A 55489-nucleotide genomic window follows, 5' to 3' on the forward strand; every position below is an offset into this window, starting at 1 on the left:
GGGGCCCGGCCGCTGCGCCGCACGATCCAGCGGGAGCTGGAGGACACCCTGTCCGAGCAGATCCTCTTCAACGAGCTGCGCCCCGGCCAGATCGTGGTGGTGGACTGCGAGGGCGACCCGGCCAACGTCGAGAAGTCCAAGCTGGTCTTCCGCAGCGCGGAGAAGAGCGCCCCGGTGCCGGCCGGCGAGTAGGAACCGCGGAGCCCGTACGACCCCGGGTCGTACGGGCTCCCCGGTGGCGTCAGCGGGCGGCGAGCCATTCCCGGTACGACGTCTTCGCGATGACCGCGCCCTCCCTGGCGATGATCACGTCGCCGGGGACGGCGGCGAACATGCCCGCGGCCGGGTCGGTGACGACGGCACGCTCGTCGCCCTCGGCCTCCAGGGTGATGCGGCCCAGTTCGTCGAGGGTGAAGACCTCCGGCCCGGCGATGTCCCGGACGCCGTTGAGCGGGGCGCCGGTGCTGACCTCGGCGACCGCCCGCGCGACGTCGGCGGCGGCCATCGGCTGGATCGGGGTGGCCGGCAGCCGGACCGTGCCGGCGTCGCCCGTCCAGGCGAGCACCGCGTCGACGAACTCGAAGAACTGGGTGGCGCGGACGATCGACCACGGGATCGGACCGCTCTTCAGGATCTCCTCCTGCAGCACCTTGGCCCGGTAGTAGACCAGGTCGGGGACCAGGTCGGCACCGACGATCGACAGCACGACCGCGTGGCCGACCCCGGCGTCCTTCGCGGCGTCGAGCAGGTTGTTCATGGTGGTACGGAAGAAGGCGGGGGACGCCTCGTCGAAGGTCGGCGAGTTGGTCAGGTTGACCACGACGTCCGTCCCGGCCAGCGCCGCCGCCAGCCCCTCGCCGCTGAGCAGGTCCAGGCCGGTCGAGGGGGAGTGCGGGACGGCCTCGTGCCCGCCCGCGTTCAGTAGCGCGACGACCTGCGAGCCGATCAGCCCGGTGCCCCCGATGACGGCGATCTTCATGGCCTTGCCTCTCGTTGTGGTCTGCCGGCCGGCAGCCGTGACCAGGCCGCCCTGGGATCTGTGAACCTTCGCTAAGAAGCGTCCCACCTGCGCTTTCGTTGCTCCTGGAAAAATCTTCCTAGGGCGCGACTACGCTTTCGGGAGATGGTTCCGAGACATGCGATACCGATTTCGGGCGTACGTATACGTCCGAGATCGCGTGTCGTCCTGGTTTCGATGATCACGGTGACCGTTCTCGGGGTGTTCGTCGCGTTGCAACCGGCCCGGATGCTGTTGTTCGGGATACTGGCGATCGGACCCCCGCTTGCGGTGACCTCGGCCGCTCCCTTGGGCGTGCTTCTGGTCGGCGGATACGCACTTGCCGCCGCTTTCGCCATCTCGACCTGGCAGGGCCTGTACGGCACCGCCGACCAGGTGCTGCGGCTAATGGTCGTGGTCGCCATCACCGTGATCAGCTGTGGTCTGGCCCGTTATCACCAGCGGCTGCTGCAGGTGTCGATCGAGGCGACGTGGGAGCGGGAGATGCTGGCCGCCGTCGCCGAGCAGTCCTCTGACGCGATCATCACGAGCACCCTGGACGGCGTCGTTCTAGCCTGGAACAGCGCTGCGCAACGGATGTACGGCTGGTCCGCGAGTGAGGTGATCGGCCACCGGCTGACGGACATCCTGCCGCCCGGGCGGGAGGCCGCCGTCGATGAGGCGCTGGCACAGCTCGCCGCCGGCGGGGAAGTGCACCTCGAGGAGACTGCCAGACTGCACAAGGACGGCACGCCGATCCTGGTGTCGGTCACGGTCTGGCCGATCCGCGACCAGAACGGCGTTGTGGTCGCCGGGGCCGCCACCGAACGTGACATCACCGAGAAGAAGCGCCGGGAGGCCGAGGAGAGGGCGGTCCGGGAACGTTCCTCGCGCGCCGCCAAGCTGGAGAGTCTCGGCCAACTCGCCGGGGGTATCGCGCACGACTTCAACAACCTGCTCGCGATCATCCTCAACTACGCTGATTTCCTCGCCGACCAGGTCACCGGCGAGGGGGCCGACGACCTGGTGCGCATCCGGAAAGCGGCCGAGCGGGCCAAGTCGCTGACCGCGCAACTGCTGGTGTTCGCCAAGCGGGAGCCCACCCAGGTGGAGATCATCGACCTGAACCAGGTGGTCACCGAGGCCACTGAGCTGCTCAGTCGCACCATCGGGAAGAACGTCGAGCTGGTCTGTCGGCCGGCGACCGGGGAGACGCTGGTCCGCGCCAACCGGGGGCGTCTCGATCAGATCCTGCTCAACCTGGTGATCAACGCGCGGGACGCGATGCCGGACGGCGGCGTGGTGGTGGTCGGGACCGACAGCGTGGAGCTCGGCGACAGCCTGACGGACCCGCTGCCGCGCGGCCGCTACGCCCGGCTCACGGTCAGCGACACCGGCTGCGGAATGACCCCCGAGGTGCGCGAACGGCTCTTCGAGCCGTTCTTCACCACCAAGCCCAGCGATCGGGGCACCGGACTGGGGCTGGCCACCGTCTACGGCATCGTCGGCGACGCGGGCGGGACGATCGGCGTCGACTCGACGCCGGGGGTCGGCACGACGTTCCGCATCCTGCTGCCCTTGGCCGTGGCGTCGGACGGGACGCCAAAAGACGAGGCCGCGCGTGAGCCGGCTCAGGGCCACGGCGAGTTGATCATGGTGGTCGAGGACGATGAGCACGTGCAGGATGTGGTGCTCCGGATCCTGCGGAAGAACGGCTACCGGGCGGCTGCCCTCGGCGAGGAATCGCTGGCCGGCATGGACCTGAACGAGGTCGCGCTGGTGGTCACCGACACCCTGATGCGCGGCTGCTCCGGCCCGGCCCTCGCCGAGCGCCTGCGGCTGCGGCGCCCCGACCTGCGGGTGCTGTACATGTCCGGCTACGGCGGCGCCGAGGTGCGCCGCATGCACGGCATCGACCAGGAGACCCCGATCCTGCAGAAGCCGTTCACGTCCGTCGAACTGCTCACGGTGGTCGGTGAAGTGCTGGCGGCGGCTCACGCCAATGGGGCTTGACGGACACCCGGTGTTGACATTGGCTCCCGGGGCCGGGTGTACTGCCTGACGACGTTGACCTGGTCGATCCGATCAGCGGCGTTCCACCCATCTTGTGGGAACGTGCACAGGAAGGCAGGTGTGCCGTGCCACTCACCCCGGCCGAGGTCCACAGCGCCGCGTTCCGGCGGCCCCGCCCCGGCGGGCTCGGCTACCACGAGGACGACGTCGACGCGTTCCTGGACGATGTGGCCGACGAGATGCTCCGCCTGGCGGCGGAGAATCGCACGCTGAGTGACCGGCTCACCCATGAGGACCTAGCCGAACGGATCCGCCGGCTGGAGGTGGAATGCCTGCGTTCCCAGGAGCACGCCCTCGCCCTGCAGGCCGAGTTGGAGCAGCTCCGCGCTGCGCAGGCCCCGGTCAGATTGGACGATCCGCGCATGCTGGAGGTGGCGCGGCGCAACGCGGACGAGTATGTCGCCGAGGCCCGCCGCGAGGCCGAGGCCCTGGTGGAGCACGCCACCACCAAGGCCGGTCAGCTCGTGAGCGAGGCCCAGCTGCGGGCCTCGACGATCGTCGCCGACGCGCGGCACGCGCACGCCGAGGCGGTTTCCGGCATCGAGGCGCAGCGGGCCGCCGCTCTGGATGAGATCGGTGAGCTGACGGAGCTGGTCGAGCGCCGGCGGACGGAGATCGCCGAGGCGATCTCCGGGCGCCTACGGGATCTCACCGGCTGACCGGCGCGCGGCCGTTTCTCGGATATCAACGCTTGATCAGGTCCGACATAGTGGCGGTATGACTGCGTACCCGCGCCTCGCCGCCGCGATCGCCGCCTCGGCCCTCGTCGTCGCCGTGTCGTCCCCCGCCCTGGCTGCGCCGGCCTACCCGGCCCCGCACGGCCGCTGCGTGGACCAGGTGGGCGTGCTCGGCGCCGAGCTGTGCGACCGGGTGACCGGCGTGCTGCGCGCCGACGAGCGGGTCACCACCGACGAGATCGCGGTCGCCGTCGTGCCGACCACCGGCGACGCGACCATCGAGGAGTGGAGCACCGGGCTGTTCAACCGGTGGCGGGTGGGCAAGGCCGGCAAGAACAACGGCGTGCTGCTGGTGGTCGCGGTCGACGATCACAAGGTACGTCTGGAGACCGGAACCGGGATGGCGCGGCGTCTCGACGACACGGCCGCCGCCGGCATCGTCGACGACGTGATCACCCCGGAGCTCGCCGACGAGCGGTATGCCGACGGCATCCTGCGTGGGCTCGACGAGGTCCGCCGCCACATCGGTCACAAGATCGCGACCGGTGCCGAGCTGGCCGGCCTCGCGCCCGCCGAGGCCGGCGGCACCGACCTCGCCGGGACCGAGGACATTTCGCTGTACGACGATGAGGTCTCCGGCGGCAGTGGCGCACCCTCCTGGCTGCCGGTGGCCGGGCTCGCCCTCGTCGGCCTGATCGGCATCGGTCTGCTGAGCGCCCGGTCCCGGCGGGCCCCCGCGCCGGCCGGCGCCAAGGGCCCCCGGGTGCGTGGCTGGGCCGATCACCCCCACCACCCCGCCGACCGCTCCCACGCCGCGGACGGCGCTGCCGCGTCGGCCGGCTTTCTCGCCGCCAGCACGTACGACTCGTTCTCCTCCAGCGGCTCTTCGTCCAGCGATTCCTCGTCCAGCTCCAGCAGCTCTTCCGACTTCGGCGGTGGCTTCTCCGACGGCGGCGGCGGCTCCGGCAGCTGGTGAACCGGCCCGGACCCTGGGCCGGACGAAGCGTCTCGATCAGTCGCCGGACGGGCGACCGGCGAGATCCTTGCCGACGAACCGTTCGAGAAGATCTCGCAGTACGTTCTGCTCGGCGTCGCTCATCCAGCCGAACAGCTCCGCGGAGACCTGACGGGCGATGCCGGTAGCGGCGACGAGTCGTCGGTGACCGGCCTCGGTGAGCACGACGACCCGTGCCCTGCGGTCGTGCGGCACCGGTTCGCGGGTGACCAGGCCGAGCCGTTCGAGATCGTCGACGGCGCGCAGCATCACCGATTTGTCGCTGTGCAGTTCGACGATCAGGCGCGCCTGTGTCGCGGGGCCGATGCGGGCGAGCGTGCTCAGCACGCCGAACAGGCGGCCGTCGAGATCCAGATCCCGGAGCGCGTGGGCGAACGTGTTGGTGGCCCGTTTGTGGGCCAGGGCCAGCAGGCGGCCGATGTCGGTGCCGACGGTGTCTGGATCACGCACGACGCCGAGTCTACTCAAACGAGATAGTCTCGCGAGAGAATTTCTCGACGGAGAAGATTGCGCTACGGTGTGCCTGACGGGACGACTGACGTGGTTCGGCTGTCCGGCAGAGGGGGAGGGGCGACGATGGAAGGGTTGAGCCGATGGGTGCTGTCACGCCGCCGGAGGCGGCAGAGCGCGATGGCTGGTGCGGAGTCCACGAACCTTCGCCGGGCCGGTGAGGCGGTGCTCGGTGTCGGTTCCTACCTGGTCAACGCCGGTGGTCACCGCGCCGGTCGCCTCGCGCGAGGGGTCGCCCTGTTGTCCACCGGGTTGCTCGCCGGCGCCTTCGCCTACGCGGTGGTCTCGGTCGTGCCGACCTTCAAGGCGGTTCCGCTCGACGTCCACCTGCAATTCCGTACCGCTCTCATGCACATGAACGGCATCTTCATGCAGGCGCTGATGGCGGTCAGCCTGCTCAGCTCGTTCTGGCTCGCGATCACCCTGCGCGGCGCCGCCCGCGGGTACGCCGCCGGAGCCGGCTCGCTGGCGCTCACGTCGCTGCTGGTCACCCGATTCGGCAACGTGCCGATCAACGGCAGGATCAAGACGTGGTCGGCGAGTTCGCTGCCGCTTGACCACGCCGAACTTCTCCAGCGGTGGGAGATCTACCACTACCTCCGCACGGCCACGGCAATCGCCGCGTTCCTTCTGCTGATCGTCCTTATCGACAGGGCAGGGGCGGTCCGGCGCGTCGGAGTGTCGGAAAGCCATCGCGCGTCTGGTCCACAGGGTCCGGTCGTGACTACGGTGTGACCAGCCGTTCATGCTCGGACCGCCGGCCCGGGTCCGGTCGCCGGCGGCGCCCGGGTCGGCCCGCATGCCGCGGGCTCCCGGAGCGGCGCGCCGGCTCCTGACCTGTTCCGGTCCTCTGTTCGGCTTCGGTCTTTCTGGTCAGCTCCGGCCGGGGTGGGTCCGGCGGGCGCGTGACGGGAGTTGGGCGCCGGCCGGGGTGAGGTGGTTTGCTGGTCAGCCCCGGCTGGGGTGGGTCCGGCGGGCGCGTGGCGGCAGTTGGGTGCCGGCCGGGGTGAGGTGGTTTGCTGGTCAGCCCCGGCTGGGGTGGGTCCGGCGGGCGCGTGGCGGGAGTTGGATGCCGGCCAGGGTGCGGGTGGCCGCCGGTCCGCGTGGCCGCCGGGGACGAGGGAGCACCGGGACCGGAGAGTGCTCCAACCGCGGTTCGTCCGAAGGCTCCTGTGCGGGCTTTTCCGGAAGCTCTTCTGCGGGCGCTTCCAGGACTTCGCGTGAGAGCTTCTCGGGAAGTTCCTGTGCGGGCTCCTGCGAGAGTTCGTCCGAGGACTCTTCCGAAGGCTCGTCCGACGGTGTGGGCTGCGGGCGGACCTGGAGTTCGATGGTCTCCCGGGTCCGGACCTCGGCCTCCGCGAGCGGCGCGGCGAGCAGGAACGCGTCGGGCAGTGCCGGCGGTGCCTCCGCTCCGGCCGGCTCCGGGGTGGCGAGCAGCTTCGCCCCGCCGAGATTCGCGGCGGCGAACAGCGCGCTGACCGCGGCCAGCACCGGTGACTCGCTGATCGACGTGGCGACCAGGGTCACGGTCGCCGCCGCGGCGGCCAGCGCGGTCACGGCGCCGGCCTGACGGATCCGCTGGGTGTTCCGGGCGCCGATGAGGAACGCGGCGGCCGCGGCGGCCGAGCCGAGTACGGCGGAGACCACCCATACGGTGGCGAGGGGCCAGAGCGGACCGAGCGGATCGTCCCCGCTGGAGAGGAAGAAGAGCACGAACGGCGCTCCGACCAGCGCTGTCATCAGGAACACGACCGCGTCGACGGTGAGCACGATGGCCCCGCCGGTGATCGCGTCCATCCGGCGTGCCCAACTGATGTCAGCCATTCGCAAACCTCCCCGTGAGCTTTGATCAGGGACCGTACCTTATCGATCCGATAACGGGTCAATAAGGTCTGGGCCACGACTTTCGTGCGGCAGGGGGTGATCTTCACTCCCCGCAACGGATCGACTTCCTTGAGTGCGATCGGGGGTAGGTCAGGTCCCGGACAGGCGGCTGTCCCGAGACGGCAGGACGGCCTGTTGATCGCCGGATCCGACGCTCACGGCCAGCGGGAAGCCCACGACCAGGGGCCCCGGGCGATAACCCGCGACGCGGCTGGCCCCTGGCGTCCTGTCAGGGCGGCCGAGGTCGCTCCGGGATCCAGGGGTGGTAACGGGACGGCGGACAGCACTCCGGGGCCGGCCGTGGAGGGGTGATGTCACGGGGCGTGGCCGAGAGGCCTGGCCAGTGAGCTCCATCGGTCGTACCGAGAAATTTGGATTTTGAAGTTTATTGCTGGTTGCCGTATGCGTTCTGGGTGGCGCGGGTGCGGGTGTCCTGGATCGCGGCGGCGACCGTGGCGTACAGAGCCGCGCCCGAGCCGACCCCCGCGATAAGCCCGACCGTGCCGTCGGAGGCGCCGAGCGCGTGGGCGAGGAAGCCGGCCACCCCGAGCGCGGTCATCGCGGTGCCCAGCCAGTTGTAGAGCGGCATTCGCCAGGCCCTCGCCAGCGGGAAGAAGTGCACACCGACCACCACGGCAACCCAGGCGACGCCCACCTCCGGGGCGTCCAGCATCTGGTTGATCACGTAGAGCCCGCCGAACAGCGCGACGATCTCGCCGGCGACCGTGTAGAGGTACCGCCGGTCGGTGAACCCGGCGACGTCGCCCTGCCGGGGTGCCGGCGCTGAGGGGGCCACCCGGAAGAGCGTCACGAGCAGCGCGATCGCGACCACGGCCCCGGCGATCCGGATTACTGTCGGCCAGGGGCTCGGCAGGCCCCCGCTGTTGGCCATCACGAACCCCGTGCCGAAGCCGAGTGCGACCAGCGAGCCGACCACCAGCCCGCTGAGCCGCCGTCCATCGTTGTCTGTCCCTGTCATGCCGTCATCCTGCCGTCACGGTGCCCCGCGGTGCTGCCCGGTGTGCCGTCGCGTTGTCCGGGCGAAATGGCCGGTGCGCTGTCGCGTTGTCCGGGCGTGGTGGCCGGCGGGCTGTCGCGGTGTCCGGGCGTGGTGGCCGGCGGGCTGTCGTGGTGTCCGGGCTCGCTGTCCGGTAGCGGCGTGCCCCAGCGCGCGAACTGCGCCCGGGCCTGGCGCTCGCCGCGGGCCAGCAGCATCCCGCGGCCGCCGGGCAGGCGACCGAGACCCTGGCTGATCAGCAGGTTCGCGGTGATCCGGGCGAGGCCGTACCACGGTGGACGGCTACGCAGCCCCAGGTCCCGCATCGCCGCGCGGCCGAGCAGCCACGTGCTCACCGACAGGGCCCGCTCCCGTTCGTAGACCCGCCGCCAGCCGTGGGTCACCTCGTCGGTCATGGTGATCAGCGCCCGGGCCAGGGCGACACTGTTCCCGTCCGGCGGCGGGTCGTAGGAGAGGAAGTGGTAGAGCAGCCGGCGTCCGCGCCGCTCGGTGTGCGGCAGCCAGGCGTCGTCGACCCCGAGCAGCCAGCCGACGTAACACCACAGGTGCATCACGGCCCGCGCGTCGGCGCGGGACACCCGGACCCCGAGCAGGCGCAGGTGCAGCAGGAAGCTGGTCGAGAACACGCCCAGGGTGCTGGCCTGGTCGTACTGGTTGATCGGGAGTCCGCGGCCCGCGTGGTCCCAGCTCGGGTCGGCCTCCAGCCGGGCGTTGACCAGGGCGTGCATGACCCGTACGTGCAAGGTGGTCCGGAATCCCGCGCCGTCGGGCGCCAGCCCGCCCGGCGCCGTGACCGCCCGCCACCAGAGCGAGGTCTCCCGGATCCGTCGCAGCGTCTCGCCGCCGGTCAGGCGTCCGGTCCGGACCAGCGGCTCGAGGGCCGCGCCGGTCCGGTAGCCGCCGAGCAGCGACCCGTAGGCGAGGACCAGCCCGGCGTCCATCCCGAAGGCCCGGCAGGCCTCGGCTCCCCGCTCGAGAAGATCGTCGTCAACCCATGCGGGCCGGTCCAGGACCGCGGAGAAGAACGTTCGAAATGGCTCCGGTACGTCGTCGTACGGTCCCGCCGCGACCGTACGGTGCAGATCGCGGACGGTCAGCCCCGGCGTCTCGCGCACGGCCCGGATCAGTGCCGCGGCCGGTTCGTCCCGCCGGTTCAGGCCCGTCTCCAGCGCGGAGATCTCCGCGGCGGTCGGCCGGGCTCCCGCCCCGGCCAGCAGTCGCAACGGCCGGGACGCGCGCTCGCTCCAGTCCCGGTCCGCGCCGAATCTCGTCGGAACCATGCCCCGACGATAGGGCGCGTCCGCGCTCGCCCACTACCCGTGTCTTCCGCCCGATCGGCGCCGCGCGGCGCGGCTCGGACAGCGGGTCGCCGCGTCAATCCGCTCGGATAATCATCCGCCTGCCGACGCCGTACTTTTCGTAGTTGAGCAGCTACAATGGGCGGACTTCGGTTTCCTCGCCGAAGACCAGATGGCCGCTCCGCGGTGCACATTTCCGCCTGCGAAGCCACGAGACCATCCAGGAGCTGATCAATGACAGCCACGGCGAGCGAGATCCGCACCGGCGACGACGAATTCTCCTGGGATGAGCCGGATTCCGCGGCCGTCCTGCGAGCGCGGGCCGAGGCCAAGGCTGTCACCTCCGCCGACCCGGTCCGCGCCTATCTGCGGGAGATCGGCCGGGTCCCGCTGCTCACCGCCGAGCAGGAGGTCGCGATCGCCAAACGCATCGAGGCCGGGCTTTATGCGACCGAGCTGCTGCGCGCCCACGACCAGGGTGAACGCGTGCTCCCCGCGGACCTGGTGCGGGATCTGCACCTGGTCTCGCGGGACGGGGACCGGGCGAAGGACCACCTGCTGGAGGCGAACCTGCGGCTCGTGGTGAGCATCGCGAAACGGCACGCCGGGCGCAGCATGCCATTCCTCGATCTCATCCAGGAAGGTAATGTCGGTCTGATCCGCGCGGTCGAGAAATTCGACTATGCCAAGGGTTTCAAGTTCTCCACGTACGCGACGTGGTGGATTCGTCAGGCCATTTCCCGGGCGACGGCCGATCAGGCGCGAACCATCCGCATCCCGGTTCACATGATCGAATTGATCAACAAGCTGGTCCGGGTCCGGCGCGATTGTCTGCACGAATTGGGCCGGGAGGCGACGGTCGCCGAGTTGGCCGGCGAAATGGATCTCACCCCGGAGAAGGTGCTGGAGATCCAGCAGCACGCCCGGGAACCGATCTCGCTGGACCAGTCGATCGGCGGTGAGAGCGACACCGCGCAGATCGGCGACTTCATCGAGGACGAGGACGCGGTCGTCGCGCTCGAGGCGATCAGCCACACCCTGCTGCGCGATGAGGTCGACGCGATCCTGGCCACGCTCACCGACCGCGAGGCCGGGGTGGTGCGCCTGCGGTTCGGGCTGGTCGACGGCACCCCGCGGACCCTCGACGAGATCGGCCAGGTCTACGGGGTGACCCGGGAGCGGATCCGGCAGATCGAGGCGAAGACGATGTCGAAGCTGCGGCATCCGGCGCGGTGCCGGCTGCTGCGCGACTTCCTGGTCTGATCGGCCGGTCAGGCGTTCGCGGGTCCGTCCAGGGCGGTTCCGTACAGGCGGGCGACCCGGAGCCTGATCACCACGCGCCGGTCCTTCGTCATCTGCTCGAGGAACGCCGCCTCGTCCGCCGCCTCGTCGAGGCCGCCGATCATGGCGAGAAGCTCCCGTCCGGTGGGGTCGCCGGGTTCCGCGCTCGGCTCCGACACCTGTGCCTCGCCCTCCGCGACGGCGTAGGCGAAGACGGTGTCGCCCTGCACGTGCAGGGTGGCCCGCGGGTCACGGCGCAGGTGGGTGACCTTGACGCGTCCCTCCGCTGAGGAGAACCGGATGACCCGCTCTTCGGCGTCCCAGACGAAGACCATCGAAGCCAGGTGTGGATGGCCGTCGCGTTTGACGGTCGCCAGGACCCCGAACTGCTGTTTGCCGAGGATCTGGACCAGTTCCTGATCGGTGAGAGGGCGGGCGCTGGGTCCTTGGCCCGGGCCGTGGTCGCTGTCGCTCATCTGGAGGGGTCCTTTCGGGGCTGGGCGTGCTCGTCGACCTACACAAGAGACAGTAGCAGATGATCCGCTTCAGGATCATCCGACGTGGACCTTGTCCATGATGGACGGGCGCGGCGTGCTTTCAGCGTGGGTCTTGAATCTCCGGGAACTGATCGGCGCCGGGCGGCGACTATCGATATGACTATCCCGACAAGAAAGATCAAATGATGAGATTTCGTACGATCGTCGTCGTGGCTGCCGCACTCGTCGCCGGCGGTCTCGCCGCCTGTGGAGACTCCGCGACCGGTACCGCGACCGCCGTCCCCGCAGCCCCTCCCGCCGCCGCACTGACCGTCAAGGATCCCTGGGTGAAGGCCGTCGACTCCGGCATGACCGCGGCGTTCGGCACCCTGGTCAACAACACGGGCGGCGACGTGACCGTGGTCGGCGCCAGCTCGCCGGTGTCGCCGGTGGAACTGCACGAGATGGCGATGCAGGACGGCGCGATGGTGATGCGCCCGAGGGCGGGCGGTCTCGTGATCAAGGCCGGTGGCACGCACGTGCTCGCGCCCGGCGGTGACCACCTGATGCTGATGAAGCCGTCCGCGGCGATCAGGCCCGGCGACGAGCTGAAGTTCACTTTGACGCTGGGCGACGGTGGCACCGTGTCGTTCAGCGCGGTCGCCAAGCCGTTCGCCGGAGCGGGGGAGAGCTACGCCCCATCGGCGATGGCGAGCATGGCGCCGTGACGCTCAGCCGCCGTCACCTCCTCGCCGGCGGAACCCTCGGCGCCGGTGCCGGCGCGGTCGCGGGTGGACTGGGCGTCGCCTCCCTCCGGGCGGCACCCGCTCCGCCGGACACCGCTGCGGACTTCGGTACGGCCACCGTCGCCTACCACGGCCCCCGCCAGAGCGGCGTCACGACCGAGCCGCCGGCCCACGCCGCGTTCGTGGCGTTCACCCTGCCCGCCGGCACCGACCGGCGGGCACTGGGCCGGATGATGCGACTGCTCTCCGACGACGCCGCCCGGCTGACCCGGGGTGAGCCGGCGCTGGGCGACACCGACGCGGAGCTCGCCGTCCTCCCGGCCCGGCTGACGGTCACCTTCGGGTTCGGCCCCGGCCTCTACCGGGCCGCCGGCGTGAAGAGTCCGGTCACCGACCTGCCGGCGTTCCGCGTCGACCGGCTGGGGCCACAGTGGTCGGGCGGGGATCTGCTGCTGCAGATCTGCGCCGAGGACCCGCTCACCGTCACCCACGCCCAGCGCATGCTGATCAAGGACGCCCGGCCGTTCGCCGCGGTCCGCTGGGTGCAGCGTGGCTTCCGCCGCAGTCCCGGCGTGCAGCGGACCGGCTTCACCCAGCGCAACGTGCTCGGTCAGCTCGACGGCACCGCCAATCCGACCGGCGCGGTCCTGGACGCCGCGGTGTGGCGCCCGGACGGCAGCACCACGCTGGTGTTGCGGCGGATCCGCGCCGAGATCGAGAAGTGGGACCTGCTCAGCGTCGGCGACAAGGAGAACGCCGTCGGCCGCCGGATGATCTCCGGCGCACCCCTGAGCGGTACGAACGAGCACGACGAACCGGACTTCGCCGCGCTCGACGGCAGCGGGCTGCCGTCGATGCCCGAGCACGCGCACGTCACCCGGGCGCACGTCACCGAGCCGGCGCTGAAGATCCTGCGCCGGCCGTACAACTACGACGAGGCGCCGAACGCGGCCGGGCAGCCGGACAGCGGACTGATCTTCGCGGCGTACCAGGCCGACATCGTCCGGCAGTACCTGCCCATTCAGCAGCGTCTCGCGGAGAAGGACCTGCTCAACGAGTGGATCACGCCGATCGGGTCGGCGGTCTTCGCGATCCCGCCGGGCTGTGCCGCGAGCGGCTGGGTCGGCGAGGAGGTGCTGTCGTGAAGCGCCTCGCCGTGGTGACAGCGGTGCTGTCGTGAAGCGCCTGGCTGTCGTGGTGGCGCTGCTGTCCGCAGTGCTGTCCGTGGTGCTGCTGCCGGGGGTGCCCGCGTGGGCGCACAACCGGCTGCTCGCCGCCGAGCCGTCGGCCGACGCGGTGCTCACCGGCGCGCCGCGCGCGGTGTCGCTGCGCTTCGCCGAGCGGCTCAACCCGGACTTCACCACGATCGTGGTCTCCGACGGTGCCCGGCGGCGGGTGGCCACCGGGGAACCGGAGGTCGACGGCGCCACCGGGGTCGTCACGCTGCGGGAAGACCTGGCGAACGGCCCGTACACGGTGGCCTACCGGGTGGTCTCGTCGGACGGACATGCCGTGCAGGGGTCGTACACCTTCAATCTCGACGATCCGGGCAAACCCGCAGCCGCGTCGACCACCGTGAGCGTGGCGGCGGCCGCGTCCGGCGGGCCGTCCGCCGGTCCGCTGATCGGCCTCGGCGCCGCGGTCGTCGTGGCGGCCGGATTCCTGGTCCTGAGACGACGGCGGAAAACGCCGGGAACCAATCGGCTCCGGTAGTCGACCAACGCGTCGACCCCCGATCACCACCTCCACCGACCGGAGCGCCGATGACCACCGCTGCCCCGCCGACCGCCCCGCCGACCCCGCAGTCCCGCGCAGCGGCGTTCGGCTTCGGCCCGCTGCTGCTTCGCCTGCACTTCTACGCCGGTGTGCTCGTCGCCCCGTTCCTGCTGGTAGCGGCGATCACCGGGATGCTGTACGCCTTCACCCCGCAGCTGGAGAAGATCGTCTACAGCACCGAGCTCACCGTCAACGGCACCGGCGGCGCGGCCCTGCCCCTGGCCGAACAGGTCGCCTCGGCCCGCGCCGCCCACCCGGCCGGCGCCCTGCTCGCGGTGCGCCCCGGCGCCTCCTCGGCCCGCTCCGGTGCCGACGCCGACACCACCCAGGTCGACTTCAGCGACCCGTCCCTGGACGCGGACCACCAGCACACGGTGTACGTCGACCCGTTCACCGGAAAGGTCACCGGTCAGCTCACCACCTGGTGGGCCGCCACACCGCTCAACGCCTGGCTCGACAACCTGCACGCCAACCTGCACCTGGGCGAGGTGGGCGCGCTCTACTCCGAACTCGCCGCCAGCTGGCTGTGGGTGCTCGCGCTCGGCGGTGTGATCCTCTGGTGGCGGCGGCAGCGCGGCAAGCGCACCGCCCGCCGCCTGCTCACCCCGGACCTGACCGCGAAGAAGGGCGTCCGCCGCACCCTGGGCTGGCACGCCGCCACCGGCATCTGGATCGCCGTCGGCCTCCTCTTCCTCTCCGCGACCGGCCTGACCTGGTCCACCTATGCGGGCGGCAACTTCGGCGCGCTCATCGACTCGCTCGACGCCAGCCGGCCGGCGGTCTCCACCAGCCTGACCGGCGCGGCGGCCCCCGCCGGCGGCGGGCATCACGACAGCGCGGCCCCGGGCGGCCCCGGCGGCGGCGTCGACCCGGCCGCCCTCACCACCGTCTACCACGCGGCCCGCGACGCCGGGCTGGACGGTCCGGTGTCGATCAGCGTCCCGGCCGACGCCGCGACCGCGTGGACGGTCACCCAGACTCGTGCTCTCTGGCCGGTCGGCCGGGACAGCGTGGCGGTGGACGCGAGCGGCACGATCATCGAGCGGATCGACTTCGCGGACTGGCCGCTGCTGGCCAAACTCACGCAGTGGGGGATCTACGCTCACATGGGCAACCTGTTCGGCCTGCCCAACCAGCTCCTGCTGGCGGCTCTCGCATTCGGACTGATCTGCGTGATCGTCTGGGGTTACCGGATGTGGTGGCAGCGCCGCCCCACCCGTGCCGACCGGCGCGCCGCCGTCGGGGCCCCGCCGGCGCGGCACGCGTGGCAGCAGCTGCCGCCCTGGGGGATCGCGGTCGGGGTGCCGGTGGTGTTCGCGGTCGGCTGGTTCCTTCCGCTCTTCGGGGTGCCACTGTTGGCGTTCCTGGCCATCGACACGGTGATCGGCGTCGTGGGTGGCCGGAAGCGTCCGGTCCCGGTGTCACCGGCCCCCGCCGGCAGCTGATCGTCCCGTCCAAGTGACCACCGCGGTTCTGATGCCTGGCTGGTTTCCAGCTCGGTTCGGTGGCTGGTGCGGATGGTGGTTCTCATGCGTGTGTGGGCCCCGGCTCGGTTCGGTGGCTGGCGCTGGTGGTGACTACGGGAGATTCGGTACCGCTGTGAACGCCAGCCGAATTCAGCCGGCAGGCGGTATTGCTGGTAGTCGGTTGAGGACTGCCCGCCACTGGCGCTGTCGGTCGGCGGGCGGTGTCAGCACACAATCTCCGCAGGTCCCGCCCCCGGGAATGCGGTAATACAGGCAGCAGTTGCGGCGCACCAGGAACCATCGTTCCCGCGCCGGATCCGGCCGGACCAGCTCCGCCGAGGACCGCAGCGGCGCCGTGGCCAGCGTCCCCTCGACGATCTCCGCGGCCCGGCCCGCGCACTCCGGCAGGGCGTCGGCGATCATCCCGGCCGCTCCGCCCAGCGCGGACGCCACGTTGCCCCACAACACCTGCGGCGACAGTGCGAACCGGATGCGGAATGTCTCGAGCAGCGGCTCGACCAGGGCGATCGTCGCGGTCTCGGTGAGCCGCGCGGCGACGGCTCCGGCCGGTTCCTCCGCACACGGCATTGCGGTCAGCTCACGGTAAGCGATCGGAATCGGACCGCCTGGGACCGGCCGCCACCACAGCCGGTCCAGGTCCGGCAGCGGGAGGGCACCACCGGCCGCCGCCGCGCCGAGCAGCGGCGACAACAGCCGCGAGGCGATCCCGAGAAAGGTGATCGACGCGGTTTCCCGTTCCCCGATCGCGGCACGATCAAGACCAGCCATCCGTACGAGGGTGTCCCGAGCGATCTCCACCCGCCTCGTCACCACCCGCTCATCCAGCAGCTCCGTCAGCGGCAGCCACGCCGGATCCCCGTCCCACGGCTCCCAGGCGAAGTAGGGCCCGAGCCGCCCAGCGACCTGCAAAGCTTCCGCGGCGCTCACCATGCGCTCCACCTTAAGAGCCGGACCGCGGCTGGCGCCGGGACGGTGCGCACACCAGCCGCTCGCGCTGTCAGGCGTCGGTCGGGCTGTTGGGTGTGGGTCGGGCTGTTGGGTGTGGGTCGGGCTGTTGGGTGTGGGTCGGGCTGTTGGGTGTGGGTCGGGCTGTTGGGTGTGGGTCGGGCTGTTGGGTGTGGGTCGGGCTGTTGGGTGTGGGTCCGGCTGTTGGGTGTCGGTCCGGCTGTTGGGTGTCGGTCGGGCGGTTGGGTGTCGGTCCGGCCGTTGCATCGGTCGGGTGATCGGGTGTTCGGTCGGGCTGTTAGGCGTCGGTCAGGTCACAGGGCCGCGGGCAGGTTGCCGCACCATGTATACGTCCACCGGATCCTGGGTCTCGACCGTGAACGCGTGCCGCTGGTAGAGCCGTTGAGCGGGACTGCCTCGCAGCACGTTGAGCCGGACCAGCGTGCCGTCACGATCGCATCGCTCCAGCAGGTCGCGCAGCACTGCTGTCCCGATGCCGCTGCCCTGCAGGTGTGGCATGAGATAGAAGTGCTCCAGCCAGTACGCGTCCGCGGCCGGTCGCAGTGCCATGCATCCGGCGAACACGCCGTCCACCTCGATCACCCAGGTGTGCGCCGGCGCGAACCCGTCTCGTAGTCGTTGCCGGACCCGCTGCTCGTCATACCGGCCGAGCCGCTCCAGATCCGCCCGCAGCACCACGGCTCGCAACTCGGCCGCAGCCTCGACGTCCGCCGCCGAAGCCGGTCGAATCCTCCAGCCCACCATGATCACCAACCTACCGCTGGCTGGGTGCGCTGCCGGCCGCCGTTCCGGGGCCGGGTTGCTACCGCCGCTTTCGGTCAGCTGACCTTCGCTGGCTTTGCAGTTGCATCGCCAGCGGCGACGCCACCAATCAGCTCCACCGCCGAACGCGGGCCGGATCAAGTTGTGGTGTCGCGGCGGTGTGAGTGCCACCGGAACCAGCCGTTGTGGCTGGGCTGGACCAAGTGGTGGTGGCTGGGCTGGAACGAGTGGTGGTGGCTGGGCTGGAACGAGTGGTGGTGGCTGGGCTGGAACGAGTGGTGGTTGCGGGAGTGCAGAGCACCGCGGGGTCCGGCCGTTGTTCTTGGGCTGGGTCGGGTGGTGGTGTCGTGGCTGGGGTGAGCGCCGTGGGGTCCAGCCGTTGTTCTTGGGCTGGGTCGGGTGGTGGTGTCGTGGCTGGGGTGAGCATCGTGGGGTCCAGCCGTCGTGCTTGGGCTGGGTCGCGTGGTGGTGTCGCGGTGGTTGAGGAGCATGGGCGCCAGCTCGAGGGTTGGCATTCCGCATGGATTCTCGCGCGTGATTTCGCCGAGCCGGTTCTGGGGGCGTGATTTCCCTGAGCCGGTTCTGGGGGCGTGATTTCCCTGAGCCGGTTCTGGGGGCGTGATTTCCCTGAGCCGGTTCTGGGGCGTGATTTCGCTGAACCGGTTCTTGGTTTGGGCAGCACCGAGAACCGAGTGGACTTCAGTGGCCAGGGCTTCATCGGTGGAGCAGGCTGGGTTCGGCGGCGTAGGCGTCGAGGCGGTTTGCGAGATCGTGTGGGCGGCTCAGTGCGGGCGTGTGCCCACCGTCCATCTCGTCCGGAGTGATGCCGAGCCGATCGCGGGCTACGCGCCGAAGATAGCCGGTGGGAAGTAGCCGGTCGTCGCGGCAGCTCAGGACCCGTGTGGGCACGTCGGGCCAGGCCAGCATCGGTGATGGTTCGGCCATCCGGGTCGTGGACTGACCGGGCGCCCGGCGCAGGGCCTCGGCGGCCAGTTCGGGCGGGACGTCCTGGTAGAACAGGTCGATCGTGTCGTCGTACTGGTCGCGGGCCTCGTCGCCGTATCGGGTCGCGGTCCAGTAATCGGTGGGTGCCTCGCCCGGGGCGGGGATCATGGGGGCGACCAGCACCAGCAGGTCCACCGCAACCCGGTCGCAGACGAGCGGCGCGGTGAAGCCTCCGAGCGACTGCCCGACGACGACGAGATCGGTCCGGTCGCCGATCGCGTCGACCACGGTGTCCACATATTCGGGAAGGCCGGCCGCGTCGTCGGAGCAGGGGAGATCCGGCGCGACGGTGTCATGACCCCGAGCCCGCAGCTCAGCAGTCACGAGATGCCAATACCAGCCGACGTCACCGGCGCCGTGGATCAGGACGAACGTAGCCATGCCCAGCCCCTTCCTCCGAGATCGTGCTCGAACGTCGACAGGCTACGGGCCGCCCCTGACACTTTCGGCCGCTCAGGCCCGTGAGGCCGGTCGGGCCCGTGAGGCCGGTCAGGCCCGTGAGGCCGGTCAGGGCTGTGAGGCCGGTCAGGACTGCGAGGACGGCCGTGATGGCGAGTCGCTCCTACCCTGAGGTCACTCTCACGGGGGAGGCGTCATGCAGCTGACCGAGGTGAGCATGTTCGGTGTCCGCTCGTCCGTCATCACGTTCGCGCACCGGGCAGCACCCCTGCGGTTCGTGCTCATCCCGACGATCCACATCGGCCGCTCCGACTACTACCGGCAGATCACCCGCCGCCTGACCGGCTGCCACCTGGTCGTCGCCGAGACCTACGACGGTCCCAGTTCGACCGGGCTCGCCTATCTCACGGCGATGCGGCTGACCCTGCAACGGCAGGCCGGTGAACTCGTACATCAGGACATCGACTACCGCTCGCTGGGCGTCCCGACGGTCTGGCCGGATGGCGACCCGCAGCCGCGACGGCGTGACAGGCTGCCGGTCACCGGCTGGCTGGACCTCCTCTTCCTGGTGCCGTACCTGACCGTGACCATGGCGGTCGGCGGCCGGAACTGGCTGCTGCGCCGCAACCTCGAGATCAGCGACGACAGCGAGCCCCGGTTCACGCGGATCGCCTGGATCAACCGGGTCTTCCTCGACGACCGCGACAAGCTGCTGGTCGCCGAGCTGAAGCGGATCCACGCGGAGCGCCGTGACGAGCCGGTCGAGGTGGCGGTGGTCTACGGCGCCGCGCACATGCCGGCCGTCGTCCGGGCGCTCGCCGGCGGTCTCGGATACCGGCCGTTGCGCGGCGGCGACTGGCTGACCGCGATCGACTTCTAGACGAGCTGACCGCGATCGACTTCAAGGGCGCGCTGACCGCGATCGACTTCAGGGCGACAGGCCGGTCAGAACTGTGACGACTCCATGCTGTAATCGCGCTCGACGGTGGCCACGCGGACCCGATAGTCCTGGTACCACGTCTCGCGGCCGCGGCGCTGGGCCACGAGATGAGCCGCGACCTGCTTCCAGCCGCGGGCCGCCTCCTGATCCGTCCAGTAGGACACGGCGATCCCGATGTCCTCCCGCGCCGCCTCGAACCCGAGATATCCCGGCTGCTCACGAGCGAGCTCCTCGATCGCCTCCGCCATCCTCGCGTACCCGTTGTCACCGTCCGTGCGGGTGGACGTGAAGATCACCGCGACGTACGGCGGTGGCGGGGTTTCGGCGAAAGGCTGCTTCGACATGCGCCCAAGATTTCACACGTCCCGGCTCAGGGCACGCGCCTGTTCCCGCACTGTGGAAAGGAACGCGGTCAGGGCGGGCGCCTGTTGCCCGTCCCGGGTGAGCACGGCCAGTCGCCGTCCCACGCTCGCCTCGGCCACGTCCCGGATCGCCAGCGCCGGATCGCCGGCCGGCAGGGTCAGCCCCGGCAGCAACGCGATCGCCCCGGTCGACCGGACCAGCTCCAGTTGCACCTCCGCGTCGTACGCGAAATGCCGCAGGTCGGGTTCGTACCCGCCGAGTGAGCGGCACGTCCCGACCAGCATCAGGTGCTGCCCGGTGCCCGCGCTGGAGGCGATCCAGACGTCGTCGCGCAACCCGGCGATCGGGACCGGCGCGCCGTCGCGGGCCAGCGGGTGTGACGCGGGCAGCACCAGTCGAAGCGGTTCCTCGTACACGATCTCGAAGCGCAGGCCCTCGGGCCTGGGTCTGGGGTGGCCGTCGTATTCGTCGCTGATCACCAGGTCGATCGCGCCGAGGCGCAGCTCGGGCAGGGCCTGCTCCAGTTCGAGCTCGTGCACCTCGATGCGGACCCGGGGATGCGCGGCCATCATCCGTGCCGCCGTCGGCACCAGGAGCCGCCGGGCCGCGGACTGCAGCCCGCTCACCCGTACCGTGCCGCGTACCTCGTCTCCCAGGGCGGCCAGGTCCGCGGTCGCCGCCTCGGCCGTCGCCAGCAGCACCCGTGCGTGCCGGGCCAGCAGCGCACCGGCGTCGGTCAGCCGCACGCCGCGGCCCGCCTTTTCGAACAGGCGCGCGCCGACCTCCTTCTCCAGCACGGCGAGCTGCTGCGACACCGCGGACGGGCTGTACCCGAGCGCGGCCGCGACCGCTCCCAGGGTGCCCCGCTCCTCGAACTCCCGGAGGAACCGGAGCCGTCGCAGATCGAACTCGACCATGCACAAATTCTAACGAATCAGGTCCAGCAATCATCACTGGACCTGATCGTTGCGTACCGTCAAGCTCTCAGCCATGGGTCCACTTCTCTGCCTGCTCTCCGCGGCGTGCTTCGGCGCGATGGCGATCTTCGGCAAGCTCGCGTTCCAGGCGGGCGTCTCACCCAGCATGCTGCTGCTGGTCCGGTTCGCCCTGGCCGCGGCGATCCTCGCCGCCGCGGCGGCGAGGACCCGGCGGTCGGTGTTCGTCGATCGGCGCGCGGTGGTCACCGCTCTCGGTCTCGGCGTTCTTGGGTACGCCCTGCAGGCCGGCCTCTACTTCACGGCGTTGCAGCGGATGAGCGCCTCGCTGCTGTCCCTGATCCTCTACACGTATCCGCTGCTGGTGACCGTCGGTGCCATCCTGCTCGGCCGGGACCGGCTGACACCCCGCCGTTGCGTGGCCCTGGCGGCGGCCTCCGCGGGAACCCTGCTCGTGCTCGCCGGCACCGGCGGCATGTCCTTCGACGCGCTCGGCGCGCTGCTCGGCTTCGGCTGCGCGCTCACCTACACCGCGTACATCCTCGTCTCGGACACCGTGGTCCACCGCCTGCCGCCGACCCTGATGTCGGCCCTGGTGATGGCCGGCGCGGCCGTGGCCCTGGCGGTCTACACCCCGCTGACCGGCGGCCTCGATGTCGGCTTCCGGCCCGCAGGCTGGTTCTGGCTGGCCTGCATCGCGCTCGTCTCGACCGTGCTCGGGATGTTCACGTTCCTGGCCGGCCTGCGCCGCACCGGCCCGTCCACCGCCGCGATCCTGTCGACGTTCGAACCGGTCGTCACGACCGCCCTGGCCGCCGTGATCCTGAGCGAGTCCCTGACCCCCCTCCAGTACGCGGGTGGCCTGCTTGTTCTCTCCTCGGTCATCGTCCTGCAACTGCGCCGCGCGCCGGCCGCCGGTCCGCGTCCGGAAGAGCCGCTCGGCACGACGGGCGTGAACCGCGAGGCCGGTCGCGACGCCGCACCGGTGGGCCCGCCCTCATGAACAGGCTTTGTCGCGCCACGTCTGCTCGGTGACGACCTGCTTCTTCCGGAAGCTGGTCAGCACGTCGCCCGGGGCCAGCGCGTTGAGCTGGGCGAGGGTGAAGGACAGGGAGCCGACGTTGGCCAGGCCGCCCGAGAGGTAGTACTCGGTGCCGTCCCGCAGTTCTCGCAGGGTGTCCTTCTGCGTGAACCAGCCCGGCGGCACCTCGAGCAGGGTGACCTGGGCGGGAGCGTCAACGGCGCTGGTCTTGATGGTGGTCGACGGAATCGGGCGCAGCGGCGAGTCGACCTGCCATTCCGGACTCGCCGTGCCGCTCGCGCCGGTCCCGCCGCGCTCCCAGATCGAGATGTAGTCGATCCTGGTCAGGGCGCACTCGGCGATCAGCAGGGTGGGCTTGCCGTCCGTCATTCTGAGGGCGAAGTAGGGATCGGGTTCGGGGGAGCAGCCGGTCAGGCCGAGCACGGCGACGGCTGCGATCAGCAGTGCGACGGTCCGCTGTCCTATGTGCACCTTCGCGACGCTAGAGGCCGCAGGGGCGAGGCACGGTGAAGGTTGCCTCACGAAAGGATCACGTCGCCGGCCCGGCCGTGATCGCACGGCCGGGCCGGGTCGGTCAGGCGACGGACTTCGGACTGATCGGCGCCACCGCGTTGCCCGGCTGGACGGTGGGCTCGACGCGCATGCCGCTGCGGATCGTCTCGAGCATTGTCATACCCTGCGAGGCCAGGGACGCGACCACACTGTTGAGCCCCTCGGCGCCGTCGAGCACCGTGAGGTTGGCGCCGCGCAGGCCCTCGGCGGCGGCTCGCAGCATCTCCGGCAGCTTGTCGATGATCGCCTGGTCGAGGGCGATCCGGTCCTGCGCCGCGGCGGCCTCGGCGGAGAGCTTGGTGGCGTCGGCCTCGGCGCGGGCCAGCGCGCGGATCCGTTCGGCCTCGGCCTCGGCGGGGCGGACCACCTCGGCGATCAGTTCGGCCTGGCGCAGCTCGGCGTTCTTCTGCGCCACCAACGCGCGCTCGGCGATCACCTCCTGGGTGGCGCGGGCGGCGGCGAGCGGGCCGGCCTGCGCCGCCGTCTGCTGCGCCTGGTCGATCTCGGCCTGGTACTGCGCCTGGGCGATCGCGGTCTGCCGGGCGTACTCCGCCTGGTGCCGGATGCTCTCCTGCTGGGCCATCGCGCTCGCCCGGTCGGCGGCGGCCTGCGCGACCTTCGCCTCCTGGTTGACCCGCGCCTGGTGCGGCGCCGCGAGCGCCTTGATGTAGCCGACGCCCTTGTCGTCGATGCTGCTGATCTGCAGCGAGTCGACGGCGAGCCCGATCCGCGCCATCTCCGGCTTGCTGGCGTCGACGATCGCGTCCGCGAGGGTCTGCTGCTCGCGGATGATCGACTCGACCGTCATGCTGCCGATGATGCTGCGCAGGTGACCCGAGAAGATCCGGCCGACCAGGGTGGGCATCTGGCCCTGGTCGCCCTGGAACCGCCGGGCGGCCGCGGCGATCGACTCGTGGTCGTCGCCGACCTTGAACGCGATCACCGCGCGGACCGCCAGCGTCAGGCCCTGCTTGGTGTAGCAGTCCTCGACGACCTCGGCCTCCTGCATGGCCAGGGTGAGCCGGCTGGCCTTGGAGAAGACGGGCAGGACGTAGACGCCGTGCCCGGTGACGATCTTGAACGGCAACGCGTCCGCGCCCCGTTGCTTCCGGCCGCTGATCAGCAACGCCTCGTTGGGGGCGGGCACTCGATAACCGAACACTTCTACAGCCCTTCTTCGACGCCGCGGGTGATCTCGCCCGGCGGCACAGCGGGCCATGGCTCGACGTCGATCTGGCGCGCGCCACGGCTGTTGATGACGAGCACCTCGGTGCCGGCGGGGAGGGGCACCGGGGCGTACGCGAGGTAGTAGTGCGCGATCCCGGCGACCAGCAGGCGCACCTCTCCCGCGCGCTCGCCACCGCGGATCGCGGTGAACACCGTGCCGACCCGCCCGACCAGCCCTTCATTCGTCACGCCTGCATTGTGCTCTTGCCCCGCGAGGCCCAGGCGGCGCGCTCCTGTTTGCGGGGGACCGGGGCGGGTAGTCAGGGGCGGAGGAGAAGAGGCGATCAAGCGTGAACCTGCCGAGCCATCGTTTCCGGCGGCTGTCGACTCCTGGGTCGGCGGTGCTGCGGGCATGACCGTTCCCACGTGGGTGAAGGCTTCGGCCGCCGTCGTCGCGGCGGCCGGGGCCGGGTCGATCGCCACCGATCCGTCGTCGCGGTGGTACCGGGCGCTGCGGAAGCCGGGCTGGCAGCCGCCGGCCGCGGCGTTTCCGGCGGTGTGGACTCCGCTGTACGCGCTGATCGCGGTGGCCGGGACCCGCGCGTTGAACCACGGGGACGAGTCGCAGCGGAGGGCGTTCCGCCGGGCGTACGGGATCAACCTGGTTCTCAACGCGGCCTGGACCGCGCTGTTCTTCCGCGCGCGGCGGCCGAGGGCCGCGCTGGCGGAGATCGCCGCCCTGAACGTCTCCAACCTGGTGCTGCTGCGCCGGGCGGCGAAGGCGGACCGGCTGGCGGGTGCGGCGCTCGCGCCCTATGTGGCCTGGACGCTGTTCGCCGCCGCCCTGAACGCCGCGATCGTCAACCTCAACCCGGGAGCGGACGGCCCGCGGAAGTAACCGGCGGCCGTTGGGGACGTGTTGGTATAGCTGGCACTACCTTCGAAGTTGCCTTCGCGGGTTACTGGGGTTCGGGGGAGCGGGATCTCTCGCCGGCCCTGCAGCGGGTGGTCGACTACGGGCTGAGGTTCCACCTCGTCAAGGGCATGATCTCGGCGTTCCTGCGCTCGGGCGGTGTCGCCGCCGCGTCGGCCGGCGCCGGCGGCTGTGGGCGGCCGCCGGTGTCGTCACCGTCCTGCTGTCGTTGTCGGCGATGGTGCTGACGGTGGCGAATACCTCCGTGGCGGCCGATCCGGCGCCCGCGCTGCTGGCATTCTTCGACGGTGGCTGGTGACGCTCGATCCGGTGTATGGCCAGGGCATCATCTCGGCGAGGCCGCGCGCATCCTGCCTGTCGGAGGATCCGCGCGGGAACCCGGACCTGTCGTGACCAGCCCGGGCGGACCGGGTGCTACGCGGCCGAACTCGCCGCCGGGACGGTCACGATCGCTTAGACTTCAGCAGCGGGCCGATGATCCACTGTCTCGCCCGGCCCCGCCGGTGACGAGACCGTGGAGGCGACGGTGTTGCGGGCTGTTCTTTCCGGCGTCGGCCAGGTCATCAGGCCGGAGGTCAGTCATCCCCACTGGATGAGGCGGTGGGCGGCGGGTGCGGCGATTCTCGGCGCGGTAGCTCCATGCGACCGTGACCGAGGAGAACCGCATGACCTCCGAACCTGTGAAACCAGTCGTCAACGCCGGAAAGCTATGGGCCGGCGGCGGCGCCACCGCAGTGGTGGCGGCCCTGATCGCCGTCGCCGGGATCCTGCTCGGCCGTGGGATCTTCGACATCGAAGTACTGGCGCCGAAGGGCGACGGCGCCTGGGGTGACGCGAGCACCGGGTGGTACGCACTCGGCGCCGCGTTCGGCGCGCTGGCCGCCACCGGCCTGGTACACGTGCTGATCCTCACCACGCCCCGGCCGATGCGGTTCTTCGGCTGGGTGATCGGGCTGGCCACGGTCGTCGGGATGCTCGGCCCGTTCGTCACCGACGCGAGCCGGGGCGCGCAGTTCTACACCGCGGGGTTGAACATGATCCTCGGCGTCGCGATCGGCTCACTGGTGGCCGGCACCGCGCGGACGGCGACGAGCCTGGCCCGCCCCCGTCCGTCGTACCGATGAGGAGCCCTCGATGACGACGACTTTCCACGTCCTGTCCGTACCGGAAGCCCTGAAGCTCGAGAATGTCGACCAGAAGCAGGGCCTGAGCAGCACGGAAGCCGCCAATCGGCGCGAGAAGTACGGCCCCAACCGCTTCGCCCAGGCGAAGAGGGAACCCTGGTGGCGCGCGTTCGTCCGGCAGTACGCCGACCCGATGCAGATCGTCCTGCTCGTCGCCGGCCTGGGCAGCCTCTACCCGCTCAAGCAGTGGGGCACCGGCGTCATGCTGCTCGCTCTCACCCTGCTCAACGCGGTCCTCGGCCTGCAACAGGAGGGTAAGGCCGCGGCCGCGGTCGAGGCGCTGCAGAAGATGATGATCATCAAGGCCCGGGTGCGCCGGGACGGCACCCTCACGGAGCTGCCCGCGCAGGAGCTGGTCCCGGGCGACGTGGTGCAGTTCGAGGCCGGTGACGTGATCCCGGCCGACGGGCGGCTGTTGCGCGCGGCCACGCTGGAGATCGACGAGTCGGCGCTGACCGGGGAGAGCCTGCCGGTCGCCAAGAACGTCGAACCGGTCGCGTCCGAGGACACCGACCTGGGTGACCGGTCCGACATGGCGTACATGAACACCAACGTCACCCGCGGCTCGGGGGAGCTGCTGGTCACCGCGACGGGAATGTCCACCGAGGTCGGGCGCATCTCCAAGATGCTGCAGACCGACAAGGAGGCCGCCACCCCGCTCACCCGGCAGCTCGACAAGCTCACCCGGCAGATCCTGTTCATCTCCGGGTTCGCGCTGCTCGCCTCCGTGCTGATCAACCTGGCCCGGGGCAACGAGTTCAACGTGGTGTTCACCGCCGCGGTGGCGTTCGCCGTCTCGGCCATCCCGACCGGTCTGCCGGCCGTGGTCACCACCATCCTGTCGCTCGGCACCCAGCTGCTGGCCCGGTCGAACGCGATCGTCAAGCGGCTGCGTTCGACCGAGACGCTCGGTTCCACCTCGGCGATCAACTCGGACAAGACCGGGACGCTGACCCTGAACCAGATGACCGCCAGCGAGATGGCGATCCCGGGACGGCGCTACGTGATCTCCGGGAGCGGGTACTCCACCGAGGGCACGATCAAGCGGGTGGCCGGGGAGCCGGACGTTCCCCTGGAGGAGAACCTGCTGCCGATGATCCTCGCCTCGGACGCGGTGGTCACCGACGGGACGCTGATCGGTGACCCGACCGAGGGCGCGCTCGTGGTCCTCGCCGAGAAGGGTGGCCTGGACGCGCAGGCGACCCGGGAGAGGTTCCCGCGGCTGGCCGAGCTGCCGTTCGACGCGGCGTACAAGCTGATGGCGACGTTCCACCGGATGCCCGACACCGGGGTGATCCGCTGTTTCGTCAAGGGGGCCCCGGACCAGTTGCTCGCCCGCTGTTCGCTCACCGAGGACCAGCACGACCGCTACTCGGCCGAGAACGACCGGCTGGCCCACCAGGGCCTGCGCGTCATGGCGACCGCGCGCAAGGACTTCGACCCGGAGACCTTCGACCCGTCCGGCGACCTGCTCGCCATGATCGGCGAGGGCCTGACCCCGTTGGCCCTGGTCGGGATCGTCGACCCGCCGAGGCCGCAGGCGAAGGACGCGATCGCCGAGGCGCATGCGGCCGGCATCGAGGTCCGCATGATCACCGGGGACCACGCGGTGACCGCCGCGGCCATCGCCGGCAAGCTCGGCATCCGCGGCCGGGCGATCACCGGGGCCGAGTTCGGCGCGATGAGCGACGAGGAGGCGGAGCGGGAGATCGGCGGGATCGGCGTGATCGCCCGGGTCACCCCGGAGCACAAGGTGCGCCTGGTCGAGATCCTCAAGCGCAAGGGCCACATCGTCGCGATGACCGGCGACGGGGTCAACGACGCGCCCGCGCTGAAGAAGGCCGACATCGGCATCGCGATGGGGATCACCGGCACCGAGGTGAGCAAGGAAGCCGCCGCGATGATCCTCACCGACGACGACTTCGCCACCATCGTCAAGGCCGTCGAGCTGGGCCGCGCCCTCTACGCGAACCTGAAGAAGTACATCTTCTTCCAGATGGGCGTGCTGGCCGCCATGATCATCACGTTCCTCGCGGCGAGCATCGGCAACATCGCCGCCGGCGTGCCGTTCGTGCCGCTGCAGACGCTGTGGCTGAACTTCACCACCCAGGTGTTCCAGTCGGTCGGCCTCGGCTACGGCAACGCGGAGCCGGACATCATGAAACATCGGCCGCGCCGCTCCGACGAGCCCCTGCTGGCCAACCGGACGCTGGGCTGGCTCGGCCTGCTCGGCGTGTTCATGGGCGCGATCACGCTGCTCGTGATCTGGTTCTCCGAACAGAACCGGGACATCGACGTCGCCCGGACCATGGGCCTGACCGCGTTCTCGCTGATGAACCTCTTCTTCTCGTGGACCATCCGCAGCGAGATCCGGTCGGTCTTCAGCCTGGAGACCTTCAACGACCGGCGGTTCGTGGTGACCACCGGGATGTCGCTCGTCGCGATCGTGCTCGCCACCGAGCTCGGCCTGTTCCAGCGAATCCTGCACACGATCAGCCTCGACCTCGGTCAGTGGGCGATCTGCCTGGTCGCCGGGCTCACGGTCATCCTTCCCACCGAGATCCGTAAAGCGGTGCTGCGGCGCCGCCGGGCCGGGAGCTCCTCATGATCGCGTTGATTCAGCTCGGGGACGTCGCCATCGGCGCGGCGTTCCGGGCCGGGGAGAAGAGCGCCGACAAGCTGTCCGACCTGAGGTCCCGGTGGGATCGCGAGAGCCTGCGTACGGCCGCCGAGGCCTGGGCCCGCTGGACGGTCCTCGCCGAGCGGGGCGCCGCGGAGCGCGAGCGTGGCCGGCGCGGCGCACAACGGGCGGTGGACGCCGCCGTCGAGCGGCTGGCCCACTCCGAGCTCGTCGGCCGGGTGGTCGACGCCCAGCTGGAACGGGTGCTGTCGCTGCTGGAGAACGAGCCGGACCGGATCCGCGCGCTGGTCCGCGGCCAGCGGGAGACGATCGTCGGCGAGGCGGTGGGCCGGGTCCGCGCCGGCGCGGCCGCGGGCGACACCGCCGTCGACCGGTTGACCCTGCGGATGACGAGGCGCGGCGACGCGCCGTGACCGGATACGCCGGGCTGGTCAGCCGGACCTTGGCGTACCTGATCGACACCTTCACCGTCGCGGCGGTAGCCGGCGCCGCGGTGACCGCCCTCGGGATGGTCTCCGCGGTGATCGGCGCCGAGGCGCACCAACTGGCCCGCCTGCTCGTCTCCTCCTACCTGGTCTTCCTGCCGGCCCTGCTGGCGCTCTACTGCACCGTGTTCTGGGGCCTGGCCGGGCGTACGCCCGGAATGGCGCTGCTGGGCGTGCGGGTGGTCCGCGCCGACGGCACACCGGTGCGGTGGCTCGCCGCGCTGATCCGGGCGCTGCTGCTGGCCTACTTCCCGATCGGCGCGCTGTGGCTGATCGTGGACCGCCGGCACCAGGGCCTGGCCGACAAGGTCGCCATGACCACCGTCGTCCGGGAGGGATGAGGTCCCGCCGTATCGAAAAAGCCGGTCACCGCGGCAACGGTGACCGGCTTTCTCCATCTCCGGGCAGTTCAGGAATTCAAGATCTTGGACTTCTCCACCTCGAACTCCGCGTCGGTGAGCAGACCCTGGGTCTTCAGCTCACCGAGCTGCCGCAGCTGCCCCAGCTTGGTCGAGACCGGGTCCGGCGCGACCGGCTCCGGTTCGGCCTCGACCGGCTCATCGTCGTAGTACCGCTCCTCCTCCCGGCGCGCCCACCGGCCGGCCTGGCGGCGGGAGACCCGGTTGGAGACCGCGGTCGCCGTGCCGGCGACCACCGCGGTTCGTGCGATTCCCCTGAGCAGACCCGGCATCGCCGGTCACCTCCCACTCATGAATGCGGTCTCTTCGGGCTTCTCTTCCGGCTCGGAGGCGTCGAGCGCCGCCAGCAACTCCTGGATCGGGATCCGGCCGCCGCCCACCAGGTGCGCGCCGGCGCGACGCAGCGTCCGGGCCAGCGGTGCGGCCCAGAGGTTCTCGTAGACCAGCAGGACCGCGGCCCCACCCGGCTCCAGCAGGTTGCCGATCTCGCTCAGGTCGTCGCCGCCGAGCATCCCGGAGGCCGCGCCGTGGAACGCGCCCAGCCCACTGAGCTCCAGCTCCCGCCCGTCCAGCGCCACGACCGAGCCGTCCGGTGACTTCCGGGCGAACAGCAGGTCCAGCACGCGGATCACCCGGCGGTCCACCAGATCCAGCAGCAGCGGAAGCGCGCCGCCGGTCAGGCTCCCGCTCGGGAACTCGATGCACAGGTAGTCGACGGGGCCCATCTCGTCCAGTTCGGTCATCGGACGGCCACCGGTTCGGGCCGGCGGTCCAGGGCGGGCTCCGGTGCCGTCGCCGTGTCGCGGCGGCGGATCACCAGTCGCTCCAGCCCCAATGCGATCAGGGCGCCGCCGGCCGCCGCGACAAGCGGCAGCACGACCAGCACCTTGTAGTCCCGCCGCCCCCGCAGCACGTCGTAGGCGTCGGCGGCCCGTCGCTGTGCACTCTCTCTCCTGGTCATGGATCTCCCCTCAACTCGTGGTTGTCAGCACGCGTCCACGGCCGGGCGCCCCAGGAATGTGGGTAAGTGCCACGATGGTTCCATGGGACGCGGCGACCCGGCCGGCCAGTTCGTTCACCCAGCGGTGCTCCAGGAGCACGGCCAGGGCGTTGGTGTCCCGATCGACGAGCCGTGCCACCTCGTCGATGTCGGTCGCGGTGATCAGCCCGGTCGCCAGCCGGGCCCAGGCGAGACTGCCCGGCAGCCCCGGCAGGTCGCACAGCTCCACGGTGCGGGTCGCACCCGCCGAGTCGGCGCGGACCACCAGAACATCGACGATCCGCATCTCCCCGGCCCGGGTGAGGCGGTCCAGCGTCGTCAGCACGCCGTCGTTCAGTCGTTCCGCGGGAAAGGACATGATCATGAGTTCCAGCGGCCCCAATGCCATTGCCACAGCCTGCGTCCCGGGTCCCGGACCGGCTTCATCCGTCCGGGGTGAAACCATCCGGCCTGGCCCGTCCCGGGTGCGCGCCGCTCTCCGGCCGCCTCCGCGGCGTCGTTCATTCCCGCCGGATGAAGCGCCGGCGACCGTCGTCAGCGACCGTCGGCCATGCCGGCGTCCGTTCGCCGCGCCAGGGTGGCCAACGGCCACCCGGTCGGAAGGGAGAGGCCATGTCCAGTCCCGTGAGCGCGTTTTCCGCTGAGGTCTCCGGTGATCCGTCGCCTGAGGGTGCCGGCGATCCGTCGCCTGAGGTCTCCCGTGACCCGTCGTCCGGCGACGACGAGCTCGCGCGCCTGCGGGCCGAGGTCGCCACGCTGCGGGCGGAGCTCGGAGCGCGGACCCGGCGGGGTGACCGGGGCCAAGCGGTGCGGCGGACCATCGCGGCGGTGCTCGCCGCGGTGGCGGCGTTCGCGCTGGTCACCAGCGTGGTCGGGCTGTGGGCGGCACGAACCACGTTGACCACGGACCGCTGGGTCGCGACTGTCGCACCGCTCCCGCGGGACCCGGCGGTCTCGGCGGCCGTCGCGCAGTACGCGACCACGGAGCTGTTCAAGGTGGTCGACGTCGAACAGCGGCTGCGCGCCGTGCTGCCGGAACAGGCGGCGTTCGTGGCCGGCCCGCTGACCGGCCAGATCCGCGACCAGGTCCGCAAGATCGTGACGGACGTGCTGCGCAGCGACCGGTTCCAGGTGCTCTGGGTGGAGCTCAACCAGCGGGTGCATCAGCGCATGCTGGCCGTCCTCAACGGCACCAGCGACGTGGTGATCGCCCGGAACGACCGGATCGAGCTCGACCTGCTGCCCCTGATCAATCAGGCGCTGCGTGAGTTGAGCGCGGAGTTGCCCACGCTCTTCGGCAAGCAGCTCACGCTGCCGGACCTGAGCAGCGGGGCGATCCCGGAGAACCTGCGTGAGCGGGTGCAGGAGGAGCTCGGCGTGACCCTGCCGGCGAACTTCGCGCAGTTCACCGTCTACGACTCGGGGAAGCTGTGGGCGGCCCAGCAGGCGGTGGCCACCGCGAAGCGGGACCTGGCGCTCTTCGCCGGCGCGACGATCGCGCTGCTGATCGCCGCGTTCCTGGTCTCACCGGGCCGCCGTCGCACGGCGGTGCAGCTGGGGATGTGGCTGGTGGTCGCCGCGGTGGCGGTCACCGCGATCCTGCGCGCGGTGCGCCGGGAGATCATCGCCCAGGTGCCGGCCGGGACCTACCGGGACGGCGTGGACGCCGCGATGACGAGCATCTTCGGTCTGCTGCGGGAGCGCGGCGTCCAGATCATCGTGATCGGTACGCTGCTGGCGCTGCTGGCCTACCTGGTCGGGCCCGGTCGTTTCCCGGTCTGGTCGCGGGATCGGCTGGCCCGGGCCACCCGGGTCACGGCCCGGGGGGTCCGTTCCGGCTCGCGGGTGCTGGCCGCGCACGCCCCCGGCTGGATCGCCGCCCACCTCGATCCGCTGCGCATCGCCGGCGTCGTGGTCGCGGTGATCCTCGCCCTGATCCTGTCCTCGTGGACGTCCTTGCTGATCATCCTGGTTCTGCTGATCGCCTACGAGGCGGCGGTGACGCTGCTGGCGCACCGCCACCCGGCATTGAGGCAGGCGTGAGCCCCGCGCGGCGATGACGCCGCCGGCGATCCGCGCGCCCCGCGTCGACGCGGGGCGCCGCGAAGTAGCAGGTCAGGGCTTGGTGGCGGCGCGGAAGGCGATGTGGTCCAGCTCGCTGCGGGTGGCGTAGGACTCGGCGAACTCCGCCAGCGCGCGGTCGAACCGGTCGCTGTCGCCGAGATACGCGGCGATGGCGACGCGGTCGCCGCTGCGGGCGTGGGCCCGGGCCAGGGTCCAGGAACAGAGCTCGGCGTACGCCCGCAGGCCCCGCGGGTTCATCTCCTCGGTGGGGACCGAGCCCTTCCAATCGCGCAGCTGACGGACGTAGAAGTCGCGGGTCCGGCCGTCGATGCCGGGAACCCGGTGCCAGCCCAGGAAGATGTCGCTGGTGGCCTGCATCAACCGTTGCCCGGCGACCACCCGGTGCCCCTCGCCGTCGGTGCCGGCCGCCAGTCCCGGGGCGGGACCGGCGGCGGCCCACACGGTGGCCGTCGCCAGAACCGACGGGCCGGCCTCCTTCACCTGCAGGAGCAGGGGATCCGTGTCGTCGCGGGCGGTGAGCAGGACGATCCAGCAGCGGGTGCCGACGCTCCCCACACCGACGACCTTGCGGGCCATGTCGACATAGCGGAAGGCATCGAACAGGTGCCGGCGGTCCTCGGCGAGCGTGGACCGGTAACCGGCCAGCAGCGCGCGGATGCGGTCCTCCAACTGGAGCCGGTCCAGTTCCGGCAGCAGGTCCGAGACCGGGACCAGCAGCGGGGGATCGGCGGCGATCCCGCGGCGACCGTCCACCACGGTCGTGAGTTTCCGGTACGCCTGCAGACCGGTACGCCCGCGAGCCTTCGCGCCGACCTGGAGCACCTTGCGGCGGCGGTCGTGGTCCAGCCGCTCGACGAGATCGTCCACGTCGGCGCGGGCGTACCAGACGTCCAGCTCGCTCATCCCCGCGAAGGCGGCCATCGTCTCCCGGTAACGCCGCGCCGCGCGGAGCAGGATCACGGCCCGGTCGCGCCGGCCGAACCCGTTCGCCCGGCCGGCCAGCGCGACGCTGGCCAGCAGGCGTTTGACATCCCATTCGAACGGCCCGGGCCAGGTCTCGTCGAAGTCGTTCAGGTCGAAGACGAGCCGCCGCTCCGGCGACGCGAACAGCCCGAAGTTGTACAGATGCGCGTCCCCGCAGAGCTGGGTGACCAGGCCGGAGCCGGGCTGGGTGACGAGGTCGGCGGCCATCACGGCGGCCGCGCCCCGGTAGAACGCGAGCGGGGACGCCCGCATCCGCTCGTGCCGCAGGTTCAGCAGTTCGGGGATCCGGTCCTTCTCCTGCGCGAGGACGATGTCGACCGGATCGGGCCGGTCGGCCGGGGGCTGGAAGACGCCGTGCCGGTCCAACGGCGTCCGCTTCCTGGCCGCACGGCCGGCCGTCACCCGGGCGGCGCTCACGGGTGGTGGTCGCCGAACGTCTCGAGCAGCGTGTCCCGCTCCGCCTCGGTCAGGTTGGTCTCGATCAGCCGGTTGCCCAGGCCGTGGAAGCGCTCACCCAGCCGGTCCAGGTTGCCCTCGTCGGTGACCAGGAAGAGCGCGGACGTCCCCTCGGTGATCGAGGTCCGGATCCGTTCCAGCTGCTCGCGGGTGATCCCCGTCCCCTCGGCGGCCTTGGCGAGCGCGCCGATCCCGGCGCCGACGACCCCGCCGATCACCGGGATGAAGAACAGGCTGCCGAACACCACGCCCCAGAACGCGCCCCACCCGGTCGCCCGCCAGCTGGTGTCGTGGCCCTGATGGGTCTCCGGCTTCGCGGCGCCGGCCGGCCAGCTCACGATCGCGTGGTCGATGATCTTCACGAGGTCGTCCGAAGCGGCGTACTTGACGGCGTCGAACGCCTGCTCGGCGCCCTTGGGATCGTCGTACTTCCAAACAGTGAAGGTGGTCATTGCGCCATCGTCAGGGCGCCGGCGCGTCGCGCGCCTCATCCCAAGAGGAGGAGAGCAGCGCGTTCACCCAGCGGGAGTTCGGATCGACGTCCACCAGCAGCCCCTTGGCCAGCAGCGTCAGCGGGATCGCGAGCAGCGCTCCGAGCGCGCCCAGCACCCACGCCCAGAAGATCAGCGCCAGGAACGACACGGTCGCGGACAGGCCGACCGCGTCCCCGACGACCTTCGGCTGGATCACCGACTGGATCACGAAGTTGACCAGGCAGTAGAGCGCGATCACGGTGAGCATCAGCTCCGGCCCGCCCTGCAGCAGCCCGAGCAGCGCCGGCGGGATCACCCCGATCACGAAGCCGATGTTCGGGATGTAGTTGGTGATGAACGACAGCAGGCCCCACAGGACCGGCAGCGGCACGCCGAGGGCCCAGAGCAGCAGGGTGTCGAAGACCGCGACGATCAGCCCGAACACCGTGCAGACCACGAGGTAGCGGCGGGTCCCGTGAGCGAACGAGCGCAGTGCCCCGACCACCTGCGGCCGCTCGCCGACCACGGCGGCGAGCCGGGCCGGGAAGTCGACCGAGTCCAGGCACATGAACAGCAGCACGGCGACCAGGAACAGGGTGTTCGACAGCACCGCGGCGAGCCCGCCGAACAGGGACTGCACCACGTGCACCACGGAGCTCGGGGTGGCACCGGCCACCGCCGACCGCAGCTGCTCGCTGTCGACGCCCAGCGTGCCCAGGCCGCTGACGAGGTCTTCCCGCAGCGCCGCGAACTGCGCCTGGTACTGCGGCATCAGGTCGATCAGCCGGCTGACCGACACGGCCAGGGCGCCGCCCAGGGCGGCGAGGATCAGGTAGACCACCACGACGGTGGCCACGGCGGCGAGCCAGGCCGGGGTGCCCCGGCGGCGCAGCCAGGTGGTCATCGGACTGACCGTGACGACCAGCATCAACCCGAGGAAGACCGGTCCGATGAGGTCGGCGACCCAGCGCAGCCCGGCGACCACGATCACCAGGCAGGCGAACCCCAGCAGTACCAGTACGCCCCGGGGCAGCTGCGCCACGGGCGCCAGGCGCCGGGACCCGTCCCGGCCGGGCCCGCCTCCTCGAACGGTCCCGGCCGGGCGGGCGTCAGGCGCGGATCTCACGGCCGTGCGCCGCGACCGCGTATATACAGAGCACGTTCAGGGCGATGATGATGGCGCACCAGAACGGGTACGCCGGCAGCATCACCATGTTCGAGAACGCGCTGAACATCCCGATCACGATGGCGATGATCCGGGCCCAGAACTTCCCGTAGAGCACCCCGACCCCGGCCAGCACGCTCACCGTGCCGAAGATCAGCTGAACCCAGCCCCAAAACGTGAAGTTCACCGGGATGGCAAGGGCGTCCGCGGTAGCCTGGGCGAGGTCGTCGCGCACCAGCATCACGACCCCCTCGATCACCTCGAAACCGCCTGTGAGCAGCAGTGTCACGCCGGCGAGGAGCACCATCCCTACCCAGGGTGAGGGCGGCGGGCCGGTTCGGGAGTAGTCGGTGTGGGTCATCGTTGTTCTCCCAAGGAGGTCAGACAGACCACCTGGACACCGGAGCGGTCCAGGCGGGTGAGCAGGCGTTCCAGGTCGTCGTCGGAGAGCCGGCCGCGGATCGTGCTGTGCCGGGGCATGGTGCGGATCCGCAGATCACCGAGCGTTCTCCGGAGCAGAGGACCAAGAAAGCCGCGGACCCGGATCTCGTAGCGCTCGTGCATGACCGGCTCCTTCGTACGGCAGAAGGTGTTTCTCCGACCCTCGCGGCCGGGGTGTACGGATGCATCGCCCCACAGGGGTGAAAGGGGCCCGGCGGCGGACCGCCCGCCGGGAGAAGTCATTCGCCCGGAATGAGGATCGGCGCGCCGCGCCGTGGCTGACTGGGCTTCACGCCGCCGGGCCGCGCCGCGGTGGCGCCACAATCGGGAAGGAGCACGTCATGGCAACACTGATCGCCATCGGGTACCCGGACGAGACCACCGCGACAGCGGCGTCGCTGGAGGCCAACCGGCTCGCCAAAGACCTGATCATCCAGCCGGACGCGATCGCCACGATCATCCGGGACCGTGAGGGCAAGTACCACGTCACCACCAACCACCACGCGGTGGGCGGCGGGACGACCTGGGGCATGTTCTGGGGACTGCTGTTCGGGATGCTGTTCTTCATCCCGATCCTGGGCATGGCGGTCGGCGCGGGCCTGGGCGCGCTCACCGGCAAGCTCGCCAAGGGCGCCATCAACAAGGAGTTCACGGAGCGGATCCGGGACGAGCTCCAGCCGGGTACCTCGGCGCTGTTCATGGTGCTCGAAGCGGTCACCCCGGACAAGGCGGTCGAGTCGCTGAGCAAGTTCGGCGGCACCGTCCTCAAGTCCTCGCTCCCGAAGGAGACCGAGGAGGAGCTGCAGGAGGCTCTGCACGGAGCGTCCGCCCAGTAGTCGCACCGAAGATCGACTGTGAGACGCCGCCCGGCTGTGCCGGGCGGCGTTTCATCCTCCCCGGAGGACGCCCGCTGACCTGGGCTTGTCCAGCCTGGCGGCATGAGCGCAGTAGAGAATGCCGAGCAGAGGCGTCTGCGGGACGCCGACACCGCCGTCGTCGACTGGCGGCGGTGGGGGCCGTACCTGAGCGAACGGCAGTGGGGGACGGTCCGGGAGGACTACAGCCCGGGAGGGGACGCGTGGGACCACCTGACCCACGATCAGGCGCGATCCCGGGCGTACCGGTGGGGTGAGGACGGCATCGCCGGGTTCAGCGACGACCGGCAGCAGCTCTGCCTGGCCGTGGCGCTGTGGAACGGGCGGGACCCGATCCTCAAGGAGCGGTTCTTCGGACTGACCAACGCCGAGGGCAACCACGGCGAGGACGTCAAGGAGTACTACTTCTACGTCGACGGGACGCCCACCCACTCGTACCTCCGGATGGTCTACAAATATCCGCAGCGGGAGTTCCCGTACGAGGATCTGGTCGCCACCAACCGGGCGCGCGGCCGCAACGAGTTCGAGTACGAACTGCTGGACACCGGGATCTTCGCCGAGGACCGCTACTTCGACGTGGTCGTCGAGTACGCCAAGGCCGGCCCGGAGGAGATCCTCACCCGGATCACCGTGCACAACCGCGGCCCGGAGGAGGCCGTCCTGCACCTGCTGCCGACCGTGTGGTTCCGCAACACCGGCGCCCAGGCGCGGCTGTACGGCCTCGACGCCGGGGTGGTGCGGGCCGAACACGACCGGCTCGGCCAGCGCTGGTGGACCTGTCTCGGCGAGCATCCGCTGCTGTTCACGGAGAACGCGGACGGCCGCAAGGACGCGTTCGGTCGCTACCTGATCCAGGGGGAGAAGGAGGCGGTCAACGCCGGCGACGAGGGCGGTAAGGCCGCGGCGGTGGTCACGATGGTGGTGCCGGCGGGCGGCGAGTATCGCGTCCGGGCGAAGCTCAGTGACCAGCCACCCACCGCGGCCGACCGGGACGACCACGCCTTCGACGAGGTCGTCGAGGCCCGCCGGGCCGAGGCCGACGAGTTCTACGCCGATCTGTTCGCCCCCGCGCTGGGCGAGCCGCAACGCCAGGTCGTCCGGCAGGCCCTGGCCGGGATGATCTGGTCCAAGCAGTACTTCGGGTACGACGTGGAGCAGTGGCTCACCGAGCACGGCCGCAACCCGCTGGACGCGCCCGGCATCCGCAACGGCGACTGGTTCCACCTGGACGCGCACGACATCATCTCGATGCCGGACACCTGGGAGTACCCCTGGTTCGCGGCCTGGGACCTGGCGTTCCAGTCGGTCGCGTTCGCCGCGGTCGACCTCGGTTTCGCCAAGGGCCAGCTGGACCTGCTGCTCAGCCGCCGCTATCTGCATCCGAACGGGCAGATCCCGGCCTACGAGTGGAACTTCGGCGACGTCAACCCGCCGGTGCACGCCTGGGCCACCTACCTGGTCTACGAGCTGGAGAAGGCCCGCACCGGGCAGGGCGACCACGACTGGCTGGAGCGGATCTTCCACAAGCTGGCGAAGAACTTCACCTGGTGGGTGAATCGCAAGGACGTCGACGGGCGCAACGTGTTCCAGGGCGGCTTCCTCGGCCTGGACAACATCGGGGTCTTCGACCGCAGCGCGCCGCTGCCCACCGGCGGGCACCTGGACCAGGCCGACGGGACCGCGTGGATGGCGCTGTACTGCCAGAACATGCTGCAGATCGCGCTGGAGCTGGCCGTCCAGGATCCGGTCTACCTGGAGCAGGCGCAGACCTACTTCGAGCACTTCGCCTGGATCTCCACCGGCAGCGGGTCGATGTGGGACGAGGAGGACGGCTTCTACTACGACCTGCTGCGGCTGCCGGACGGCTCGTCGCAGCGGCTGCGGGTGCGGTCCATGGTGGGCCTGCTGCCGCTGGCCGCCGCCACCGTCTACGACCGGGCCCTGCTCGACCGGCATCCCGAGATCATCGCGGACGCGCAGGCGTTCCTGGAGCGGCACGAGACGATCACGATGAGCGATGGGCGCGGCCGGCTGCTGGCGCTCTTCGACGAGGGCCGGCTGCGCCGGATCCTGGCCCGGATGCTGGACGAGGAGGAGTTCCTCAGCCCGTACGGCATCCGCGCGCTGTCGAAGTTCCACGCCGCGAACCCGTTCGAGTTCCGGGTCGGTGACCAGGTCTACGACGTGTCCTACCAGCCCGCCGAGTCGGACAGCGGGATGTTCGGCGGCAACTCGAACTGGCGCGGCCCGATCTGGTTCCCGGTCAACGCCCTGGTGATCCGGTCCCTGCTGAACCTGTACGTGGCCTACGGCGACGAATTCACTGTGGAGTGCCCGACCGGCTCCGGGGTGCACCTGACGCTCTTCGAGGTGGCCCGGGAGATCTCCGACCGGCTCACCCGGATCTTCGTCCCCGGCCCGGACGGGCGGCGTCCCTGCTACGGCGGGCAGGAGGTCTTCGCCGGTGAGCACTGGCGGGAGATGATCCTCTTCGCCGAGTACTTCCACGGCGACAACGGTGCCGGGCTGGGCGCCGCGCACCAGACCGGCTGGACCGGGCTGGTGGCGCTCTTCCCCAACCTGTTCGCCGGGCTGACCGGCAAAAAGCTGCTCCAGGACGGCATGGCGGGCGTCTTCCGCAAGTTCTCCGGCCAGGAGGAGTCGTGATGAAACCGGTGATCTACGAGATCGACACCTGGCCGTGGCTCGCGGGCCTCGGCGTCACACTGGCCGAGGTTCCCGGTGCGGTGTGGGACGAGGTGGCCGCGCCCGGCCTGGACGGGGTGTGGCTGATGGGGGTCTGGGAGCGCAGCCCGGCCGGGCTGGCCGTGGCCCAATCGAACGAGGAGTTGCAGCGGTCGTTCCGGGAGGCGCTGCCGGATCTCGGGCCGGAGGACGTCGCCGGGTCGCCGTACTGTGTGCGGCGCTACCGCGTCGACGACCGGCTCGGCGGGCCGGAGGGGCTCGCGGTCGCCCGCGCCGAACTGCGCAGGCGGGGCCTGAAGTTGTACCTCGACTACGTGCCCAACCACGTCGCCCCGGACCACCCGGCGGTGGCCGGGCACCCGGACTGGTTCGTGCGCCTGGACGACGGGTCGATCGCGCACGGCCGTGACCCCTACTTCCCGCCCTGGCCCGACGTGGTCCAGTTGAACGCGTTCTCCCAGGGGATGCGGGCGGCGACGGCCGCCGCGCTGGCGGGGATCGCGGAGCAGTGCGACGGTATCCGGTGCGACATGGCGATGCTGCTGACCAACGAGGTCTTCGCCCGGACCTGGGGACAGTCCGCCGGCCCGGTCCCGGAGACCGAGTTCTGGCCGCAGGTGATCGGCACGCTGCGGGAACGGCACCCGGATGTGGAGCTGATCGCCGAGGCCTACTGGGACACCGAGTGGCTGCTGCAGGAGCAGGGCTTCGACTTCTGCTACGACAAGCGGCTCTACGACCGGCTGGTGCACGAGGACGCCGGATCGATCCGCAAGCATCTGGCGGCCGGCCTGGAGTACCAGGAGAAGCTCATCCGGTTCCTGGAGAACCACGACGAGCCGCGGGCGGCCGTGACGCTCCCGGGTGGTCGGGGCCGGGCCGCCGCGGTGGCGGTGGCGACCCTGCCCGGTGCGGTCCTGTGGCACGACGGGCAGTTCGAGGGACGGCGTACGCACCTGCCGGTCTTCCTCGCCCGGTACCCCGCCGAGCACGCCGACGGCGGGCTGCGGGACTTCTACCGCCGGGTGGTCGGTGCGGCGGCGGAGGTCCGGACGGGGCGGTGGCGGCTGCTGGAGACCGCCGGCTGGCCGGACAACCAGTCGCACCAGAACCTGCTGGCCTGGGCCTGGGACTCGGCGATCGTGGTGATCAATTATTCGGATCATCCCGTGCAGGGGATCGTCGAGCTGAACCGCCCCGAGCTGGCCGGCCGGGCCTGGCGGCTGACCGACCGGCTGGACGGGCGGGTGTTCGAGCGCTCCGGAAGTGAATTGGCCGCGGAGGGGCTTTATGTCGATCTGTCACCATGGGGAACGCATGTTCTAACCTATCAGTAACCTAAGCAGGACTTACAGTCACGGATTATCCGATCCGGACGATGCGCGGGGGTGCTAACGCCGGGAGTCTGAACGAGGAGATCGAACGGGGTCGGCCTCGAAGGGATGCAACGTGTCCATTGAACTCATCGCGGACTCACCCGGCACAGCCCACTACGACGCGGACGGCTCTCTGCTCGCTTCCAAGTTCGCGGTGCCGGCCGCCCCGCCCTTCATGGTGGCGCGGCCGGCGCTGCTGGAGCGGGTGAGCGAAGGAATCCGTGGCCCGGTGACCCTGGTCACCGGGCTGGCCGGCAGCGGCAAGACGCAGCTGCTCGCGTCCTGGGTGCGGTCCAGGGCGGTGGACTGGCCGATCGTCTGGATCACTTGCGAGAACGGGGACGAGCCGGCCGCCACCTTCTGGTCGTACGTCCTGGAGGGCCTGCGCCGGGCCGGCGTGCCAGCTCCGGAACCGGCGGTGCCCGGCGCCGCCGCCAGCCGGACGGTCCTCGCCCGGCTGGCGGCGGTGATCGACCGGCAGCCCACCCCGGTGGTCCTGGTCCTGGACGGCGCGGCCCAGCTGCCCGGCCGGGAGTGGGCGGCCGGCCTGGAGTTCCTGCTCGGCCACGCCCGCGGCCTGCGGGTGGTGCTCGCCGGGCGCTGGGACCCGGCGCTGCCGCTGTACCGCTACCGGCTCGCCGGGCAACTGCGTGAGGTGCGCACCGCGGATCTGGCGTTCACCGCGGAGGAGACGGCCCGGCTGATGGAGCTGCACGGCGTGCCGCTGGCCGGCCCGGATCTGGCGGCGCTGCTGGAGCACACCGAGGGCTGGGCGGCCGGGATCCGGCTCTGCGCCTGCGCGATGCAGGGCAGCGCGGACGTGACCCGGATGGTCACCACCATCTCCGGTGACGAGTCGACGATCGCCGAATACTTCATCGGTGAGGTGCTGCGCACCCAGTCGCCGGTGATGCGCCGCTTCCTGCTGGAGACCAGTGTGCTGGACACGTTCTCGGCGGACCTGGCCGCCACGGTCACCGCCCGGCCCGACGCACAGCGTCTACTCGCGACGCTGACCAGGGAGAACGCGTTCATCCAGCCGGTCGGCGACGGCACCGACCTGTACCGCTACCACCGGCTCTTCGCCGAGCTGCTGCGCGCCCAGCTGGCCTGGGGAGAGCCGGAGCAGGTGGCGACCCTGCACCGGCGGGCCGCGCGCTGGCTGTCGCAGAACGGCCGGCTCGCCGACGCTGTCGCGCACGCGGTCACCGCGGACGATTGGGGAACCGCGGCGACCATGGTGATCGAGGACCTGGCGGTCGCCCGCCTGATCCTCGAGGGCGAGACCGGCCGCCTCGGCGGACTCTTCGGCGGGCTGCCGGAGGATCTGGACCTGCCGGAGGTGATGATCGTGCGGGCGGCGCTCGCGTACGGCGACGGGCGCTCGGAGGACGCCCGCGAGCTGTTCACGCTGGCCGGCAACCTGCTCGCGATCCAGGGCAGCGACTGCGGCGAGGGGCTCACCCTGACCTGCTTCCTGATGCAGCTGTTGCTGCTGGCCGACGGCCCGGACCCGGAGCGGGTGGACGAGGTGGCGCCGGTGGCGAACGCGTTCCTGGCCGTGGCCTCGGCCCGGAAGCTGGCCCGGCACCCCGAGCTGCGCGCGCTGATGCTGGCCGCTGAGGGGAGGGCGCGCAGCGCCTATGGCGACGCGGAAGGCGCGGTGGCGGTGCTGACCGAGGCCGTGGCGGTGATCCCGGCCGGGTACGAGACGCTCAAGGTGGACTGTCTGCGGACCCTGGCGGTGCTGGAGGCGTACCGGGGGCGGCTGGGGCGTGCGGAGAGCGCGGCGCGGCAGGCGCTGGACCTGGCCGGGCAGTGCGGCCTGGACCCGGAACGCTGGCCGGTGGCCGCCCAGGTGGCGCTCGCCTGGGTGGCCCTGGAGCGCTACGACATCGAGACCGCCGACCGGCACCTGCGCGGCGCTCAGACGGCCGGGGATCCGCTCGCCGCCGCCGCGCACGCCGTCGTCAGGTCCCGCCGTCTTCAGGTCCGCGGTGAGCTGCGCGGTGCGCTGAACGCGCTGGAGCCGGTCCCGGGCGCGCCGTCCTGGCTGCGCCGGGAGGCCGAGCTGAGCCGGGCCCGGCTGCTGCTCGGGGCGGGCCGGGTGGACGCCGTCGCGGAGTTGCTCGCCGCCCTCCCGCACCCGCGGACCGCCGACGTGGCGGTGGTGGACGCTTCCCTGGCGCTGGCGCGCGGCGAGACCGGCCGGGCGCACGAGGTGGCCCGGACGGTGGCCGACGCGGCGGGGGTGCCGGTGCCGGTGGCGCTCGACGCCTGGCTGCTGCTGGCGATGCTGGCGGCGAGCGGGAACGATGAGCCCGGGGCCCGGGAGGCGTTGCGGCGGGCGCTGCGGGTGGCCGGGCCGGAGAACCTCCGGCGGCCGGTCCACCAGGTGTGGGGCGGGCTGCGGCGGGTGCTGCGCGACGACGAGAAGCTGGCGGCGCTGGGCGGATCGCCGCAGGCGGCGGTCGCCGAGCCGGTCGTGGTGGAGTCGCTGAGCAAGCGGGAGCTGGACGTGCTGCGGGGCATGGCCGAGATGCTGCCGACCGAGGAGATCGCCGCCTCGATGTACGTCTCGGTGAACACCGTCAAGACCCACGTGCGCAGCATCCTGCGGAAGCTGTCCGCGTCCCGGCGCAACGAGGCGGTGCGCCGCGCCCGAGCCCTGAACCTCATTTGACACCGTGACCGCCGCCGGCCCAGCCCCTTTCCGAGGGCTGGGCCGGCGGGCCGGTTCATCCGGCGTGGGTGGGGCGGACGTCGCGACCGTGGGCGCAGAGCGCGTAGATGATCAGGATATCCATGCAGATCAGGATGGTGCACCAGAGCGGCGACGCGGCCAGGAACACGAAGTGCAGCAGCGCGCCGAGGAAGGTGATCAGGACCCCGAGGATCCGCGCCCAGAGCCGGCCGAGCAGCACCCCGGCTCCGGCGGCCACGGCGGCCAGCCCGAGCAGCAGGTGGGTCCAGCCCCAGGTCGCGTAATCCAGCTCGAGCACCAGCCCGGTCCGGGTGACCATGAAGAACTCCTCGCGGTAGAGGGCCACCGCGCCCTCGGTCACCTGGAACCCGCCCAGGGTCAGCAGCAGGACACCGGCGAACACCACCACGGACACCCAGCTGGTGGCGGCCGGGGCGGGAGCGTCGGCGCCGGTGGGTCGTTCACTCGCGTAACTGTTCGACATGTCCCCAGCAGACGACCGGGAGGGTGGGTCCCGCCTCCCGCGCCGGGGATGAACCTCAGTCGAACATGCAACTTGCAAGTTTATTCCTCGACCCCTGCGAATACTGATAGTTGCCGATCAAGTACGTACTGTGATTCCGTGTCGGTGAATCGATTTGCGTCGCTGTGATCCCTGGGGGCGGGGGCGTGGCAGCGAAAGGGTTTGTCCCTGCTGGCGGGGAACTCAGCAGGGAACGACGAGCGGGCAGCACGGTGATGATCCGTCCGCGCCGGATCACGGAGGACGTGCCTGTGCCCACCCAGGGGTTGGGGGCTACATGTGGGAACCCGCGGGCATCGGCCCGCCCATGCCGGAGACGATCGAGCAGATCGGACGGCCACGGCTACCACCCGGTCTGATCTGGCGGGACCGCCTGGCGAAGGCGCTCGACGCCGGGACGCGCCGGGCGGTGACGCTGGTCTGCGCCGGGCCGGGCTGGGGCAAGACCACGGCGGTCACGACCTGGGCCGCGGCCCGCTCGATCAATGGCCCGATCGCCTGGCTCACCCTCGATCCGGGACACAACGATCCGTACGTCTTCTGGTCCGACCTGCTGCTGGCCCTGCAGACCAGCGGCGCGGTCCGGCCCGGTGACCGGATCCCGGGGCGTGGGGCGACGCTGGCCACCGACGGGGTCGCGTTCCTGCGTCGTCTCGGTTCCGGCCTGGGAGCCTCGGCCGGGCCGGTCGTGGTGGTCCTCGACGACCTGCACGAGATCACCGAACCGCGGGTGCTCGACGCGTTGGCCGGCCTGCTGCGCCGGGTGCCCGAGCGGCTGCGCCTGGTGCTGGTCGCCCGGAGCGTGCCGGAGCTGCAGCTGCACCGGCTGCGGGCCGCGGGTGACCTGGTCGAGATCCGCGCCCACGACCTGGCGTTCCGGGTCGAGGAGGCGGCTGAGCTGATGGCCCTGCGCGGGGTCCGGGCGCCTGTCGATCAGGTCGCGGCGCAGGTCCGGGCCACTGAAGGGTGGGCCGCCGGACTGCGGCTGGCCCTCGACGCGCCGGCCGGTGCGGTGGTGGACGAGGCGGCCGGCGACTACCTGATCCGGGAGGTGCTGGCCACGCAGCCACCCGAGCTGCGGGAATTCCTGTTGTCGACCAGCGTGCCCGACCGGATCTCCGGTGATCTGGCCACGGCGCTGACCGGCCGCCGGCACGCCGAGCAGATCCTGGACCGGCTGGCCCACGCCAACCTGTTCCTGGAGCGGGTGGGTACCACCGGATGGTTCCGATACCACCGCCAGTTCCGGGCGGCCCTGCGGTACCGCCTGGCCCGGATCCGGCCGGAGGTGGTGCCCCGCCTGCACCTGCTGGCGGCGCAGTGGCACGCCCGCCACGGCACCCCGCTCGCCGCGCTCACGCACGCCACCCTGGCCGGCGACTGGGACCTGGTCGGCCGCCTGGTGGTGGACCACGGGCTGCCGCTGTTCGCCTCGCCGGACCGGGCCGAACTGATCGGTCTGTTGCGGCAGGTCCCGGTCGACCGGTTACCAGGCAGCGCCGAGCTCATGTTCTGCGCCGCGTTGCGCAGCTACGCGCTCGGTGACATGGACGGGTTGTCGCAACGGCTGACCCAGAGCCGTGTCCTGCTGACCGGCCGGGGCCGGGCGAGCCGGCAGGCGATCGAGCTGGCCGTGAACGCGATGGAGGCGGCCACGGTGATCAACCGGCGGGGCGAGATGCGCCGGCTGGTCACGGTCACCACGGAGGTGCTCGCCGAGCTCGGCCGGCTGCGCTGGGACCAGACGCCGTCGATGCCGCAGCACCGGGCGATCGCGCTGCTCAGCAAGGGGATCGGGTTGCTCTGGACAGACCGTGCCGACCACGCCGACCGCTATCTCTGGGCCGCCGCGACCGGCTCCCGGGCGGCCGGGACGCCGCTCGTCGAGATCAGCGCGCTCGGACACCTCGCCCTGCTGGGGGTCCTGCACGGGTCGCTGCGGACGGCGGGGGAGCACGCGGCCGCGGCGCTGGGGGTGGCCCGCCGGATCGAGGCGGAGGACCGGGCCGCGACGGCCCCGGCCCACCTGGTGCAGGCGGCGATCGAGCTGCTCCGGGGCGGCGGGGCCGAGGCGGAGGACGGGCTGCGACGGGCTTTGCACGCCTGCGGTGACCAGCCGGAGGCCGCGATGACCGTGCTGTCCGGGACGCTGCGGGCGTACCTGCTGGTGGAGCGGGGGGAGCCGGGTACCGCCGGGGCGGTGCTCGGCGGGGTGGTCCAGGAGGCCGGGCCGGGGCTGGACGCACCGCTGCTGCGCCGCATCATCGGCCTGGCGCGCAGCGAGATCGACCTGGCCCTGAACACCCCGGCGCCGGTGCTCGCCCGCTACGGCACCCGCGACGGGCTGTACCCGGCGGAGCAGGTGCTGCTGGCCCAGGCGTGCCAGGCGACCGGACGCCACGACGCCGCCGAGCAGCTGTTCTACCTGGTACGTGAGGGGCCGGACCGGGTCTCCGCGGTCACCGCCTGGCTGCTCACCGCGCTGGACGCGGACGCGCACGGCCACAGCGCGCGGGCGAGCGAGGCGCTGGGGCGGGCACTGGCCAAAGCGGAGCCCGAACGCATCCGCCGGCCGTTCCGGCGCTACGGCGGGGACCGGGTCCTGGCCCTGGCCGAGCGGCAGCAGTGGCTGACCGAGACGCGTGACCCGTCCGGCGACGCCGTGCTCGCCGAGATCACCGGAGAGATCCCGGCGATCGTGGGGGTGCCGTCAGCCGGGCCGCTCAGCGAGCGGGAGATCGATGTCCTGCAGTACCTTCCGACCGTGCTGACCGCCGGGGAGATCGCCGAGAACCTCGGCATCTCGGTGAACACGGTCAAGGCGCACATGCGTTCGATCTACCGCAAGCTGGGCGCCGGGCGCCGCCGGGCGGCCGTCGTCATCGCTCGTCAGCTGGGTCTGCTGTGACCATCCTGCCGATGACAGCGGAGAGCAGCAGGCAGAACGACAGCACGTAGAGCCAGCCGATGAAGGTGAACGCCAGCCCGATCGTGCCGTAGCGATCGGTGCTGGACTCCAGCGCCCGGGGCAGATAGATCGCCCCGGCGCTGCGGACCGCGATCATCATCAGCCCGAACGCGCCCGCGGCGATCAGCAGCGGCCCGCGTGGGGCGCCCGTGCCCAGCAGCAGCCACGGCAGCAGGATCGCCAGCGCGCAGTCCGCGACGAATGTGGCCAGGACACCGACGACCGGCGCCCCCGGCAGCAGCGACACCACCCACCCGAGCAGCCGCGCGAACAGCAGGTACACCACCAGGGCCAGCACGGTCCCGATCTGCCGCGCGGTCGCGGCCTTCTGCTCGAGCTCCCAGACCGCCCGGTAGGAGCGGACCAGCGCCCGGCTCAACCCGGTCGCCGAGAAGATCACGAAGAGGCACCCGACCAGCCCGAACGCATTGCTGTGGCTGCCGCTGAGCGCTTCCCGGAGCAGCCGCTCGCTGCTGTCCGGCAGCTGCAGCATGTCGGCGATCCGCGCCCGGCTGGCCGGTCCCAGCACCGCCGTCAGCATGATCAGCAGCGGGAAGATCGAAGTGAAGGACTGCGCCGCGAGGGTCATCGAGCGGTCGAAGATCTGCACCCGGACCAGTTCCCCGGCCCCGCGCAGCATGAGCCGCCCGATGCGACTGCCGAGAATCAGCGCGGCCCGCGGCCGCAGCCGGCGCGGAATCCGCTCCTGGAACCCGCTCGGTTCCGGCATCGCGGTCACCTCCCGGTCCGCCGCGCCTTGCCCGCTCATTGTCCGCCGCCCGCCGCCGGCGCGTCCCATCCCCGGCGAGTGAGACGGGTTCCCGGTACGACCTGAGCAAGGCGTCCCGGTCCACCGCCGGTGTTTCATCCCGCCGGAGTGAGGCCGTCCCGGGACCCGGGCGCGACGCTGAGGCGATGCGGGTCCTGCCCCTTGTCGTCACGGTGCTGCTCGGGGTGGTCGCCCTGGGCCTGACCATCGCCGTGCTGCCCGGAATCAGCGCGGACAACGGCTGGTCGGTGCTGATCGCGGCCGCCCTGCTCGGACTCTTCGGGACGGTGCTGCGGCCGGCCCTGGTGAAGCTGCTCTCGACCCTCGGCTGGCTCGGGGTCGTGGCCGGGTGGCTGGTCAGCCAGGCGCTGCTGGTCTACGCGGCGCTGGAGGTCGCGCCCGGGGTGCACGTCGACGGCTTCTGGACCGCGTTCGGGGCGGCCTGGCTGGGCGCGGCGCTGATGAGCGCGGGACTCTGGGTGGTCACGGCGGGACAGGACGGTGTGGTCACCCAGCATCTACTCCGGGTGAACCGGCACTTCCGGCGCGGTGTGCCGCGCACGGAGACGCCCGGTGTGCTGATCATCCAGATCGACGGGCTCTCCGCACCGCTGGCGCGCTGGGCGCTCGACGCCGGGAACCTACCGACTCTGGGGCGCTGGCTCGGCGACGGCAGCCACGCCCTGGTCGAGTGGCACGCGCAGCTGCCGGCCACCACGCCGGCCAGCCAGGCCGGGCTGCTGCACGGGGCGAGCGATCAGGTGCCGGCCTTCCGGTGGTACGAGAAGGAGACCGGCCGCATGGTCGTCACCAACCGTCCGCGGGACGCGGCGCTGGTCGAGGCCCGCTGCTCGGACGGGCACGGGCTGCTCGCCGACGGCGGGGTCAGCGTGAGCAACGTGTTCTCCGGGGACGCGCCCACCTCGCTGCTGACCATGAGCACCGCCCGCCGCGCGGCTCAGGGACCCCGGCGATACGTCAGCGCGTACCTGCTGGATCCGTTCGGGCTGACCCGGTCGCTGGTGCTGACCTGCGGGGAGATCCTCAAGGAGGTGCACCAGGCGCGCCGGCAGCGGCATCGGCGGGTCCGGCCGCGGATGCGCCGCACCTGGTCCTATGTGCTGCTGCGCGGGGCGACGAACGTGCTGCTGCGGCACCTCAACCTGGCCGTGCTCGCGGAGCAGCTGATGCGGGGCGCGCCCGTGGTGTACTGCGACTTCGTCGACTACGACGAGATCGCCCACCACGCCGGTCCGGCCCGGCCGGAGGCCCTCGCGTCGCTGGAGGGGATCGACGCGGTGCTGGCCACGCTGGAGGAGGTGGCCGCGGCGGCGCCCCGGCCGTACCGGTTCGTGGTGCTCTCCGATCACGGGCAGAGCCAGGGGGCGACGTTCGCCCAGCGCTACGGGCTCCGGTTCGACGAGTTGGTGGCGGAGCTGACCGCGGACGGCGCGGTGACCGCCTCGGTGGAGGACGAGCAGGCCGGCCGGGCGCGGGTGTTGCGGGCGGACCTCACCCGTACCGGAAAAGAAGTCGTGGAAGCGGAGGCCGGAAGGCCGCCGGTGGTGATTGCGGCCTCCGGAAATCTCGCCCTGGTCTATTTCGCCCAGCGCGACGGACGGGTCAGCCTCGAGGAGATCGAGGAGCGGTATCCGGCGCTGCTGCCCGGGCTGACCGGACATCCCGGGATCGGCTGGGTGCTGGTCCGCTCAGCGCGCGAGGGACCGATCGTTCTCGGACACGACGGGCGGCGCTGGCTCGACGACGACCACGTCGAGGGGGCGGATCCGCTGCGCGACTTCGGGCCGCGGGCCGCGGACGACCTGCGCCGGCACGACCGTCTGGCGCACACCGGCGACCTGGTGGTGAACAGCCTCTGGGATCCGGTCACGCAGGAGGTCGCCGCGTTCGAGGAGCTGATCGGCTGCCACGGCGGCCTCGGCGGTGGGCAGAGCCGGCCGGTGCTGATCCACCCCCGCGACTGGGACCCGCCAGGTGCCCTGACCGGCGCCGACGAAGTGCACCACTACCTGCGCGGATGCCTCAAGAAGCTCACCCCGCCGGGGTGAGCCCGGGCGGGCGTGACGCGGCGACGATGACGGGCATCGACTGTGGAGGGAGCCGCGAATGTGCCGTTCGGCGAGGACCAACAGGGTGGGCCGGCCCGAAGCGGCGGAGCCGTGAACCGGAGTCTCGGCCTGCCGCAGGCGACCGCGCTGATCCTGGGCACCATCATCGGGGTCGGGATCTTCAACCTGCCGTACTCGCTCTCCGGGATCGGCCCGATCAGCATCGTCGCGATGGTGCTGACCACGATCGGGGCGCTCGCCCTGGCCCTGTTGTTCGCGGTGCTGTCCCGGCGGGTTCCGGCCGACGGCGGTCCGTACGCGTACGCCCGCTCGGCGTTCGGCAACCCCGTCGGGTTCGTCAACGCCTGGTCGTACTGGATCACCGCCTGGGCCGGTAACGCCGCGATCGTCACCGGCTGGGTCTTCTACGTCGAGCACTTCGTCAACAAGGACGGCGTGACCGGCTGGTCGATCGTGATCGCCCTGATCGGACTCTGGATCCCGGCACTGATCAACCTGAGCGGGGTCAAGAACATGGGCGCGGTCCAGCTCTGGACCTCGGTCATCAAGTTCATCCCCCTGATCATCATGTCGACAGTCGGGCTCTTCTTCATCAGCACCGCCAACTACAAGCCGGCCAACATCAGCGGCGACAGCGACTGGCAGGCGATCGGCGCCGCCATGGCCATCTGCCTCTTCAGCTACCTCGGCGTGGAGTGCGCCGCCGTGGCCGCCGCCAAGGTCCGCGACCCGGCCCGCAACGTGCCCCGGGCCACCGTGCTGGGCACCCTGAGCGCCGCCGTGGTCTACCTGCTCTCGATGATCGCCGTCTTCGGCATCGTGCCGACGGCCACGCTCGGCGAGGACAAGGCGTCGTACTCGGTGGCCGCGAATGTGATGGCCGGCGGCGGTACCTGGGCCGGCGACCTGACCGCCCTCGCGGTGATCGTCTCCGGCTTCGGCGCGCTCAACGGCTGGACCATGATCTGCGCCGAGATGCCGCTCGCGGCCGCGAAGGACGGGGTGTTCCCGGCGCTCTTCGGGAAGACCTCCAGCCGGGGCGTGCCGACCGCCGGGATCCTCTCCTCGACCGTCTTCGGCAGCCTGGCCATGGTGGTCAGCTACATGGGCGCCAGCGGTGCCACGGTCTTCAACACGCTGGTGCTGATGACCGGGATCACCGCGGCCGTCCCGTACGCCTTCTCCGCGCTCGCCCAGCTCAAGTGGCGCGTTCAGGACCGCCGCGCGGGCAACGGCGCCCGGTTCGCCCGGGACAGCACGATCGCCCTGGTCAGCCTCTTCTTCTCGATCCTGTTCGTCTGGTACTCGCGCAACACCGGGCACGACGACTGGTACGTCGTCTGGGGTCCGTTCCTGATGGCCGGTGCCGCGTTCCTGCTCGGCGTGCCGGTCTACCTCTCGGTACGCAACCGGATGACCGCGCCGCCGCCGGTCCCGGCCTACGAGTGATCACGGAGATCATCATGAGTTTCCACGTGGATTCGGAGATCGGCCGGCTGCGGCAGGTGATCCTGCACCGTCCCGGCGTCGAGCTGAGCCGGCTCACCCCGGACAACGTCAAGGACCTGCTCTTCGACGACATCCTGTGGGCGCGCCGGGCCCGCGAGGAGCACGACGCCTTCGCCGAGGTGCTGCGCGAACGCGGGGTGCGGGTGCACTACTTCGCCCAGTTGCTCGCCGACGTGCTCGACATCCCGCACGCCCGGTCCTGGGTGCTGGACCGGGTCATCACCGACGACACGGTCGGGCCGACCCTGGTCGGGCCGCTGCGCCGGCTCGCCGAGCAGGCGGAGAGCGCGAAGCTCGCCGACTACCTGATCGGCGGCGTGCTCAAGCAGGAGCTGGCCGGATTCACCGTGAACAGTCTGCGCTGGGAGCTGATGAGCGCCGACGACTTCGTGCTCACCCCGCTGCCCAACCACCTGTTCCAGCGGGACAACTCGGCCTGGATCTACGGCGGGGTCAGCGTCAACCCGATGGCCATGGCGGCCCGGCACCGTGAGTCGGTGCACAGCTCGGCCATCTACCGCTTCCACCCGATGTTCACCCTGGCCGACTTCGAGGTCTGGTACGGCGGCGACGACGAACCGCACCAGCCGGCCACCCTGGAGGGCGGCGACATCCACGTGCTCGGCAACGGCGCCGTGATGATCGGGCTGGGTGAGCGGTCCACCGCGATGGGCGTGGAGAACCTGGCCCGCAGCCTGTTCCAGGCCGGCGCGGCGACCAAGGTGATCGCCATCGAGCTGCCGCACTCGCACGCGATGATGCACCTCGACACGGTGATGACCATGATCGACCGGGGCACCTTCGTGATGTACCCGTACCTGCAGGGCGCGCTGCGCTCGTGGACCGTGCGGCCCGAGAACGATCCGGACGGGCTGACGGTCGTCCGCAACGACGACCTGTTCGCCACCATCGCCGAGACCCTCGGCATCGACAAGATCCAGGTGCTGGAGACCAACGAGGACATCCGGGCGGCCCAGCGGGAGCAGTGGGACGACGGCAACAACTTCCTGGCGGTCGAGCCGGGAGTGATCGTCGGCTACGAGCGCAACGTCACCACCAACACGTTCCTGCGCCGGCACGGCGTCGAGGTGATCACCATCGCCGGTGGCGAGCTGGGCCGCGGCCGGGGCGGGCCGCGCTGCATGACCTGCCCGATCGAACGCGACGCAAGCTAGGGGGAAATCATGTCCGTCAACCTCCGCAACCGCAGCTTCCTCAAGGAACTCGACTTCACCCCGAACGAGTGGCGCTTCCTGCTGCGGCTCGCCGCCCAGCTCAAGGCCGCCAAGTACGCCGGGACCGAGGTGCCCCGGCTGACCGGCAGGAACATCGCGCTGATCTTCGAGAAGACCTCCACCCGGACCCGGTGCGCGTTCGAGGTGGCCGCCCACGACCAGGGCGCGCATGTCACGTTCCTGGACCCGGGCAGCACCCAGCTGGGCCACAAGGAGTCGGTCGAGGACACCGCCCGGGTGCTCGGCCGCTTCTACGACGCCCTGGAGTACCGCGGTTTCGGCCAGGAGAACGTGGAGACCCTGGCCCGCTGCTCCGGGGTGCCGGTGTGGAACGGGCTCAGCGACGAGTGGCACCCCACCCAGACCCTCTGCGACCTGCTCACGATGCGGGAGCACACGGTCAAGCACGACAACGAGGTGGCCTTCGCCTTCCTCGGCGACGCGCACAACAACATGGGCAACTCGCTGCTGGTCGCCGGGGCGATGATGGGCATGGACGTGCGCATGGTCGCTCCCGAGGCCCGGTGGAACCCGGACGAGGTGATCAAGGCGGCGCAGGCCATCGCGGAGACCACCGGCGCCCGGATCACCCACACCGCCGACGTGAACGAGGGCGTGCGCGGCGCGGACTTCCTCTACACCGACGTCTGGCTGTCGATGGGCGAGCCGAAGCAGGCCTGGGACGAGCGGATCCAGCTGCTCAAGCCGTACCAGGTCAACATGGACATGGTGCGCGCGACCGGGAACTCGGCGGTGCGGGTGATGCACTGCCTGCCGGCCTTCCACGACCGGCGGACGAAGGTCGGCGAGGAGATCTTCGAGCACACCGGACTGGACGCGCTGGAGATCACCGACGACGTGTTCGAGTCGCCGTACTCGATCGTCTTCGACCAGGCCGAGAACCGGATGCACACCATCAAGGCGGTCATGGTCGCCACCCTGGGGAGCTGAACGATGCGGATCGTCATCGCGATCGGGGGCAACGCGCTGCTGGAGCGCGGGCAGCGGCCGGACGCCGCGACGCAGCAGGCCAACGCGGTCCGCGCGGTCCAGGCCCTGGCACCGCTCGCCGCCGATCACGAGATCGTGATCACCCACGGCAACGGGCCGCAGGTCGGGATGCTCGCCCTGCAGTCCGCGGCCGATCCGGGGCTGCGGATCCCGTACCCGTTCGACGTGCTGGGCGCGCAGACCCAGGGAATGATCGGGTACTGGCTGCTGCAGGCGCTGCAGAACGCGCTGCCCGGGCGGCAGGTCGCGGCGATCCTGGACCAGACCCTGGTCTCGGCCGCCGACCCGGCGTTCGCCCGGCCCAGCAAGTTCGTCGGGCCGGTCTACGACGAGGCGACCGGCAATCGGCTGGCCGCCGAGCGCGGCTGGGTGGTCGCCCCCGACGGCGCAAGCTGGCGCCGGGTGGTGCCGTCACCGCTGCCGCAGCGGATCGTGGAGACCCGGATCATCCGGTCGCTGCTCTTCGAACGCACGGTCGTGGTGTGCGCGGGCGGCGGCGGGATCCCGGTGGTCCGCGACGAGGACGGGCGGTTGCGCGGCGTCGAGGCGGTGGTCGACAAGGACCTGGCCACCGCGGTGCTCGCGGAGTCCCTGGACGCGGACGCGCTGCTGCTGCTCACCGACGTGCCGGCGGTGCTGCGGGGCTTCGGCGGCCCGTCGCCCGAGGCCATCTCCCGGGCCACCCCGGCCGAGTTGCGGCGGGAGAGGTTCCCGGCCGGCTCGATGGGGCCCAAGGTGGAGGCGGTCTGCCGTTTCACCGAACTGACCGGGGGAGTGGCCGCGATCGGCGCGCTCGACGACGCCGCCGCGATCCTGGCCGGGAAGGCGGGAACGATCGTGACTCCCGCCGGGGACTACAGCGCGGGCGCCTTCGGGCGGTGATCGTCGTCGCGCACCTGTCCGATCCGCACCTCGGGGCGCACGATGGGGAGACGGTGGAGAGCCTGGTCGCCGACGTCTCGGCGGCGGCGCCGGCGCTCACCGTGGTCACCGGGGACTGGACGATGCGCGCCCGGGTCAGCGAGTTCGAGCTGGCCCGGGCGTTGCTCGTGCGGCTGCCGCGGCCGGTCCTGACCGTGCCGGGCAACCACGATCTGCCGCTGGTGAGCCCGTTGCGGCTGCTTCGGCCGTACGACCGCTTCCGGACCTGGATCTGCGACGACCTGGAGCCGATCGCCCGCGTGCCCGGCCTCACCGCGGTCGGGCTGCAGTCGATGCCACGCTGGCGGTGGAAGGACGGCCGGGTCACCCGCCGGCAGGTGGCGGCGGTCGCCGGTGCCTTCGGGGCCGCGCCGCGCGGCGACCTGCGGCTGGTCGCGCTGCATCACCCGCCCTTCGGGCGCGGACTCGCCGGTCGGGGTCCGCTGCTGCGGGCCGGCGCCGACCTGCTGCTGGCCGGCCACACCCACATTCCGGACGTACGCACGGTGGGCGGCACCGTGGTCGTCGTCGCCGGCACGTCGGCCAGTCACCGCACCCGCGGAGTCCCGCGCTCGTGGAGCCGGATCAGCGTCGACGCGGGCATGGTTACCGTCGTCGAACGTTTTTCGGCGGGCTCCGGCTGGCGCACCGGGCGGCTGATCAGCGTCCCGCTCAGTGCAACAGCGTCTTGAGCACGATCAGCGCCGCACCGAACGCGCCCGCGGTCAGGGTGGAGACCAGGCGCTCGCGGGTGCTCAGCCGCCCGCCCGAGCCGATCTTCCAGCCGGCCACGCAGAGCAGCAGCGTGCTGCACGAGAGCGAGGCGATTTCCGCGTTGACCAGCGAAGCGCCGGCCCAGCGGACCGCCATCAGCACCAGCAGCGGCAGCAGCGACGCGCTGACCAGTTCCCAGCCCCGGGTCAGGTGGTCGCGCACGACGTGCCAGGCCGGGCGGTGTCCCTCATGGATGCGCTCGGCCACGATCCGCGCGTAGCGTTCCGCGGCCCAGTAGACGACCAGGGTCGTCAGCACCGCCATGACGTCGCGGAAGGCCGTCAGGGCGTGCCCGGCGACCAGGACCGCGGCGCCCACGATGATCCCGTAGATCGCGGAGGCGGTGGCCTCCGCGCTCTCGTGGGTGAGACGGACATGTGAACCGGTCATGG

At 71.2% G+C, this 55489-nt stretch carries 55 protein-coding genes and 1 pseudogene; 30 read left to right on the forward strand and 26 right to left on the reverse strand.

Annotated features, from left to right (window positions below; genetic code table 11):
- The coding region (locus tag CHC09_RS38705) for a hypothetical protein (RefSeq protein WP_143232816.1) at positions 1-192 on the forward strand (192 nt) is incomplete at its 5' end.
- 49 nt (positions 193-241) lie between these two features.
- Here CHC09_RS38705 and CHC09_RS38710 read toward each other — a convergent pair.
- Complete coding sequence (locus CHC09_RS38710) at positions 242-979, reverse strand: SDR family oxidoreductase (RefSeq protein WP_089298260.1); 738 nt, start codon at positions 977-979, stop codon at positions 242-244.
- 216 nt (positions 980-1195) lie between these two features.
- Here CHC09_RS38710 and CHC09_RS38715 point away from each other — a divergent pair, with 216 nt between their 5' ends.
- From CHC09_RS38715 to CHC09_RS38725, 3 genes are all read left to right on the forward strand, one after another.
- Positions 1196-3010, forward strand: a complete 1815-nt coding sequence (locus CHC09_RS38715; RefSeq protein ID WP_239138815.1) for a hybrid sensor histidine kinase/response regulator — start codon at positions 1196-1198, stop codon at positions 3008-3010.
- 125 nt (positions 3011-3135) lie between these two features.
- Positions 3136-3729, forward strand: a complete 594-nt coding sequence (locus CHC09_RS38720) for a DivIVA domain-containing protein (RefSeq protein WP_089298262.1) — start codon at positions 3136-3138, stop codon at positions 3727-3729.
- Positions 3730-3787: 58 nt separating this feature from the next.
- On the forward strand, positions 3788-4723 hold the full coding sequence (locus CHC09_RS38725; protein ID WP_089298263.1) for a TPM domain-containing protein: 936 nt from the start codon (positions 3788-3790) through the stop codon (positions 4721-4723).
- Positions 4724-4759: 36 nt separating this feature from the next.
- Here CHC09_RS38725 and CHC09_RS38730 read toward each other — a convergent pair whose 3' ends face one another.
- Positions 4760-5212, reverse strand: coding sequence for a MarR family winged helix-turn-helix transcriptional regulator (locus CHC09_RS38730; RefSeq protein WP_179277458.1), 453 nt, complete (start codon positions 5210-5212; stop codon positions 4760-4762).
- Between the two features lie 126 nt (positions 5213-5338).
- On the opposite strand from CHC09_RS38730, the gene CHC09_RS38735 reads away from it, so the two are divergent.
- A complete protein-coding gene (locus tag CHC09_RS38735) occupies positions 5339-6007 on the forward strand; it encodes an anthrone oxygenase family protein (protein ID WP_239138816.1) in 669 nt (222 codons plus the stop codon).
- Positions 6008-6295: 288 nt separating this feature from the next.
- On the opposite strand, the gene CHC09_RS38740 is transcribed toward CHC09_RS38735, so the two are convergent.
- From CHC09_RS38740 to CHC09_RS38750, 3 genes are all read right to left on the reverse strand, one after another.
- Positions 6296-7096: a hypothetical protein gene (locus tag CHC09_RS38740; RefSeq protein WP_143232817.1), complete on the reverse strand. Its 801-nt coding sequence runs from the start codon at positions 7094-7096 to the stop codon at positions 6296-6298.
- Positions 7097-7541: 445 nt separating this feature from the next.
- Positions 7542-8135, reverse strand: coding sequence for a hypothetical protein (locus CHC09_RS38745; protein ID WP_089298267.1), 594 nt, complete (start codon positions 8133-8135; stop codon positions 7542-7544).
- Positions 8132-9454 (reverse strand): oxygenase MpaB family protein, encoded by a 1323-nt coding sequence (locus CHC09_RS38750; protein ID WP_089298268.1) that lies wholly within the window; start codon positions 9452-9454, stop codon positions 8132-8134. Before CHC09_RS38750 ends, CHC09_RS38745 begins: the two co-directional genes overlap by 4 nt.
- 285 nt (positions 9455-9739) lie before the next feature.
- On the opposite strand from CHC09_RS38750, the pseudogene CHC09_RS38755 reads away from it, so the two are divergent.
- Positions 9740-10735: pseudogene (locus CHC09_RS38755) on the forward strand (RNA polymerase sigma factor); the annotation flags it as partial.
- 8 nt (positions 10736-10743) lie between these two features.
- On the opposite strand, the gene CHC09_RS38760 reads toward CHC09_RS38755, so the two are convergent.
- On the reverse strand, positions 10744-11229 hold the full coding sequence (locus CHC09_RS38760; protein WP_089298270.1) for a pyridoxamine 5'-phosphate oxidase family protein: 486 nt from the start codon (positions 11227-11229) through the stop codon (positions 10744-10746).
- Between the two features lie 203 nt (positions 11230-11432).
- Between CHC09_RS38760 and CHC09_RS38765 the strand changes: the two genes are divergently transcribed.
- Genes CHC09_RS38765 through CHC09_RS38780 form a run of 4 tightly spaced genes read left to right on the forward strand, consistent with a single transcriptional unit; the run spans position 11433 to position 15196 of the window.
- Positions 11433-11957 carry a copper chaperone PCu(A)C gene (locus tag CHC09_RS38765; protein ID WP_089298271.1) on the forward strand — a complete coding sequence of 175 codons (525 nt, stop codon included), beginning with the start codon at positions 11433-11435 and terminating at the stop codon, positions 11955-11957.
- On the forward strand, positions 11954-13120 hold the full coding sequence (locus tag CHC09_RS38770; RefSeq protein ID WP_089298272.1) for a Dyp-type peroxidase: 1167 nt from the start codon (positions 11954-11956) through the stop codon (positions 13118-13120). The genes CHC09_RS38765 and CHC09_RS38770 overlap by 4 nt, the downstream gene beginning before the upstream one ends.
- A 31-nt stretch (positions 13121-13151) precedes the next feature.
- Complete coding sequence (locus CHC09_RS38775; protein WP_089298273.1) at positions 13152-13688, forward strand: copper resistance CopC family protein; 537 nt, start codon at positions 13152-13154, stop codon at positions 13686-13688.
- Positions 13689-13738: 50 nt separating this feature from the next.
- Positions 13739-15196, forward strand: a complete 1458-nt coding sequence (locus tag CHC09_RS38780) for a PepSY-associated TM helix domain-containing protein (protein ID WP_089298274.1) — start codon at positions 13739-13741, stop codon at positions 15194-15196.
- 171 nt (positions 15197-15367) lie between these two features.
- Here the strand turns inward: CHC09_RS38780 and CHC09_RS38785 are convergent, their stop codons facing one another.
- Entirely contained in the window at positions 15368-16168 is an 801-nt protein-coding gene (locus CHC09_RS38785) for a (2Fe-2S)-binding protein (protein ID WP_089298275.1), read from the reverse strand.
- Positions 16169-16492: 324 nt separating this feature from the next.
- Positions 16493-16948 carry a GNAT family N-acetyltransferase gene (locus tag CHC09_RS38790; RefSeq protein ID WP_089298349.1) on the reverse strand — a complete coding sequence of 152 codons (456 nt, stop codon included), beginning with the start codon at positions 16946-16948 and terminating at the stop codon, positions 16493-16495.
- 165 nt (positions 16949-17113) lie between these two features.
- Between CHC09_RS38790 and CHC09_RS46850 the strand changes: the two genes are divergently transcribed.
- Positions 17114-17326, forward strand: coding sequence for a hypothetical protein (locus tag CHC09_RS46850; RefSeq protein ID WP_179277459.1), 213 nt, complete (start codon positions 17114-17116; stop codon positions 17324-17326).
- A 354-nt stretch (positions 17327-17680) separates the two neighbouring features.
- Here CHC09_RS46850 and CHC09_RS38795 read toward each other — a convergent pair whose 3' ends face one another.
- The gene (locus CHC09_RS38795) at positions 17681-18352 is read right to left on the reverse strand and encodes an alpha/beta hydrolase (protein ID WP_089298276.1); all 672 of its coding nucleotides are present in this window, start codon (positions 18350-18352) and stop codon (positions 17681-17683) included.
- Between the two features lie 214 nt (positions 18353-18566).
- Between CHC09_RS38795 and CHC09_RS38800 the strand changes: the two genes are divergently transcribed.
- Complete coding sequence (locus CHC09_RS38800; protein WP_089298277.1) at positions 18567-19250, forward strand: TraB/GumN family protein; 684 nt, start codon at positions 18567-18569, stop codon at positions 19248-19250.
- 65 nt (positions 19251-19315) lie between these two features.
- Here CHC09_RS38800 and CHC09_RS38805 read toward each other — a convergent pair whose 3' ends face one another.
- Both CHC09_RS38805 and CHC09_RS38810 read right to left on the reverse strand, forming a co-directional pair.
- Positions 19316-19654 carry an antibiotic biosynthesis monooxygenase family protein gene (locus tag CHC09_RS38805; protein WP_089298278.1) on the reverse strand — a complete coding sequence of 113 codons (339 nt, stop codon included), beginning with the start codon at positions 19652-19654 and terminating at the stop codon, positions 19316-19318.
- Between the two features lie 12 nt (positions 19655-19666).
- Positions 19667-20590 carry a LysR family transcriptional regulator gene (locus CHC09_RS38810; protein ID WP_089298279.1) on the reverse strand — a complete coding sequence of 308 codons (924 nt, stop codon included), beginning with the start codon at positions 20588-20590 and terminating at the stop codon, positions 19667-19669.
- Between the two features lie 73 nt (positions 20591-20663).
- On the opposite strand from CHC09_RS38810, the gene CHC09_RS38815 reads away from it, so the two are divergent.
- Entirely contained in the window at positions 20664-21611 is a 948-nt protein-coding gene (locus CHC09_RS38815; RefSeq protein ID WP_089298280.1) for a DMT family transporter, read from the forward strand.
- Here CHC09_RS38815 and CHC09_RS38820 read toward each other — a convergent pair.
- The 3 genes from CHC09_RS38820 to CHC09_RS38830 form a co-directional block, all read right to left on the reverse strand.
- Positions 21606-22121, reverse strand: coding sequence for a hypothetical protein (locus CHC09_RS38820; protein WP_089298281.1), 516 nt, complete (start codon positions 22119-22121; stop codon positions 21606-21608). The genes CHC09_RS38815 and CHC09_RS38820 overlap by 6 nt on opposite strands.
- A 103-nt stretch (positions 22122-22224) precedes the next feature.
- Entirely contained in the window at positions 22225-23349 is a 1125-nt protein-coding gene (locus CHC09_RS48630; RefSeq protein WP_275407965.1) for an SPFH domain-containing protein, read from the reverse strand.
- A gap of 17 nt (positions 23350-23366) precedes the next feature.
- On the reverse strand, positions 23367-23618 hold the full coding sequence (locus CHC09_RS38830) for a hypothetical protein (protein WP_089298283.1): 252 nt from the start codon (positions 23616-23618) through the stop codon (positions 23367-23369).
- 163 nt (positions 23619-23781) lie between these two features.
- Here CHC09_RS38830 and CHC09_RS38835 point away from each other — a divergent pair, with 163 nt between their 5' ends.
- The 5 genes from CHC09_RS38835 (at position 23782) to CHC09_RS38855 (ending at position 28954) form a co-directional block, all read left to right on the forward strand.
- Entirely contained in the window at positions 23782-24267 is a 486-nt protein-coding gene (locus tag CHC09_RS38835; protein ID WP_089298284.1) for a TspO/MBR family protein, read from the forward strand.
- A 701-nt stretch (positions 24268-24968) separates the two neighbouring features.
- Positions 24969-25427 (forward strand): DUF6069 family protein, encoded by a 459-nt coding sequence (locus CHC09_RS38840; RefSeq protein WP_089298350.1) that lies wholly within the window; start codon positions 24969-24971, stop codon positions 25425-25427.
- Positions 25428-25437: 10 nt separating this feature from the next.
- Positions 25438-28095: a cation-translocating P-type ATPase gene (locus CHC09_RS38845; protein WP_089298285.1), complete on the forward strand. Its 2658-nt coding sequence runs from the start codon at positions 25438-25440 to the stop codon at positions 28093-28095.
- Positions 28092-28541 (forward strand): hypothetical protein, encoded by a 450-nt coding sequence (locus tag CHC09_RS38850; protein WP_089298286.1) that lies wholly within the window; start codon positions 28092-28094, stop codon positions 28539-28541. The genes CHC09_RS38845 and CHC09_RS38850 overlap by 4 nt, the downstream gene beginning before the upstream one ends.
- Positions 28538-28954, forward strand: a complete 417-nt coding sequence (locus tag CHC09_RS38855; protein ID WP_089298287.1) for an RDD family protein — start codon at positions 28538-28540, stop codon at positions 28952-28954. The genes CHC09_RS38850 and CHC09_RS38855 overlap by 4 nt, the downstream gene beginning before the upstream one ends.
- Before the next feature lie 68 nt (positions 28955-29022).
- Here the strand turns inward: CHC09_RS38855 and CHC09_RS38860 are convergent, their stop codons facing one another.
- From CHC09_RS38860 to CHC09_RS38875, 4 genes are read right to left on the reverse strand one after another with little or no spacing between them, the layout of a single operon-like run.
- Complete coding sequence (locus tag CHC09_RS38860) at positions 29023-29304, reverse strand: SHOCT domain-containing protein (RefSeq protein WP_089298288.1); 282 nt, start codon at positions 29302-29304, stop codon at positions 29023-29025.
- 6 nt (positions 29305-29310) lie between these two features.
- Positions 29311-29775, reverse strand: a complete 465-nt coding sequence (locus tag CHC09_RS38865; protein WP_179277460.1) for a DUF6325 family protein — start codon at positions 29773-29775, stop codon at positions 29311-29313.
- Positions 29772-29993 carry a hypothetical protein gene (locus CHC09_RS38870; protein WP_089298289.1) on the reverse strand — a complete coding sequence of 74 codons (222 nt, stop codon included), beginning with the start codon at positions 29991-29993 and terminating at the stop codon, positions 29772-29774. Before CHC09_RS38870 ends, CHC09_RS38865 begins: the two co-directional genes overlap by 4 nt.
- A 10-nt stretch (positions 29994-30003) precedes the next feature.
- On the reverse strand, positions 30004-30420 hold the full coding sequence (locus tag CHC09_RS38875; protein WP_089298290.1) for a DUF6325 family protein: 417 nt from the start codon (positions 30418-30420) through the stop codon (positions 30004-30006).
- A 224-nt stretch (positions 30421-30644) separates the two neighbouring features.
- Here CHC09_RS38875 and CHC09_RS38880 point away from each other — a divergent pair, with 224 nt between their 5' ends.
- On the forward strand, positions 30645-32075 hold the full coding sequence (locus CHC09_RS38880) for a hypothetical protein (protein ID WP_239138817.1): 1431 nt from the start codon (positions 30645-30647) through the stop codon (positions 32073-32075).
- A 72-nt stretch (positions 32076-32147) separates the two neighbouring features.
- Here CHC09_RS38880 and CHC09_RS38885 read toward each other — a convergent pair whose 3' ends face one another.
- The 5 genes from CHC09_RS38885 to CHC09_RS38905 form a co-directional block, all read right to left on the reverse strand.
- A complete protein-coding gene (locus CHC09_RS38885) occupies positions 32148-33518 on the reverse strand; it encodes a DUF2252 domain-containing protein (RefSeq protein ID WP_089298291.1) in 1371 nt (456 codons plus the stop codon).
- Positions 33515-34009: a DUF1269 domain-containing protein gene (locus CHC09_RS38890; RefSeq protein ID WP_089298292.1), complete on the reverse strand. Its 495-nt coding sequence runs from the start codon at positions 34007-34009 to the stop codon at positions 33515-33517. Before CHC09_RS38890 ends, CHC09_RS38885 begins: the two co-directional genes overlap by 4 nt.
- Before the next feature lie 10 nt (positions 34010-34019).
- Entirely contained in the window at positions 34020-35072 is a 1053-nt protein-coding gene (locus CHC09_RS38895) for an AI-2E family transporter (protein ID WP_239138818.1), read from the reverse strand.
- Between the two features lie 67 nt (positions 35073-35139).
- Positions 35140-35556: a DUF7144 family membrane protein gene (locus CHC09_RS38900; RefSeq protein ID WP_089298293.1), complete on the reverse strand. Its 417-nt coding sequence runs from the start codon at positions 35554-35556 to the stop codon at positions 35140-35142.
- Positions 35553-35759 carry a hypothetical protein gene (locus CHC09_RS38905; protein WP_089298294.1) on the reverse strand — a complete coding sequence of 69 codons (207 nt, stop codon included), beginning with the start codon at positions 35757-35759 and terminating at the stop codon, positions 35553-35555. The genes CHC09_RS38900 and CHC09_RS38905 overlap by 4 nt, the downstream gene beginning before the upstream one ends.
- Before the next feature lie 218 nt (positions 35760-35977).
- Here CHC09_RS38905 and CHC09_RS38910 point away from each other — a divergent pair, with 218 nt between their 5' ends.
- From CHC09_RS38910 to CHC09_RS38925, 4 genes are all read left to right on the forward strand, one after another.
- Positions 35978-36472 carry a DUF1269 domain-containing protein gene (locus CHC09_RS38910; protein ID WP_089298295.1) on the forward strand — a complete coding sequence of 165 codons (495 nt, stop codon included), beginning with the start codon at positions 35978-35980 and terminating at the stop codon, positions 36470-36472.
- Between the two features lie 102 nt (positions 36473-36574).
- Positions 36575-39178, forward strand: a complete 2604-nt coding sequence (locus tag CHC09_RS38915; protein WP_089298296.1) for an MGH1-like glycoside hydrolase domain-containing protein — start codon at positions 36575-36577, stop codon at positions 39176-39178.
- Positions 39178-40554: an alpha-amylase family protein gene (locus CHC09_RS38920; protein WP_089298297.1), complete on the forward strand. Its 1377-nt coding sequence runs from the start codon at positions 39178-39180 to the stop codon at positions 40552-40554. Before CHC09_RS38915 ends, CHC09_RS38920 begins: the two co-directional genes overlap by 1 nt.
- Positions 40555-40666: 112 nt before the next feature.
- Entirely contained in the window at positions 40667-43276 is a 2610-nt protein-coding gene (locus CHC09_RS38925) for a winged helix-turn-helix domain-containing protein (protein WP_089298298.1), read from the forward strand.
- A 55-nt stretch (positions 43277-43331) separates the two neighbouring features.
- Here CHC09_RS38925 and CHC09_RS38930 read toward each other — a convergent pair whose 3' ends face one another.
- Complete coding sequence (locus tag CHC09_RS38930; RefSeq protein ID WP_089298299.1) at positions 43332-43781, reverse strand: DUF7144 family membrane protein; 450 nt, start codon at positions 43779-43781, stop codon at positions 43332-43334.
- 316 nt (positions 43782-44097) lie between these two features.
- Between CHC09_RS38930 and CHC09_RS38935 the strand changes: the two genes are divergently transcribed.
- Positions 44098-46728: a winged helix-turn-helix domain-containing protein gene (locus tag CHC09_RS38935; RefSeq protein WP_239138819.1), complete on the forward strand. Its 2631-nt coding sequence runs from the start codon at positions 44098-44100 to the stop codon at positions 46726-46728.
- Here the strand turns inward: CHC09_RS38935 and CHC09_RS38940 are convergent.
- Entirely contained in the window at positions 46700-47518 is an 819-nt protein-coding gene (locus CHC09_RS38940) for a YhjD/YihY/BrkB family envelope integrity protein (protein WP_089298354.1), read from the reverse strand. The two genes, CHC09_RS38935 and CHC09_RS38940, sit on opposite strands and share 29 nt — an antisense overlap.
- 185 nt (positions 47519-47703) lie before the next feature.
- On the opposite strand from CHC09_RS38940, the gene CHC09_RS38945 reads away from it, so the two are divergent.
- The 6 genes from CHC09_RS38945 (at position 47704) to CHC09_RS38970 (ending at position 55015) form a co-directional block, all read left to right on the forward strand.
- The gene (locus CHC09_RS38945) at positions 47704-49626 is read left to right on the forward strand and encodes a phage holin family protein (RefSeq protein WP_239138820.1); all 1923 of its coding nucleotides are present in this window, start codon (positions 47704-47706) and stop codon (positions 49624-49626) included.
- A 111-nt stretch (positions 49627-49737) separates the two neighbouring features.
- Positions 49738-51096 (forward strand): amino acid permease, encoded by a 1359-nt coding sequence (locus tag CHC09_RS38950; RefSeq protein ID WP_089298357.1) that lies wholly within the window; start codon positions 49738-49740, stop codon positions 51094-51096.
- Positions 51097-51110: 14 nt separating this feature from the next.
- Positions 51111-52331, forward strand: coding sequence for an arginine deiminase (locus CHC09_RS38955; protein WP_179277461.1), 1221 nt, complete (start codon positions 51111-51113; stop codon positions 52329-52331).
- A gap of 9 nt (positions 52332-52340) precedes the next feature.
- Positions 52341-53342, forward strand: a complete 1002-nt coding sequence (argF, locus tag CHC09_RS38960; protein WP_089298300.1) for an ornithine carbamoyltransferase — start codon at positions 52341-52343, stop codon at positions 53340-53342.
- Positions 53343-53345: 3 nt separating this feature from the next.
- A complete protein-coding gene (locus CHC09_RS38965) occupies positions 53346-54284 on the forward strand; it encodes a carbamate kinase (protein ID WP_089298301.1) in 939 nt (312 codons plus the stop codon).
- Positions 54281-55015, forward strand: coding sequence for a metallophosphoesterase family protein (locus CHC09_RS38970; RefSeq protein WP_089298302.1), 735 nt, complete (start codon positions 54281-54283; stop codon positions 55013-55015). Before CHC09_RS38965 ends, CHC09_RS38970 begins: the two co-directional genes overlap by 4 nt.
- Here the strand turns inward: CHC09_RS38970 and CHC09_RS46855 are convergent.
- Positions 54996-55487 (reverse strand): hypothetical protein, encoded by a 492-nt coding sequence (locus tag CHC09_RS46855; protein WP_089298303.1) that lies wholly within the window; start codon positions 55485-55487, stop codon positions 54996-54998. The two genes, CHC09_RS38970 and CHC09_RS46855, sit on opposite strands and share 20 nt — an antisense overlap.
- Between the last annotated feature and the right edge of the window lie 2 nt (positions 55488-55489).

Source organism: Actinoplanes regularis (assembly GCF_900188005.1).
Classification (GTDB): domain Bacteria; phylum Actinomycetota; class Actinomycetes; order Mycobacteriales; family Micromonosporaceae; genus Actinoplanes; species Actinoplanes regularis.

Bases quoted from the DNA above. Each gene is read 5' to 3' on its own strand.
- CHC09_RS38710 (WP_089298260.1), bottom strand. From the start codon at position 979: ATGAAGATCGCCGTCATCGGGGGCACCGGGCTGATCGGCTCGCAGGTC.
- CHC09_RS38715 (WP_239138815.1), top strand. From the start codon at position 1,196: ATGATCACGGTGACCGTTCTCGGGGTGTTCGTCGCGTTGCAACCGGCC.
- CHC09_RS38725 (WP_089298263.1), top strand. From the start codon at position 3,788: ATGACTGCGTACCCGCGCCTCGCCGCCGCGATCGCCGCCTCGGCCCTC.
- CHC09_RS38735 (WP_239138816.1), top strand. From the start codon at position 5,339: ATGGAAGGGTTGAGCCGATGGGTGCTGTCACGCCGCCGGAGGCGGCAG.
- CHC09_RS38740 (WP_143232817.1), bottom strand. From the start codon at position 7,096: ATGGCTGACATCAGTTGGGCACGCCGGATGGACGCGATCACCGGCGGG.
- CHC09_RS38745 (WP_089298267.1), bottom strand. From the start codon at position 8,135: ATGACAGGGACAGACAACGATGGACGGCGGCTCAGCGGGCTGGTGGTC.
- CHC09_RS38750 (WP_089298268.1), bottom strand. From the start codon at position 9,454: ATGGTTCCGACGAGATTCGGCGCGGACCGGGACTGGAGCGAGCGCGCG.
- CHC09_RS38760 (WP_089298270.1), bottom strand. From the start codon at position 11,229: ATGAGCGACAGCGACCACGGCCCGGGCCAAGGACCCAGCGCCCGCCCT.
- CHC09_RS38765 (WP_089298271.1), top strand. From the start codon at position 11,433: ATGATGAGATTTCGTACGATCGTCGTCGTGGCTGCCGCACTCGTCGCC.
- CHC09_RS38780 (WP_089298274.1), top strand. From the start codon at position 13,739: ATGACCACCGCTGCCCCGCCGACCGCCCCGCCGACCCCGCAGTCCCGC.
- CHC09_RS38785 (WP_089298275.1), bottom strand. From the start codon at position 16,168: ATGGTGAGCGCCGCGGAAGCTTTGCAGGTCGCTGGGCGGCTCGGGCCC.
- CHC09_RS38790 (WP_089298349.1), bottom strand. From the start codon at position 16,948: ATGGTGGGCTGGAGGATTCGACCGGCTTCGGCGGCGGACGTCGAGGCT.
- CHC09_RS38795 (WP_089298276.1), bottom strand. From the start codon at position 18,352: ATGGCTACGTTCGTCCTGATCCACGGCGCCGGTGACGTCGGCTGGTAT.
- CHC09_RS38800 (WP_089298277.1), top strand. From the start codon at position 18,567: ATGCAGCTGACCGAGGTGAGCATGTTCGGTGTCCGCTCGTCCGTCATC.
- CHC09_RS38805 (WP_089298278.1), bottom strand. From the start codon at position 19,654: ATGTCGAAGCAGCCTTTCGCCGAAACCCCGCCACCGCCGTACGTCGCG.
- CHC09_RS38810 (WP_089298279.1), bottom strand. From the start codon at position 20,590: ATGGTCGAGTTCGATCTGCGACGGCTCCGGTTCCTCCGGGAGTTCGAG.
- CHC09_RS38815 (WP_089298280.1), top strand. From the start codon at position 20,664: ATGGGTCCACTTCTCTGCCTGCTCTCCGCGGCGTGCTTCGGCGCGATG.
- CHC09_RS38835 (WP_089298284.1), top strand. From the start codon at position 23,782: ATGACCGTTCCCACGTGGGTGAAGGCTTCGGCCGCCGTCGTCGCGGCG.
- CHC09_RS38840 (WP_089298350.1), top strand. From the start codon at position 24,969: ATGACCTCCGAACCTGTGAAACCAGTCGTCAACGCCGGAAAGCTATGG.
- CHC09_RS38845 (WP_089298285.1), top strand. From the start codon at position 25,438: ATGACGACGACTTTCCACGTCCTGTCCGTACCGGAAGCCCTGAAGCTC.
- CHC09_RS38850 (WP_089298286.1), top strand. From the start codon at position 28,092: ATGATCGCGTTGATTCAGCTCGGGGACGTCGCCATCGGCGCGGCGTTC.
- CHC09_RS38860 (WP_089298288.1), bottom strand. From the start codon at position 29,304: ATGCCGGGTCTGCTCAGGGGAATCGCACGAACCGCGGTGGTCGCCGGC.
- CHC09_RS38865 (WP_179277460.1), bottom strand. From the start codon at position 29,775: ATGACCGAACTGGACGAGATGGGCCCCGTCGACTACCTGTGCATCGAG.
- CHC09_RS38870 (WP_089298289.1), bottom strand. From the start codon at position 29,993: ATGACCAGGAGAGAGAGTGCACAGCGACGGGCCGCCGACGCCTACGAC.
- CHC09_RS38875 (WP_089298290.1), bottom strand. From the start codon at position 30,420: ATGGCATTGGGGCCGCTGGAACTCATGATCATGTCCTTTCCCGCGGAA.
- CHC09_RS38880 (WP_239138817.1), top strand. From the start codon at position 30,645: ATGTCCAGTCCCGTGAGCGCGTTTTCCGCTGAGGTCTCCGGTGATCCG.
- CHC09_RS38890 (WP_089298292.1), bottom strand. From the start codon at position 34,009: ATGACCACCTTCACTGTTTGGAAGTACGACGATCCCAAGGGCGCCGAG.
- CHC09_RS38900 (WP_089298293.1), bottom strand. From the start codon at position 35,556: ATGACCCACACCGACTACTCCCGAACCGGCCCGCCGCCCTCACCCTGG.
- CHC09_RS38905 (WP_089298294.1), bottom strand. From the start codon at position 35,759: ATGCACGAGCGCTACGAGATCCGGGTCCGCGGCTTTCTTGGTCCTCTG.
- CHC09_RS38910 (WP_089298295.1), top strand. From the start codon at position 35,978: ATGGCAACACTGATCGCCATCGGGTACCCGGACGAGACCACCGCGACA.
- CHC09_RS38915 (WP_089298296.1), top strand. From the start codon at position 36,575: ATGAGCGCAGTAGAGAATGCCGAGCAGAGGCGTCTGCGGGACGCCGAC.
- CHC09_RS38920 (WP_089298297.1), top strand. From the start codon at position 39,178: ATGAAACCGGTGATCTACGAGATCGACACCTGGCCGTGGCTCGCGGGC.
- CHC09_RS38930 (WP_089298299.1), bottom strand. From the start codon at position 43,781: ATGTCGAACAGTTACGCGAGTGAACGACCCACCGGCGCCGACGCTCCC.
- CHC09_RS38935 (WP_239138819.1), top strand. From the start codon at position 44,098: ATGTGGGAACCCGCGGGCATCGGCCCGCCCATGCCGGAGACGATCGAG.
- CHC09_RS38940 (WP_089298354.1), bottom strand. From the start codon at position 47,518: ATGCCGGAACCGAGCGGGTTCCAGGAGCGGATTCCGCGCCGGCTGCGG.
- CHC09_RS38945 (WP_239138820.1), top strand. From the start codon at position 47,704: ATGCGGGTCCTGCCCCTTGTCGTCACGGTGCTGCTCGGGGTGGTCGCC.
- CHC09_RS38955 (WP_179277461.1), top strand. From the start codon at position 51,111: ATGAGTTTCCACGTGGATTCGGAGATCGGCCGGCTGCGGCAGGTGATC.
- argF (WP_089298300.1), top strand. From the start codon at position 52,341: ATGTCCGTCAACCTCCGCAACCGCAGCTTCCTCAAGGAACTCGACTTC.
- CHC09_RS38965 (WP_089298301.1), top strand. From the start codon at position 53,346: ATGCGGATCGTCATCGCGATCGGGGGCAACGCGCTGCTGGAGCGCGGG.
- CHC09_RS46855 (WP_089298303.1), bottom strand. From the start codon at position 55,487: ATGACCGGTTCACATGTCCGTCTCACCCACGAGAGCGCGGAGGCCACC.